The sequence below is a fragment of the Leisingera sp. M658 genome (assembly GCF_025144145.1).
Taxonomy (GTDB): domain Bacteria; phylum Pseudomonadota; class Alphaproteobacteria; order Rhodobacterales; family Rhodobacteraceae; genus Leisingera.
Window position 1 is genome coordinate 238,977 of the sequence record NZ_CP083546.1, and the last position, 56,067, is coordinate 295,043.

A 56,067-nucleotide genomic window follows, 5' to 3' on the forward strand; every position below is an offset into this window, starting at 1 on the left:
GGCCTGGGCCTGAACAAGATGCACAAAACCCGTGAGCTGGAGGATACCCCTTCGGTCCGCGGCATGGTCAACTCGATCTCGCATATGGTTCAGATCATCGAAGAGCGCGGCTAAGCCCCTTTTCGGTTTCAGACTTTGGAAAACGCCTCCGGGAAACCGGGGGCGTTTTTCGTTTTGGGACAGAGCAGGGCCGGGGCAGGGCGTTAACCTGCGGGAAAGGCCCCTTGCAATGCTTGCATAGCGGCTTGCCGGTTGTGTCAGTTGTTGGAATCGCGTGGCACTCCTATCTCGGGGTCACAGCAAATGACCAAACACAGACCATCGGGAATATGCCCGGTATCAGAGATAAGGATTGTTAAGATGGCACATGTTATCAGCACCGCACACGGCACCCACAGCCTCACCGCCCGCATCCGTTCCGCCGTGGAAGGCCTGGCCGATTCCTGGGTCAAAGCCCGCGAATTCCAGCGCACCTACAATGAACTGGACGCGTTGAGCGATCATGAGCTTTCGGACATCGGTGTGCGCCGCGACGATATCGCCGACCTGGCGCGCCAGCACGTCTACGGCTAAGAATTCCCGCCTTCCCGGACGCTTCTCTCCTCCTCCTTCGTGTCCGGGCCAAAGCGCTCCTGCCCTGTCCGGGCGGGAGCGTTTTCTTTTGGCAAGGCTTCAAGAGACCTCACGCGATCGTGCTATGCGGGCGCTGCATAGCTGCCAGACCAAAGCGTCCGTTGTTCCCGGTCCTGGCCGTCCTTATGTCCCGTTCACTTCAGACGAACAGATCAAGCAACGCGCCGGAGGCACGCTCCGGCAGCGCAGCGAAGGAACAAGAACAATGGCATATTCAACTCTTTCCGCACCCTCCGCCGGGATCTCGGCCCGTTTCGCAGGCTTTGCCGCCGGGCTGCTGCAGAACTGGAAGCTGCGCCGCGATTACAAGGCAACCGTCAACGCCCTGCGCGCGATGTCCGCCCGCGACCTGGCTGACATCGGCCTGACCCGTTGCGCCATCCCCGGCGTCGCGCGCGAACACGTTTACGGCAAGTAACCTCCCCGGCCGGCTCCGGATCCTCCTCCCTCTCCGAAGGACCGGCCCGAAAGCGCCCCTGCCATCCCGGCGGGGGCGTTTTTGTTTGCCGGGGTGTTGCGTCGGCAACATACGCCTCGCCCACGCGGATTTAACTACGCTCTGAGAGGATCGCACCCGTTCATGATCACCCGCCGGGCCTGACACGCCCGGCACCTGGAACAGGGCTCCGGTCTGGCACCCGGAGCGGGCGATACGCGTATTCGCATGGGGGAAACCCCATCCCATCTCCACCCCGGCGGCGCCGCCACCCTTTAACGGAGGGGCCTAGACGGACCGGACAGCACCAGAGGCAGCAAGAGAGGAACCGGCAGGGCAGGGGCCTTGGCGGCGGGACCTGCGTGCTCCGCATGTTTGGCGGGGCTGCGGGGCTTGATCCCGTCCCGCATCGGGTCTATAGGCACCCGGTGGCGTTCTGCGCCATGGAATCACCAATCAAGAAACGCCGCGGTTGGCCCGTCTCGCTTCGGGGGCCACATCCGGCAAGGAGAAGCGACATGAAACTTCACGAACTCAGCGACAATCCTGGCGCAACCAAAAAACGCATGCGCGTTGCCCGTGGCCCCGGCTCTGGCAAGGGTAAAATGGGCGGCCGTGGTATCAAAGGCCAGAAATCCCGTTCGGGTGTGTCGATCAACGGTTACGAAGGCGGTCAGATGCCCTTGTACCAGCGTCTGCCCAAGCGCGGCTTCAACAAGCCGAACCGCAAGGCATACGCCGTTGTGAACCTGGGTCTGATCCAGAAATTCATCGACCTGGGCAAGCTGGACGCCGCGGATATCACCGAAGATTCGATGATCGCATCGGGTCTGGTACGCCGCAAGCTGGATGGCGTCCGTGTCCTGGCCAAAGGTGAAATCACCGCCAAAGCCACCATCACTGTGACCGGTGCATCGGCAGCTGCCGTTGACGCTGTTGCAAAAGCTGGCGGCGCTCTGACTGTGGCAACTGCAGCCGCCGCAGAGTAACGGCTTGTGAGCGGCGCCAATGCCGCTTACATAGTCTTCGAGTTTTCCTAGAACGCCGCCCGAGCCGGAAAACGGTTCCGGGCGGCGTTTCGCTAAAGAAGAGACCTTTTCATGGTATCAGCAGCAGAACAAATGGCGGCGAACACCAGCTGGGCTGCCCTGGGCAAGGCCACGGATCTGCGCAACCGGATCCTGTTCACCATCGGCCTTTTGATTGTCTATCGCCTGGGCACGTTCATTCCGGTTCCGGGCATCGATTCTGGCGCCCTGCGCCAGTTCATGGAGCAGGCGGGCCAGGGCATCGGCGGCATGGTGTCGATGTTCACCGGCGGCGCGCTTGGCCGGATGGGGATTTTTGCCCTCGGCATCATGCCCTATATCTCCGCCTCCATTATCGTTCAGCTCCTGACTTCGATGGTGCCCTCGCTTGAGCAGCTCAAGAAAGAGGGCGAGCAGGGCCGCAAGAAGATCAACCAGTACACCCGCTATGGCACCGTGGCGCTGGCGACTGCGCAGGCCTATGGGCTGGCTGTGTCGCTGGAATCGGGTGACCTGGCGACCGATCCGGGCATGTATTTCCGCATGGCCTGCATGATCACCCTGGTGGGCGGCACCATGTTCCTGATGTGGCTGGGCGAGCAGATCACCCAGCGCGGCATCGGCAACGGCATTTCGCTGATCATCTTTGTCGGCATCATCGCCGAGGTCCCTGCCGCAATCGCGCAGTTCTTTGCCTCCGGCCGTTCCGGCGCGATCAGCCCCGCCGTGATCATCGGTGTGATCCTGATGGTGATCGGCGTGATCATGTTCGTGGTGTTCATGGAACGCGCCCTGCGCAAGATCCACATCCAGTACCCGCGCCGCCAGGTCGGCATGAAGGTCTATGACGGCGGCTCCTCGCATCTGCCGGTCAAGGTGAACCCGGCGGGCGTGATCCCGGCGATCTTCGCCTCGTCGCTGCTGCTGCTGCCGACCACCATCTCGGCGTTCTCCTCAGGCGCGGCAACCGGTCCGGTGATGTCCTGGCTCTTGGCGAACTTTGGCCCCGGCCAGCCGCTGTATCTGTTGTTCTTTATCGCGATGATCGTGTTCTTTGCCTATTTCTACACCTTCAACGTCTCCTTCAAGCCGGATGATGTGGCGAACAACCTGAAGAACCAGAACGGCTTTGTTCCTGGCATCCGTCCCGGTAAGAAAACCGCAGAATATATCGAGTATGTGGTCAATCGTATCCTGGTTCTCGGCTCCGGCTACCTGGCGCTGGTCTGCCTGCTGCCCGAGGTCCTCCGCGGCCAATTCGCCATCCCCGTCTATTTTGGCGGCACGTCCGTTCTGATTGTGGTATCCGTCACCATGGACACCATTCAGCAGGTGCAAAGCCACCTCCTCGCGCATCAGTATGAGGGGCTTATCGAGAAAAGCCAGCTGCGCGGGCGCAACAAGAAACGGACAAAACGGGGACCTTCTCGCCGATGAGCAACATTATCCTTCTTGGCCCGCCGGGGGCGGGCAAAGGTACGCAGGCGCGTTACCTGGTTGAATCCCGCGGCATGGTGCAACTCAGCACCGGCGACATGCTGCGCGAGGCCCAGACCTCCGGAACCGAAATGGGCAAGAAGGTTGCTGCCATCATGGCCGAGGGCAAGCTGGTCACCGACCAGATTGTCATTGGCCTGATCCGCGAGAAGCTGCGCGAGGGCGCCGAGGGCGGTTTCATCTTCGATGGCTTCCCGCGCACCCTGGCCCAGGCCGATGCGCTGGCCAAGCTGCTGGACGAAATGGGCCTGAAGCTTGACGCTGTGATCGAGATGCAGGTCGATGACGACGCGCTGGTCGCGCGCATCACCGGCCGCTCCACCTGCGGCGGCTGCGGCGAGGTCTATCATGACCAGACCAAGCCCTGGCCGGCGGACGGCAAATGCGCCAACTGCGGCAGCACGGATGCGACCCGCCGGGCGGACGACAATGAGGATAGCCTCAAGACCCGCCTGATGGAGTATTACAAGAAGACCTCGCCGCTGATCGGCTACTTCTACGCCAAGGGCAATCTCCAACGTCTGGACGGTCTCGCCTCGATTGCAGAAGTCCGCAAGAACATGGCCTGGATCATGGGCGCATAACGCCTGCCGAAGGGCGCGCGGCGGCAGCTCGGCTGCTGGCCGGAATAGCCAAGCCCTGCCGGTCCGGCGGGGCTTATTCTTTAGGGCTTGACGGCCCATATCCCAGCCCCTAGTTACCCACATCCCTTCTGGGAATGATTCCCGGCGGGCAGATTCGTTTGCCTGCTTTATCACCTCGAAATGCTGGACCCTCTGGCCACACTGCCACGGTCAAGTGTTGTGAAAAAAGGTTCCGGCGCTACGGAACCGCAACGAAAAGGAAAGTGACACGTGGCACGTATTGCCGGCGTTAACATCCCGACTGCAAAGCGGGTTCCCATCGCCCTCACCTATATCACCGGTATCGGTAACACCTCGGCCAAAGCGATCTGCGAAGCCGTAGGCATCGACGCGACCCGCCGTGTGAACGAACTCAGCGACGCAGAAGTCCTGGCCGTGCGCGAGCACATCGACGCCAACTTCACCGTCGAAGGCGACCTGCGCCGTGAAACTCAGATGAACATCAAACGTCTGATGGATCTTGGCTGCTACCGTGGCCTGCGCCACCGCCGCAACCTGCCGGTCCGCGGTCAGCGTACCCACACCAACGCTCGCACCCGCAAAGGCCCCGCAAAGGCCATCGCTGGTAAGAAGAAGTAAGGGAGGGTTTGACCAATGGCACGTGAGAAGACACGCGTTAAGAAGAAAGAGCGCAAGAACATCGCAACTGGTGTTGCGCATGTGAACTCGTCGTTCAACAACACCAAAATCCTGATCTCCGACGTGCAGGGCAATGCGATCGCTTGGTCGTCGGCCGGCACCATGGGCTTCAAAGGCTCGCGGAAATCCACGCCTTACGCGGCCCAGATGGCTGCCGAGGATGCGGGCAAGAAAGCCCAGGATCACGGTGTGAAGACGCTGGAAGTCGAAGTTCAGGGCCCCGGCTCTGGCCGTGAATCGGCTCTGCGCGCACTGGCTGCCGTCGGTTTCAACATCACTTCGATCCGTGATGTGACCCCGATCGCGCACAACGGCTGCCGCCCGCCGAAGCGCCGTCGCGTCTAATTCGAATTTTTGCTGGGGCCCCGCTTGATTCGCAGGGCCCCAGTGCGTCATTTAAACCTCGGGCGTCCTTGGCCTTTCGGACATGGGGCAAGGACAGGAATGGAGGGAACGCATGATCCATAAGAACTGGGCAGAGCTGATCAAGCCGGCACAGCTGGAAGTGAAGCCGGGTAACGATCCTGCACGCCAGGCAACTGTCGTCGCAGAGCCGCTGGAACGCGGTTTCGGCCTGACCCTGGGCAACGCGCTGCGCCGCGTCCTGATGAGCTCGCTGCAAGGCGCGGCCATCACCAGCGTGCAGATCGACAACGTGCTGCACGAGTTTTCGTCGGTTGCCGGTGTGCGCGAAGACGTCACCGACATCATCCTGAACCTCAAGGGCGTGTCCCTGCGCATGGAAGTCGAAGGCCCCAAGCGCCTTTCGGTCAATGCCAAGGGCCCGGCCGTTGTCACCGCTGGCGACATCGCTGAGACCGCCGGTATTGAGGTTCTGAACCGCGATCACGTCATCTGCCACTTGGACGACGGCGCCGACCTGTTCATGGAACTGACCGTGAACACCGGCAAAGGCTATGTTTCGGCAGAGAAAAACAAGCCGGAAGACGCACCGATCGGCCTGATCCCGATCGACGCGATCTATTCGCCGGTCAAGAAGGTCTCCTATGACGTTCAGCCGACCCGTGAGGGCCAAGTGCTGGACTATGACAAGCTGACCATGAAGGTGGAAACCGACGGCTCCATCACGCCTGACGATGCCGTCGCCTATGCCGCCCGCATTCTGCAGGACCAGCTGTCGATCTTCGTCAACTTCGACGAGCCGGAATCGGCAAACCGTCAGGACGAGGACGATGGTCTCGAGTTCAACCCGCTTCTGCTCAAGAAAGTGGACGAGCTGGAACTGTCTGTGCGGTCTGCAAACTGCCTGAAGAACGACAACATCGTCTATATCGGCGATCTCATCCAGAAGACCGAAGCAGAAATGCTGCGCACGCCGAACTTCGGCCGCAAGTCGCTGAACGAGATCAAAGAAGTGCTGTCGGGCATGGGCCTGCACCTTGGCATGGACGTCGAGGACTGGCCGCCGGACAACATCGAAGATCTGGCCAAGAAATTCGAAGACAGCTTCTAAAGCGCGTCTTTGAGGGGAGGGCACTGGCCCTCCCCAAACCATTCCCGGGTTTGGCCGGGGAAGACACGGGCATCCGCCCCAAGGTGAGCAGCTGACACGCATCAGCCGCCTGACAAAGCAAAAACGCAAGATAAGGAATTGAATAATGCGTCACGCACGTGGTTACCGCCGCCTGAACCGTACTCATGAGCACCGCAAAGCGCTGTTTTCGAACATGTGCGGCTCGCTGATCGAGCACGAGCAGATCAAGACAACCCTGCCCAAAGCAAAAGAACTGCGCCCGATCATCGAAAAGATGATCACCCTGGCAAAGCGCGGCGACCTGCACGCCCGCCGTCAGGCCGCGTCCAAGCTGAAGCAGGACAAGGACGTCGCGAAACTGTTCGAGGTTCTGGGCCCGCGCTACAAGGACCGTCAGGGCGGCTATGTCCGTATCCTGAAGGCCGGCTTCCGTTACGGCGACATGGCTCCGATGGCGATCATCGAGTTTGTTGACCGCGACACTGCCGCCAAGGGTGCCGCCGACAAGGCCCGCCTGGAAGCAGCAGAAGCAGCTGCAGAAGCTGACGAATAAATCACGCTGAATTATCAGGTTCAGCTATCTGGCCCCCGCTCCGTCCGGAGCGGGGGTTTTTCGTTGCCTGACGGCATCCGGACAATGTTTAGAATGCATTTTTTGCGCGAAAGGGAATCGTAATTTTCTTCTGATTTTACTGTCGCAAACAAGCAAGTTCCGGGACGGATGTGATGGCAGTAAAGAAGACACCCGCGGCCAGGCGGTTCTCACTGGCGAACCTCAGCACCAAGACAAAGATCGTTTCGGTGGCGGTGTTCCCGCTGCTGCTGGTTCTGGGGGTCGGCGTGCTGGCGGTGGTGAATCTGGGCCGTATGGACAAGACCGCGCAGGCTGTTGACCACACCCAGAAGATTTTGACCGAAGCGCAGGCGCTGGCCGAAGCCGCCTCGGGAATGGAGGCCGGGCTGCGGGGGTACCTGCTGGCCGGGCAGGATGAATATCTGGTGCCGTTTGAGGACGGCAGCGCCAAAGTTGCCGGCTCCCTGAACCGTTTGCGCAGCCTGGCCGCGGGCAATCCGGACTTGCTGGCTGACCTTGATACGGCAGAGCAGACATTGGCCGGCTGGCAGGAGGATGTTGCGGCCGGCGCCATCGCGTTGCGGCGCGATATCGGCGATTCCCTGACCATGAACGACATGGCGGCAGAGGTGAAACAGTCCAAGGGCCGGGTCTACTTCGAGAACTTCCGTGCGGAGATGGCTAAGGTCATTGAGGAAGAGGAAGTCGAGCTGAACAACCGGCGCAACACCTTTTCTTCCCTGGTGAACGCCGGGATTGCCGATCCGGATTACCTGAACACCTCGCTGCAGGCGGTGGAGCGGACCCACAAGGTCATCAGCAGCGCCAAGGATCTGCTGTCGGCGGCGGTCGACATGGAGACGGGCATGCGCGGCTTTCTTCTGGCGGGCGACCGGGAATTTCTCGAACCGTATATGGAGGGCAACGGGCGCTTTAACGAGGTGCTGGCCGACCTCCACCTGGCGCTGGCCGACAATCTGATGCAGGCAAACCGCCTGGATAACGTCGCCAAAATCGTTGACGAATGGCGCAGCAGCGTGGTGGTTCCGATGCTGCAGCTGCGCCGGGTGATCGGCAGCGCGGCGACCATGGATGACATGGCCGATCTTGTCGCCCAGGGTCAGGGCAAGGCGTATTTCGACAGCTTCCGTGCCACTATGGAGACGATTGAGGCGAAAGGGGCCGAGGCAATGGCCGTGCGCCGCGCCGCCAATGAAGCACTTGCCGCCCAGACCCGTATCATGATCCCCGGCGCAATTGCTGCGGCGATCCTGATCGGCGCGGTGATGGCGCTGGTCACCGGCTCTGGCATTGCTTCCGGCCTGCGGCGCATCGTGGTGTCGATGCGCGGGCTGGCCGAAGGTAACAACGCGGTCGAGATCCAAGGCCAGACCCGCGGCGACGAGGTGGGCGATATGGCCCGCGCGCTGGATAAATTCCGCGCTGAACTGCTGCGGATGCAGGAGGCCGAGCAGCAGAAAGCAGAAAGCAAGGACGCCGAGCTGGGCAATGTGGTGAAGCAGCTGAGCGAACGTCTGGCCCGGCTGTCGCATGGCGATCTGACCATCCGCATCGCCGAGGAATTCCCGGAGGAATACGAACAGCTGCGCGCTGATTTCAACGGCTCCATCGACAATCTCAACGCTACGGTGCAGCAGGTGATCGAAGCCGCCTCCAGCATCCGCAGCGGTTCTGCAGAGATCAGCCAGGCCTCCGACGATCTGTCCCACCGGACCGAAAGCCAGGCCGCCACGCTCGAAGAGACCGCCGCCGCGATTGATGAGCTGACAGCCTCGGTGAAATCTGCCGCCGAAGGAGCCCGTAATGTCGAGGCAACCGTGCGCGAAGCCCGCCAGGAGGCCGAAAGCAGCGGCGAGGTTGTGCAAAGCGCCGTGGCCGCCATGAGCGGGATCGAGGCCAGCTCGAAGAAGATTTCCCAGATCATCTCGGTGATTGACGACATTGCGTTTCAAACCAACCTCTTGGCGCTGAACGCCGGGGTCGAGGCTGCCCGCGCGGGCGAGGCCGGCCGCGGCTTTGCGGTGGTGGCGTCCGAGGTGCGGGCGCTGGCGCAGCGGTCTTCGGATGCGGCGATGGAGATCAAGACCCTGATTGGCGACAGTTCACGTCAGGTCGGGGAGGGGGTGGATCTGGTCGGCCGCGCCGGTGATGCACTGCAGTCGATTGTCGGTCAGGTCAGCCATATCTCGCAACTGGTGTCCGAGATCGCTGAGGGCGCCGAGGAGCAATCCACCGGCCTGCTGGAGATCAACACCGGCGTCACCCAGCTGGATCAAGTGACCCAGCAGAACGCGGCCATGGTCGAGGAAGCCACGGCAGCAGGCCATCTGCTGAACAGCGATGCGGGCAAGCTGTCGGATCTGGTCGCCCGCTTCCAGGTGGCCGGCGGCGGCACGCTTGCAGCCGCATCCGCCCCGGTATCCGCGGCGCCGGCTGCCATGGCGCCCTCAGCCCATGGCAGCGATGACTGGGATCTGGAGGCCAGCCCGGCCCCGGCTGCGGCAGCGCCGGCGGCAGACGGCAATGCGGCCCGCGATCTTTGGCAGGATTTCTGAGCCGCAGTGGAAACCGCCGCACAGGCCCTCCCCGGCGGAGGGCCTGTTGCCTTTTCAAGGTTGATTTTCCGGGGTGACAGCTGGCCGAATCTCCGCTAGCGTCCGGCTCATGACCCGTAGCTATGCCGCATTCTGGTATTTCTTTTATCCGCGCCACATGGCGGACGGAGGGGTCAGCGCATTCTGAGCTAAGATATCGGAACGCACCAGGATACCACCAACCGCCCGCAGCAGCCGGCGGTTTTTTTCGTATCCGCCGCAGCGCCAAGGGCCACCCGCCAAGGAAGCTGAAACATGACACCCCAGACCGAAAACCTCCGCATCACCGGCATGCAGGAACTGATCTCGCCCGAAGACCTCGCATCCCAGCTGCCCAGTACGGCGGCGGCCACAGATACCGTGCTGGCCAGCCGCACAGCGATCCAGGATGTGCTGCATGATCGCGATGACCGTGTTGTCGCTGTGGTCGGCCCCTGTTCGATTCACGACCCCAAAGCGGCGATGGAGTATGCCGAACGGCTGGCGCCTCTGCGCGACAGGCTGGCGGGCGAGCTGGAGGTTGTGATGCGGGTCTATTTCGAGAAACCCCGCACCATCTCGGGCTGGAAAGGGCTGATCAATGATCCCGGCCTCGACGGCTCGTTCCGCATCAACGAAGGCCTGGGTGCGGCGCGCCGACTGTGCCTGGACATCAACAGCCTGGGCCTGCCGGTCGGAACTGAGTTTCTGGACACTGCGGTGCCGCAATATATCTCGGATCTGGTGGCCTGGGCGGCCATCGGCGCCCGCACCACCGAAAGCCAGATTCACCGCGAGATGGCCTCAGGCCTCAGCTGCCCGGTGGGGTTCAAGAACGGCACACGCGGCAATCTGCAGATCGCAGTGGACGCAGTGCGCTCGGCGGCGCATCCGCATCATTTCATGGCATTGGCCAAATCAGGCCGCGCGGCAATTGCTGCAACCAGCGGCAACCCGGACTGCCACTTGATCCTGCGCGGCGGCGGCGGCACCAATTATGACGCGGCCTCGGTCGATGCGGCCTGCAGGCTGGCGGAAAAGGACGGCATTCGCGGCCATGTGATGATCGACGCCAGCCATGCCAACAGCGGCAAGGATCCCATGAAGCAGCCCGCCGTGCTGCGCGATGTAGCGGGCCAGATCGCCGGCGGCGACAGCCGCATCACCGGGGTGATGGTGGAAAGCCATCTGGTGGCGGGCCGTCAGGACCTGGGCAAAGGGGACCTCACTTACGGGCAGTCGGTTACCGACGGCTGCTTAGGCTGGGAGGATACAGTTCATGAGCTGGAGCATCTGGCCGCAGCGGTTGCCAAGCGCCGTTCAAAGGCAAGGCAACCGGATCTGGCGGAGGCCTGAGGTTTACCCAGGGGATGCGCCTTGCGGCGCGTGCCTTCGGCAGAGAATATGCGCAAAGAAGAAGGGCCTGATTGGGGGCAGCTTCTTTCTGGTCCGAAATACCCCGGGGTGAATTGGCCGTAAGGCCAAGAGGGGCAGCGCCCCTCTCTTTTCATCCCTTGGGGCAGCGCCCCTCTGCTGCCGGCCTGCTGATGCCTTGCAATCCGGGCGCGCGCTCCGCATATCCTTCGGGCAGTAACAAACGGAGCGCCCATGATCCGCCCAGCCCTGACCGCCCTTGCCCTGTGTCTTGCTTTGCCTGCGCTGGCCCTGCCAGCCGCCGCCGAAACCCGTGTGCCGCAGAACCAGGCGGAAATAACCCTCGGCTTCGCTCCGCTGGTCAAAGAAGCCTCGCCTGCAGTAGTCAACATCTACGCTAAAGTGGTGCGCCAGGTGCAGCAGCGCCGCCGATCGCCGTTCATGAATGATCCCTTCTTTGACGATTTCTTCCGGGGCTTTGCCAAGCCGCAGCCGCGGGTGGAGAACTCGCTGGGTTCGGGCGTGATCCTGTCGGCGGATGGCATCGTTGTGTCCAACTACCATGTTGTCGGCAGCGCCACCGAAATCCGCGTGGTGACCTCTGACCGGCGCGAATACAATGCGCGGGTGATCCTGGGTGACAAGGCCAGCGACTTGGCAATCCTGCAGCTGGAAGAGGCCGAAGGCCTGCCGCATCTGGACCTGCGCGACAGCGACCAGGTCGAGGTGGGTGAGCTGGCGCTGGCCATCGGCAACCCCTTTGGGGTTGGACAGACCGTCAGCAGCGGCATCATTTCAGGGCTTGCCCGTACCGGCATGGGGGCAGGCGACGGCTTTGGCTATTATATCCAGACCGACGCGCCGATCAATCCGGGCAATTCGGGCGGGGCGCTGATCGACGTGAACGGCGACCTTATCGGCATCAACACCCGCATCCTGTCCCGTTCCGGCGGTTCCAACGGCATCGGCTTTGCGATCCCTGCAAACCTGGTGACGGAGTTCGTCAATCAGGCCCGCAAAGGCGCGGAAGAGTTCCAGCGCCCTTGGGCCGGCATGGCCGGGCAGCCAGTGGATGCCGATCTGGCAGCCTCGCTGGAGATGGACGTGCCCGAGGGCATGGTGATTTCCGACCTGCATGCTGAAAGCCCTTTTGCCAAGGCGGGATTCAAGGTGGGCGATGTGATCACTCATGTGGATGGCGAAGTGGTGAATTCACCGTCCGAGATGGTGTTCCGCATGTCTGTCGCGGGACTGGACGGCATGTCCGCGATCACCCGGCTGCGCGGTGCTGAGCGGGAAGAGATTGCGGTGCCGATGATCGTGGCACCTGATCAGCCGCCCGCAAATCCGGTGCAGCTGGATGAAGACACGGCATTGCCCGGCCTGACCGTGGCGCGGATCAATCCGCAGGTGATTGCGCGCCTCGGCCTGCCCCTGTCGGCCGAAGGCGTGGTGGTGACGGACCCCGGCCCCTATGCCGGACGCGGCGGGGTGCAGCCCGGCGACGCACTTTTGGCGGTGAATGGCCAGCCTGTTGCCAGCACCGATGACGTCTATGCAATTCTGGCAAACAGCGGCCGCTGGATTCAGCTGGACCTGAACCGGCGCGGCCAGCGTGTCACCCTGCGGTTCCGGACCTGATGGCGGATCTGTTCGGCAGCCCTGCGACTGCAGACAGCGATGCGCCGCAGCCAAACCGGCCGCTTGCCGACCGGCTGCGGCCGCAGTCGCTGGCGGAGGTGATCGGCCAGCAGCAGGTGCTGGGGCCGGAGGCGCCGCTGGGGGTGATGCTGGCGTCCGGCTCGCTGTCGTCGTTGATCTTCTGGGGGCCGCCGGGGGTCGGCAAGACCACCATCGCGCGGCTGCTGGCGCAGGAGACCGACCTGCATTTTGTGCAGATCTCGGCGATCTTCACCGGGGTTCCGGAGCTGCGCAAGGTCTTCGAGGCCGCAAAGATCCGCCGCCAGAACGGTCAGGGCACACTGCTGTTCGTTGATGAGATACACCGCTTCAACAAGGCCCAGCAGGACGGCTTCCTGCCGCATATGGAGGATGGCACTATCCTGCTGGTGGGGGCGACAACCGAGAACCCCTCGTTTGAGCTGAACGCGGCTGTACTGTCGCGCAGCCAGGTTTTGGTGCTGGAACGGCTTTCGCTTGCCGATCTCGAACGCCTGACCCAGCGCGCGGAAAAGGAGCTGGGCCGGGCTTTGCCGTTGTCAGGCGATGCCCGAGACGCGCTGCATGAGATGGCTGATGGCGACGGCCGCGCGCTGTTGAACCTGATTGAGCAAGTTGCCGCTTGGAAGGTGGAGGCCTCACTGGGGCGCGAGGCGCTGGCCACACGGCTGATGCGCCGAGCGGCCAAGTTCGACAAATCCGGGGATGAGCATTACAACCTGATTTCTGCCCTGCATAAATCAATCCGCGGTTCGGACCCGGATGCCGCACTGTACTGGCTGGCGCGGATGCTGGAGGGCGGCGAGGATCCCCGCTTCCTGGCCCGGCGCCTCACGATGATGTCGACCGAGGACATCGGCATGGCCGACCCGCAGGCCAATACTGTCTGCCTGAATGCCTGGCAGACCTACGAGCGCCTCGGCAGCCCGGAGGGCGAGCTGGCGCTGGCCAATGCCGCCGTTTACCTGGCGCTGGCGCCGAAATCCAACGCGGTCTATGTCGGTATCAAGGCGGCGCGTCGGCTGGCCAAGCAGACCGGCAGCGCGCCGCCGCCCAAGCATATTCTGAATGCGCCGACCAAATTGATGTCAGAGCAGGGCTATGGCGACGGCTATGCCTATGACCACGATGCGGAGGACGGTTTTTCCGGCCAGAATTACTTCCCCGACGGGGTGAAGCGCCCGGTTCTGTACCAGCCGGTGGAGCGCGGGTTTGAGCGCGAGCTGAAGCGGCGCACGGACTATTTTGCGAACCTCAGGCTGAAGCGGAACAAGTAAAGCGGCTTTGCTTGCAAAGCCGCTGCCTCCGGCCGGGATATTTTTGGCAAGAGGAAGGGGCGGACAGCGTCAGCTCTGCGCGCCGTGCAATACGGGCAAAACTTGACATCCCTGCCTGTGCCGGCGACAGGACGGGGATGATTTCTTCGGTTTCCATGGTGGCCCTTGGCGGCGCAATCGGGGCGGTGTGCCGCTATCTGGCCGGGCTGGGCATCATCCGGGTTCTGGGGCACCATGACTTTCCGGTGGCGGTGATCACCGTGAATGTGATCGGTTCCTTCCTGATGGGGATGTTTGTGGTTGCTGCGGCGATGCGCGGGCTGACCCACCTCAGCCCCTTGGTGATGACCGGGCTTCTGGGCGGGTTCACCACCTTCTCGGCGTTCTCCTTGGAGACCGCCAACCTGATCGAGCGCGGCGCCTTCGGGCAGGCCGCACTTTATGTTGTTCTGTCCGTTGGATTGTCCGTGGGCGGTTTGTTTCTGGGCCTGATGGCCGCAAGAGGAGTGTTCGCATGAGCGGCGTTCAGATGATTACCGTCAGCGAAGACGATGGCGGCCAGCGCATTGACCGCTGGCTGCGGCGGCTGTTTCCGCATGTGAACCAGGGCCGCATCGAAAAGATGTGCCGCAAGGGCGAGCTGCGGCTGGACGGCGGGCGCGTCAAGGCCAATACACGGGTTGAGACCGGGCAGGTGGTGCGGGTGCCGCCGCTGGCGGACAGCGATCTGAAACCTGCCGCGCCGCGCGAGATGAAGATCTCGGATGCTGATGCCAGGATGATCCAGGATTGCGTGATTTACCGGGACGACGATGTGATCGTGCTGAACAAGCCTGCGGGCCTGGCGGTGCAGGGCGGCTCTGGCACCACTAAACATGTGGACGGGCTGGCGGAAGCGCTGAAGTTCGGGCTGGAGGACAAGCCAAAGCTGGTGCACCGGATCGACAAGGATACCTCCGGCATTCTGGTGCTGGCGCGCAACCGCAAGGCAGCACAGGGGCTGACCGCCGCCTTCCGCCACAAGAACACCCGCAAGATCTATTGGGCCTTGGTGGCCGGCGTGCCGACGCCGTACCTGGGCGAGATCAAGAACGGGCTGGTGAAGGCGCCGGGCCACGGCAAGAGCGGTGAAGGCGAGAAGATGATCAACGTGCATCCGCAGGACATCGACGAGACATATGGCGCCAAGCGGGCGCATACGCTTTATGCCACGCTCTACCGTGTCGCCAGCCGCGCGGCCTGGGTGGCGATGGAGCCCATTACGGGGCGCACCCATCAGCTGCGGGCGCATATGTCGGGCATGGGCCATCCGATTGCCGGGGATGGCAAATACGGCGGCTCGGGGCAGGAGAACCTGGGCGACGGCTGGGGCGCGCAGTTTGGCGGCGTGATCTCGAAGAAACTGCATCTGCACGCCCGCCGCATGGTGTTCGAACATCCGGTGACCCACAAGAATGTCTCGGTTGTGGCGCCTTTGCCTGATCACATGAAAGAGAGCTGGGACACCTTCGGCTGGAGCGAGGATCTGGCGGCGGATGACCCGTTTGAGGATCTGAAGTGAGTTCACCGCTGCGGCTGATCCTGTTTGATGTGGATGGCACCCTGGCGGACAGCCAAGGCGCGATCACCGGTGCGATGGCCGAAGCCTTTGACGGTGTTGGCCTGCCAGTGCCGCCGCGCGCGGCAATCCTGTCGATTGTCGGCCTGTCGCTGCCCTTGGCGATGAAGGAGCTGGCGCCGGACCAGGATACCGTAACGGTTGACGCGCTGGTGGAGGGGTACAAATCCTCTTACATGCTGGCGCGGCAAGCTGCCGGGGCTGCGCATTCGCCGCTTTATCCCGGTGCGCGCGAAGCGCTGGCGGAGTTGAACGCAATTCCGGAATACCTGCTGGGGGTCGCCACTGGTAAATCCCAGCGTGGGGTGGACGCCTTGATCGCAGCGCATGGGCTGGAGTGTTTCGTGACCCGGCAAGTGGCTGACCATCACCCGTCCAAGCCGCACCCGTCGATGGTACTGACGGCGATGGCGGAGACCGGGGTGGACCGTGCCAGCACCGTGATGATCGGCGACACGCGGTTCGACATTGAAATGGGGCGCGCAGCGGGGGTCACCACCATCGCCGTGCCTTGGGGATACCACCCGGCAGAGACATTGGGCGCCGACTACCTGATCCGCGATTTCGCGGAGCTGCGCCCGCTGCTGGCAGAGATTTGGAAGGTGTAAGAGATGAGCGGCTGGGCACAGAAACGGTTCTGGAAAGACGTCTCGGTTATGCAGACCGAAAACGGGTTTGCGGTGGAGCTTGACGGGCGCCGGGTGAAAACGCCGGCCAAGGCGCCGCTGGCGGTGCCGACCCGGGCCATGGGAAACGCCATCGCCGCGGAATGGGACGCGCAGACCGAATCAGTAGACCCCGGAACCATGCCTTGTACCCGGTCTGCCAATGCCGCGATTGACAAGGTGACACATCAGCACAGCGAAGTTGCGGCGATGCTGGCTGAATATGGCGATTCCGACCTGCTGTGCTACCGCGCCGACGCGCCGGTTGAGTTGACGTTGCGTCAGGCGCAGGAATGGGACCCGGCGCTGGACTGGGCAGCAGGGGCACTGGGCGTGCAGCTGCAGCCGCGCACCGGCATTCTGCACCAGCCGCAGGAGACCGCGGCGCTGGCGGTGCTGGCGGAAAAGGTGCATGCGATGACACCGTTCCAGCTGGCGGCTTTCCATGATTTGGTAGGGATTTCCGGCTCTTTGATCCTTGGCTTTGCTGCTGCGCAGGGCTGGCGGAGTGCTGATGAGATCTGGCAACTGTCGCGTCTGGATGAGCGCTGGCAGGCAGAGCAATGGGGTGTCGACGAGGACGCCCAGGCTGCGGCGGAGGTGAAGCGGCAGGAATTTCTGCACGCCAAACGGTTTTACGATTTCTCCTGAGAGAACAGAAAATTACCGAATGACCCCGTGCGGCGTAGATAAATTTACTCATGGGCAATCTGTGCGTATGCCGCGCATCGAATTTCCTGATCCCACCCTTGACGTTTGTTGATGAATGCGCCCACACTTGGGCGCGAAAAAGGGGTAAACCCTTCTTCAGTCTCAATTCCGGCGGGGGATCGCCGGTTAATAAGAACCGCTGAATGGCGGGCTATTCCGCCGAATGGCGGGCTATCAGGAAGAGGTAAAAATGAAAAAATCCGTACTTTTGGGCGCAATGGCTTTTGCCGGTCTTGCGGCTGGCGCCGCTTCTGCCGGAACGCTGGACGATGTTAAGGCGCGCGGCAAGCTGAACTGCGGCGTCACCGTCGGCCTGGTCGGCTTTGCGGCTCCGAATGCAAACGGGGAATGGGAAGGTTTCGACGTTGCCGTGTGCCGGGCTGTGGCTGCAGCTGTGCTGGGCGACTCGACTGCTGTTGAATTCGTGCCGACCACCGGCAAGACCCGCTTTACCGCGCTGGCGTCCGGCGAGATTGACGTGCTGGCCCGCAACACAACCTGGACCTTCAGCCGCGATGTCGACCTGAAGTTCGAATTCACCGGCGTCAACTATTATGACGGCCAGGGCTTCATGGTCCCGAAAGAGCTGGGCGTGTCCTCGGCCAAGGAACTGGACGGCGCCACCGTCTGCATCCAGACCGGCACCACCACCGAGCTGAACCTGGCGGACTTCTTCCGCTCCAACAACATCTCTTACGAGCCGGTTCCGATCGAAACCAACGCCGAAGCGCAGCAGCAGTATCTGGCTGGCGCCTGCGACGTATACACCACCGACGCCTCCGGTCTGGCTGCAACCCGTGCCACCTTTGATGATCCGGGCGCGCATGTGCTGCTGCCGGAAATCATCTCCAAGGAGCCGCTGGGCCCGCTGGTCCGCCACGGCGACCACGAGTGGGGCGACGTTGTCCGCTGGACCCTGAACTCGCTGATCGCAGCTGAAGAGCTGGGCATCACATCGGCCAACCTGAGCGAAATGTCCGCCGGCACCGAGAACCCGGAAATCAACCGCCTGCTGGGCAGCGAAGGCACCCTGGGCGAGATGCTCGGCCTGGACGCCGCCTGGGCCCAGAAGGCAATCGCCTCGCAGGGGAACTACGGTGAAATCTTTGCCAAGAACATCGGTGAAGACACCCCGGTCGGCCTGGCCCGCGGCCTGAACGCACAGTGGACCGAAGGCGGCCTGCTGTACGCACCGCCGTTCCGCTAAACAGACCATCGGAAAGGGCGCGGGAGTTTCCTGCGCCCTTTTCCTATCAGAAAATAAGCTCCGGAGCGCTGCGGAGCGGGGACAACCCCGCCAGGACAGACTGCCGGAGCCCAGGGGATCACACTATATGTCAACGTTAACTGACCCTCCAAAGGAGCAGTTCCGGCTGTCTATGCTCCTTTATGACACCCGTTACCGGTCGGGGACCATCCAGGTCATCGCCATGTTCGGGTTCATGCTTTTGGCAGCCTGGCTTATCAACAACACAATGAGCAACCTGGCGGCGCAGGATAAGGCTTTCGACTTCGGTTTCTTCACCGAACCGGCCGGCTATGATATCAACCAGCGCCTGCTGGAGTACACTTCGCGCGACAGCCATTTGCGGGCCGCGCTGATGGGGCTTCTGAATACGCTGGTTGTTGCGTTTCTGGGCTGTGTCACGGCCACCATCCTGGGTGTGATCATCGGCGTTCTGCGGCTGTCGTCGAACTGGCTGGTGGCGCGTCTGATGACGATCTACGTCGAGCTGTTCCGCAACGTGCCGGTGCTGTTGTGGATCGTTTTTGTGATGGCGATCCTGATCGAAACCCTGCCGGCGCCACGGGCGTTCCGGGGTGAAAATCCCGAAGCCACGCTCAGCCTGATGGACAGCGTTGCCGTGACCAACCGGGGTGTCTATATCCCCGAGCCGTTGTTCTCGCGTTCGCTGGGCGATGCGCATCTGTTTGGCGATGCCTCGCTGCGGTTTGACGTCAGCCTGGACCTGATTGCCATTCTGGCTGTGCTGGGCCTCAGCCTGTTTGCGTCGATCAAGATCCGCCGGCGTGCGGACCGCATCCAGGAAGCCACCGGCGACCGCCCGGTGACCTGGCATGTGCGCACCGCCGTGGTGGTGGTGCCGATGGTGATCCTGCTGGCTGTGCTGGGTTTTCACCTGGGATACCCTGAGCTGAAGGGCTTTAACTTTCAGGGCGGCACCCACATGCGCAACTCGCTGATCGCGTTGTGGCTGGCGCTGTCGCTGTACACTGCCGCCTTCATCGCGGAAATCGTGCGCGCCGGGATCATGGCGATCTCCAAGGGCCAGACCGAAGCCGCCGAGGCCCTGGGCCTGCGCTCCAACAAGATCATGTCGCTGGTGGTTCTGCCGCAAGCGCTGCGGGTGATCATCCCGCCGCTGATCTCCAACTATCTGAACCTGACCAAGAACTCGTCGCTGGCGATTGCCGTGGGTTACATGGACATCACCGGCACCCTGGGCGGCATCACCATGAACCAGACAGGGCGCGAGCTGGAATGCGTTCTGTTGCTGATGGTGGTGTATCTGGCGATCTCGCTGACCATTTCCGGGGTCATGAACTGGTACAACGAAGCCGTGAAGCTGAAGGAGCGCTGAGATGTCTGATATCGGATTTGTCCGCACCGAAATGCTTCCCGAGCAGGATCCGCCCGCCTCTGAGGTCGGGGTGATCGGCTGGGCGCGGCATAACCTGTTTTCCAACTGGTTCAACTCGATCCTGACCATCGCGTCCCTTGCTGCGGTCTATTTCGTGCTGGCCGCCATTGTTCCCTGGATCCTGTCGCCCACCTGGGATGGCACCTCGCTGTCCAATTGCCGTGAAACGCTGGCCGCAGCGGGCCATGGCGATGCCCATGGCGCCTGCTGGGGCGTGATCAAGGAACGCTGGGTCCAGCTGATCTTCGGCTTCTACCCAAGCCATCTGTACTGGCGCCCGGTTGCAGCATTTGTCCTGCTGGGCGCGGCGCTGGCGCCGGTGCTGTTCTCGGACCGGGTGCCGTCGAAACTGCTGATTTTTTCGGCGCTTTACCCGTTCATCTTCCCCTGGCTTTTGTGGGGCGGCACCATCTGGATGCCGATTGCCGCGCTGGCAGGTTTTGTCATCGGCGGGCTGGTCTACAAATTCGCAGCAGAAGCGCTGAGCACACTTTTGGGCGTGATCCTGGGCGTTGCCGCGGCTGTTATCTGGTGGACGCTGCTGGTGGCGCCGGTCACGGGGGCGCTGGATTCGATCCTGCCCGTCGGCATCGAAGCGGTGGAAAGCCGCAAGTTCGGCGGCTTCATGCTGTCGGTGACCATCGGTGTTGTGGCCATCGCCTGCTCCTTGCCGATCGGCATCGTTCTGGCGCTGGGCCGCCAGTCGGATCTGCTGATCGTCAAATACATCTGCGTGGGCTTTATCGAGTTCATCCGGGGTGTGCCGCTGATCACGCTGTTGTTTGTGGCTTCGACCCTGCTGAACATCTTCATGCCGCCGGGAACCAATTTCGACATCATCCTGCGGGTGCTGATCATGGTCACGCTGTTTGCTGCGGCCTATATGGCCGAAGTGATCCGCGGCGGCCTGGCAGCCTTGCCCCGCGGCCAGTATGAGGGCGCCGATTCACTCGGCCTCAACTACTGGCAGGCGCAGCGGCTGATCATTATGCCGCAAGCGCTGAAGATCTCGATCCCCGGCATTGTTTCGACCTTCATCGGGGTGTTCAAGGACACCACGCTGGTCTCGATCATCGGGCTTCTGGACCCTCTGGGCCTGTCGAACGCCATTCGCGCGGACTCCAACTGGAACGGCATCGTCTGGGAACTTTACGGCTTTATCGCCCTGTTGTTCTTCGTCTTCTGCTTCTCCATGTCCCGCTATTCCATGTATCTGGAGCGCAAGCTTCAGACTGGCCACCGTTAAGGAGTTCAACATATGTCTGAACTTATGACCGACCGTCAAATCGACCGTTCCAAGATGCAGGTGAGCGATGAGGTCGCCATCGAAATCTCCAACATGAACAAGTGGTACGGGTCTTTTCACGTGCTGCGCGACATCAACCTGACGGTGAACCAGGGCGAGCGTATTGTCATTGCCGGCCCGTCCGGCTCGGGTAAATCCACCCTGATCCGCTGTTTGAACGCCCTGGAAGAGCATCAGCAGGGCAGGATCGAGGTGGATGGCACCGTCTTGTCAAATGACCTTAAGAACATCGACAAGATCCGTTCCGAGGTTGGCATGGTGTTCCAGCACTTCAACCTGTTCCCGCATCTGACCATTCTGGAAAATTGCACCCTGGCGCCGATCTGGGTCCGCAAGACGCCCAAGAAAGAGGCTGAAGAGCGGGCGATGCATTTCCTGGAGAAGGTGAAGATCCCGGAGCAGGCCGACAAATACCCCGGTCAGCTGTCGGGCGGCCAGCAGCAGCGTGTGGCGATTGCGCGCTCGCTTTGCATGATGCCGCGCATCATGCTGTTCGATGAGCCGACCTCGGCGCTGGACCCGGAGATGATCAAGGAGGTGCTCGACACCATGATCGAGCTGGCCGAAGAAGGCATGACCATGCTCTGCGTGACCCATGAGATGGGCTTTGCCCGTCAGGTGGCGAACCGGGTGATCTTTATGGACGCAGGTCAGATTGTGGAGCAGAACGAGCCGGAAGAATTCTTCAACAACCCGAAGAGCGAACGCACCAAACTGTTCCTCAGCCAGATCCTGGGCCACTAAGGCGCCAGTACCGTGACACAGAAAGGCCGGGCGTTTGCCCGGCCTTTTTCTCGTTCAGGGTTCCATTGTCAGGAGTGGCTTGCGAACACCTCTGTTGTGCCATCACCCAGGATCAGCAGGGTATCGAATGCCTCCCGCTCTCCGTCCATTTCCATCCCCGGCGAGCCGATCGGCATCCCCGGCACGGTCAGCCCCAGCGCCGCAGGCTGTTCTGCCAGCAGCCGCTGGATGTCGCTGGCCGGCACATGGCCTTCGATCACATAAGGCCCGGCCATCGCGGTGTGGCAGGAGGCCAGATCGCCGGTGACGCCGAGCCGTTCTTTCATCGCCCACAGGTTCTCGTCCGCTACATTGCGCACCTCGGTCGTGAAACCGGCAGCGGCCAGGTGATCGGCCCAGGCTGTGCAGCACCCGCAGGAGGGCGACTTCATGATGCGTATGGTCTCCGCTGCGATGGCAAATCCCGGCAGGGCGGTGAGAGGGAGGGCGGCTGCGGCCAGCAGCAGGGTACGGCGGTGCATGACGGTCTCCAGTCCGGTAATTGTCGTTTGGCAGCCTAGGCGCCGGGCCGCTGGGCGGCCAGAGGACTCCCGCGCGGGATGCGCTGCCTTGCCGCAGGGTTATTCGCCCAGCAGTTCGCGCGGAACGGCGAAATCGACCGCCTTACCGCTGCTCCAGCTTAGATCCTTCCAGCTGCTGATGTCGAATTCCGCCACCAGCGTTGCGCCGGTTGGGTAATCGTCGAACCGCGAATGATCCGGCGGGCTGGAGACGATCGAATGTGCAAAGGCGGCGATGCCGGGATTGTGCCCGATCAGCATGACCCGCGGCTGTTCCGCCTCAATCAGCACCTTGAACATCATTTCCGAATTGGCGTGATACAGACGTTCGGTGAACCGCGCAGGCACGCCCAGCTCCATCAGTTCGCAGGTTTCGCGGGTGCGTTGCGCAGACGATGAGATCACTTGATCCGGCACATATCCTTTGTCCCGCAACCAGGCGGCGATGGCCGGGGCAGACCGGCGTCCTCGTTTGTTCAGCGTTCGGGCGTGGTCGCTGGGGACATTGGCGTCCCAGGCGGATTTTGCATGGCGGGTCAGGATCAGGGTGCAGGTCATTGGGGGTGAAAATGCCTCATGTGATGTGCGGTTTGTTCCGGGTCGCGGCCGGCGTTGCGGCTTAGCGGGCAGGCGCGGCGGGCCAGACAGCCGCCTGCCAAGCAGCCGGTGCCGGCGGGAGTGTCGAGATAGTCATGGCAGGCTGCCAGATCGTAGGGGCCGCCATCTGCCAATGCGCTGACGGGACAGGCGCTGAGACAGGGGCGGGAGTGGCAGCTGCGGCAGGGAGACTCTGCCAAAGGCGGAGGGGGAATGTCAATTTCCTGTTTGAAATGAAGGCTCCCCCGCAAGGATATCAGCATGCCGGCGCGATCATGCACCATCATCTGTGACGGGGATGTGAAAAACCGGCCCGACGCCAGCGCCCAATTGATGAAAGGCGTGTAGGGCGGCCCGCCAAAGGGGAAATAGGCGCTGCCGCGCAAGTCCTGGGCCAGGGCGCTGACCACCCGCTCGGACCAGCGGTCCACCGGGTGCGGGGCACCGTCGCGGTACTCAGGACTGATCTTGAAGGCGGGCCAGAAAGCGGCAGCGGTTCCCAGCAGGATCAATGTGCCATCTTCCAGCGCTTTGACGGGCTGCCGCGCGGGATGCAGGGCACCGCAGACCGCAAGCCCGGCCTGCGCGGCGGCAGCTTCGATTTCAGGATAAGACAGCACCCCTTGGGCACCTTGGGCGCGGTGGTCTGGCAGGTCGGTCTGGGTCATATGCGGCATCCGTTCAGGGGCTTGGCGCGAGCCTAACAGCGCAAGCCTGCTTGCCAGAGTGCAAAAACGTCCCGCTCTGTTCTGCCGGCGTCTTCCCGCCGGCGCGGTCAGAAGCGGCGGAACGGCAGCCGCTGGCTCCAGCCCAGCCCAGCCTTGCCGGGCGCCCGTCCTGCCAGTGCAGCCCTGCTGCCGGCCGCTCTCATATGCCGGAACGCCTGAATGTGGTATGATCCGGCCACGGGGGAATGCGGGCCGGACTGTGCGGCATCGGGCCTATGGGCGGCTGGCAGGTTTCTCCCCAGGGAGAGTCAGAATGCCAAGATTTATCGTAACCGGCTGCTATACGTTCTCTGCCATGAAAGCGATGGTTGAAAGCCCCAGTGACCGCGAGGCGGCAGCCCGCGCCCTTGTCGAAGCGGCAGGCGGGACTTTGGAGAGCTACTACGTGACCACCGGCGAAAGCGATTTTGCGATCCAAGTGACAATTGACGACGCATCGGGCCTGCTTGCGGGGCTGATGGCAACGGGCGCCAGCGGCGCCGTCAGCAACCTGAAAACCGTGCGGGCCTTCACCTCGGACGAGTTTACCGCCATTCAGAAGAAGGCCGGCGGCATCGCCAAAGCCTACAAAGCGCCAGGAAGTTAAGGCAGCCAGCGGCCGGGCGGCAGCCGCCCGCTGCCATCCGGCTTCTTTCTGGTCAAAAATACCCCGGGGTGAATTGGCCCGGCAGGGTCAAGAGGGGCAGCGCCCCTCAGACACCCCCGCTGGCGCGCGTCAGGCGCGGATCATCGAACCGGCGCCGTGATCGGTAAACAGCTCCAGCAGCACCGAGTTCTGGACCCGCCCGTCAACGATGGTGCAGGCGCGCACGCCGTTGCGCACCGCATCCAGCGCGGTTTCGGTCTTGGGGATCATCCCGCCGGCAATCACGCCGCTGGCGGTCATTGCATCAACATCGGCGGCCTTCAGCTCGGTCACCACGTCGCCGTTGCCGTTTTTGACGCCCGCCACATCGGTCAGCAGCAACAGCCGATCAGCCTGCAGCGCCTTGGCGATGGCACCGGCTGCGGTGTCGCCATTGATGTTGAAGGTCTCTCCTTCCCGGCCCGCACCGATCGGGGCGATCACCGGGATCATGTCTTTTTCAAACAGACCGTACAGCACCTTGGGGTCCAATTCGGACGGGGCGCCGACAAAGCCCAGATCCGGGTCGGCCTGATCGCAGGTTATCAGATTGGCGTCCTTGCCCGACAGGCCAACGGCGCGGCCGCCCTGGCGGTTGATCGCCTGCACGATGCGCTTGTTGACGACGCCGGACAGAACCATCTCCACCACCTCCATGGTGGCGGCATCGGTGACCCGCTTGCCGTTGACAAACTCAGACTGGATCTGCAGCTTTTCCAGCATCGCATTGATCATCGGCCCGCCGCCGTGGACGATCACCGGGTTCACGCCGACCTGGCGCATCAGCACGATATCGCGGGCAAAGGTCTCCATCGCTTCGTCGCTGCCCATGGCGTGGCCGCCCAGCTTGATGACAACAATGGCCCCGTCATAGCGCTGCAGATAGGGCAGGGCGCTTGAGAGGGTCTCGGCAGTGGCAATCCAGTCGCGGTTCATCTTTTGTGTCTTCATCGCTGTCATCATTCCTTTGACAAAAGGGTGTAGGCGGTTCCGGGGCCGCTGCCAAGCGTTGCGTGCGGCACGCCGGGCGCCCGCCGCCGGCGGGAGGCCATTGCGGTTGCCTGTGCGGGTGGTAGGCTCAGCCTGGAAATCTCCTGTGAGGATCAACAGATGCGTCAGAAGACCTTGCTATTGACCGGCGCCAGCCGCGGCATCGGCCATGCGACGGTGCGCCGCTTCAACCGCGAAGGCTGGCGGGTTATCACCTGCTCGCGGCATCCGTTCCCGGCTGAATGCCCGTGGGGCGGCGGCCAGGAAAACCATGTGCAGCTGGACCTGTCAGACCCGTCGGACACGATCAACGCGGTGGGCCAGATCCAGGACCTGCTGGACGGCCGCTTGGACGCGCTGGTCAACAATGCCGGGATCTCGCCCAAGGGGCCGGACGGCGAGCGGCTCAGCACGCTGGACACCGATCTGATGGATTGGGGCAAAGTGTTCCACGTGAATTTCTTCAGCTCGGTTGTGCTGGCACGGGGGTTGAAGGAGGAACTGGCAGCCGCCAAAGGGTCCGTCGTCAACGTGACCTCTATTGCAGGCAGCCGGGTGCACCCCTTTGCTGGGGCTGCCTATGCCACCTCCAAGGCGGCACTGGCGGCGCTGACGCGGGAGATGGCGCATGACTTCGGCCCCTTGGGGGTGCGGGTCAATGCCATTGCGCCAGGCGAGGTGGAGACTGCTATCCTGTCGCCAGGCACCGACAAGATTGTCGAAAAGCTGCCGATGCAGCGGCTGGGCCAGCCCGAGGAGGTGGCCTCGGCGATCTATTTCCTGTGCTCTGAAGGCAGTTCCTATATCTCTGGTGCCGAGATTGAGGTGAACGGGGCGCAGCACGTTTAATGGCGGGCATGCCGCCCGGCCTAAAGGCCGGGCGGCGCTCTGTCAGCTTACCGCGCGTTTCAGCACCGGCAGGTTGCCCAGCAGCAGCACGTCAATCGCCAGCACCGCCAGCAGCAGCAGGCCGGTCAGCGGGAAGGCCAGCGAGACCAGCACCGCAATCAGCGCAGCCCCCTTCCAGAACGGCATCTCTGCTGGTTCCGGCGGTGCGGCCAGGCGGCTGGCACCTGCGGGGCGGCGTTTCATCCACATCACCAGGCCGGAGACGCAGACAAAGATCACTGCAAGGCAGAACACCACGTTCAGAACGAAGCTCCAGGTGCCCATCAGACCCATGTGGAAGGGGATGCTGACGGCCATTGCCTTGCCGGCCAGGGAGTAGTCCTGGTATTTCACATCGGCGAGGATCTTGCCGCTGTACTGGTCGATATGAATGGTGCGGTCGATGAAAGGATCGTCGCCGTCGCCGCTCATGCTGTCGCGGTTGATGGTCCAGACGCCATTTTCGCCGCCGGGATAGGCCAGGCGGAAGCGGCCTTCCATCCCCAAAGCGCGGCCCAGGGCGATAATGTTGCCTGCGTCCACAGGCCGGCCTTCGGAAATGCCGGTAATCCCGGCCTCAGAGCCGGAAGCGGGCATCGGGGTCTGCTCCAGCGCCCAGGGCACATCATTGGTGGCGCCGTGGTTCATGCTGGCGTGGATGTCGTCGGACAGGGGCACGTTGTCCCATTTTGCTGCCGGGAAGGTGCTCCAGGCCTGCATCATCTGGCCGCCCCAGATGCCGGTCCACGACAGGCCTGAGAGCAGGAAGATGACCAGCAGGGCCGACATCCAGAAGCCGGTGACCGCGTGCAGGTTCTTCCACAGGGCGCGGCCCTTGGCGCGGAAATTTGGGACAAAGGCACTGGCGGCATTGCCGCGCGGCCACCACAGGTACACCCCGGTGAGAACCAGCACGATGCCAAGGCCCGCGGCGATCTCGATCAGCCGGTCGCCAGTGTCGCCGATCAACAGGGTCGAGTGGATGTTGTCGGCCAGATCATACCAGCCTGCGCGGCGGTCCCATGTCTCGATCACTTCGCCGGTGTACTGGTTCAGTGCCACCAGACGCTGGCCAGCCTCGGTTTTGACGCGGAACACGGCGGCCAGATCCGGCGCCTTGGGGCCGATCCATTCGGCAATGGTGCCGGGCTGGGCGGCCAGCACGGCGGCGGATTGATCAGCGATGCTGAGTTCGGCGGCACCCTGGGTAACGGTGATGGTCTCGCCGTCGCGGCCGTCGAACTGGGTGATGAACATCATCATCAGGCCAGTGACGGCCAGCATGATCAGGAACGGCACCACAAACAGGCCGGCATAGAAGTGCCAGCGCCAGGCGGCGAAGTAGAATTTCTCGGACAGCGGGCGCGATTGGCCCGCGGATTGCGGTTGGCTGGTCGCCATGGGACTCTCCATGTCAGAATAGGCGGGCACAGATGTGCCGGCAGGTATGTTGGGGGATTTGGGGGATGAAAGGGTCAGGACCCATTGATCCGGCCTGGTCCAGATATCGCTGCACGGGAGAACGCGCCGGGCGTTGCTCCAATTCAGCAAAGCAGACGGGCGGCTGTCAGGTGGCGGGCAGGGGGATCTGCGCGCTCAGCCAGTGCCGGGCCCGGATGAAAGGGGGCTGACCCTAGGCCGCGGCGGGCGGGCCGCGGGCGTCATAGCGCCAGTGGAAACCGGCACTGTGATGAGTGAACACCTCGCGCGACCAGCGGTCGGCCAGCGGTGCGTCGAGGCTGAGGTTCAGCGTGCTGTCCGGCAGCAAAGCCGCCGTGGTAATCCCGGAGAAGGGGCAGCTGCGGTCGTCCATCGGTTCCGCAGGATCATGTGAACCTCCATTGCCCGGATCGACCCAGGCCTCCTGCACGCCATCAGTGGTGCAGATCACCAGCAGCACCTTGCCGTCCTGTGTGGTGCTTGGCATCCAGCCGGCCGGGATCAGCCCGGCAACGGCCAGGGCGATCACAACCAGAAAGGAGGACAAGCAGCGCAGCATGCGGTTACAGCCCGGCGATGATCGAGCGCAGGGTGGCGATGCCGTCGCCCTTCTCGGACGAGGTCAGGACGATCTCAGGGTAAGCGGCGGGGTGTTTGGACAAGGCGTCCTTCACCTGCTCCAGCACCTTGGCGCGGTCCGTTTCCTTGACCTTGTCGGCCTTGGTCATGACGCATTGGAAGGTAACGGCAGAGCTGTCCAGCAGCTTCATGATCTCGGCGTCCACCGCCTTGATCCCGTGGCGGCTGTCGATCAGCACAAAGGCGCGGCGCAGGTTCTGGCGGCCTGACAGGTAGCGTTTCAAGAGCTTCTGCCATTGCTCCACGATTTTCAGCGGCGCGTTGGCATAGCCATAGCCGGGCAGGTCGACCAGATACAGTTCTGGCCCTTGGGTGAAGAAGTTGATCTCTTGCGTGCGGCCCGGCGTGTTGGAGGCGCGCGCGATGCCCTTGGTGCCGGTCAGCGCGTTGATCAGGCTCGACTTGCCGACGTTGGAACGGCCGGCAAAGCAGACCTCCAGCCGGTCGGCATCGGGCAGGCCGTTCATCGCGACCACGCCCTTCAGGAACTCGGTCTCGCCCGCAAACAGCTTGCGGCCTTTTTCGGCAGAGATGTCATCCGGCGCCTCGGCCAGGGAGAATTGCATTTGCATCACAGCACCTTTACCGCGTCGCCAAGACGGATTTCACCGCTGCGCACCACTTCGGCGTAGACAGAGAAATCCTGGTGGCCCCAGTTGTCTTTCAGGGTCTTGAGCGTATCGGCGTCGCGTTCGCCGGTTTCGGGGTTGGCGGTGGTCGCCAGGCAGCGCACAACCCGTTCGCGTACCGCAAAAACAGCCTCGCCGATCTGCACCTCGCGGCCCAGCCAGTCGTTTTCGGCCCAAGGATCATCCAGATCGAACCAGATGTTGCCGCGCCAGCGCTTGGGCGACAGATCATGGCCGATGGCCTGTTCCACAGCCCGGTGAGAGGCCCGGTTGCACAGGGTAACCGAGGGGAAAGGGGTATCGGTCATGCCGCGGCCCGGAACCCGGATGATACGGGCAGAGGCGGCACGGCCCGTCGGCGTCAGCGGCTTTTCCCAATCGAGGAAACGCTGCAGATCCGCAGGATTTTCCGGATCGAATGTCAGGTCAGGCTGCTGCGGGTGGGTCAGCGTCAGCTGGCCGCTGGCATCGTGCAGGCGGGCATTGATGGCCATCAGCCCGGGCGCCTTGGAGCCGCGGGTGAAGTTCTGGCAGGGCGCCCATTCGGAGCCGTCCGCCTTGGAGACCTCATGCGCGACCGCCCAAACGCGATCGCCGGGCATGGTTTGCCCGGCGGTCAGGGTTACATTTTCCAGCGCTTCACGCCCGTGGGATTTGAGCGGGTGGCGCCAGATGTCCGTAACTTGGTGCGTCATCAGCTGTCAGCCTTGGGCTTTTTCTTGAAGCCCGACTTGATGTTGCCGAACACGTCCGGTTTGTAGCCGTGGCTGCGCATGATCAGATACTGCTGGCTGAAGGTGATCGTGTTGTTGGCAATCCAATAGACCACCAGGCCGGAGGCAAAGCCGCCGAGCATGAACATGAACACCCAGGGCATCCAGGCAAAGATCATCTGCTGGGTCGGGTCGGTGGGTGCCGGGTTCAGTTTCTGCTGCAGCCACATGGAGATGCCGAGCAGGATCGGCAGGATACCGATGAAAACCAGCGCCATGATGCTTTCCGGTGCCGGGGAGGCAAAGGGCAGCAGGCCGAACAGGTTCATGATCGAGGTCGGATCCGGCGCGCTGAGGTCCTGGAATGGGCCAAAGAAGGGCGCGTGGCGCAGTTCCAGGGTGACAAAGATCACCTTGTAGAGCGAGAAGAAAATGGGGATCTGGATCAGGATCGGCAAACAGCCCGCGGCGGGGTTCACCTTTTCCTTCTTGTAGAGCTCCATCATCTCCTTTTGCATCTTCTGGCGGTCGTCGCCGGTGCGCTCCTTAAGCTTCTCCATCTCTGGCTGAAGCTCTTTCATCTTGGCCATCGAGGCATAAGATTTATAGGCCAGCGGGAACACCAGGATCTTGATCACCACGGTCAGGCCGATGATCGCCCAGCCCATGTTGCCGATCAGCACGTTCAGATTGTGCAACAGCCAGAACATCGGCTTGGTCAGGAAGAAGAACCAGCCCCAGTCGATGACATCCAGGAAGCCTTGGATGCCTGCGGATTGGTAGCCGCGGATGGCTTCCCATTCTTTGGCACCGGCAAACAGCCGGGTGGTGACCTCTGACGACTGGCCGTCGGCGACGGTCTGGGTCGGCAGAACGATGTCGGTCTGATAGATCTCGCGGCGCTCGTCGAATTTGGCGATCGAACGGAAGGCCTGGCCCGGTTCGGGGATCAGGGTCGACATCCAGTAGTGGTCGGTAAATCCGATCCAGCCGTTCTCTGCGACCTGTTTGACCTCGGCCCGGGAGCCGTCGCGCGGATCCGGCTCGAAATCAGCCATGTCGTCATAGTCGGTTTCGGCCAGTTCGGCGTCCGACATGCCGACCAGGCCTTCGTGCAGGATGAAGAAGTTCTTCAGGTCCGCAGGCTGGCCATGGCGGGCCAAGGTGCCGTAGGGCGCCAGGGCGACGCTGCCGCCGGAGGCATTGGCCACCGACTGGGTGACCGAGAACATGTAATCCTCATCCACCGCGATGGTGCGCGAGAATGTCAGGCCCTTGCCGTTGTCCCAGGTCAGGGTGACGGGGCTGTCCGTGGACAGGGCGGCGTTTGCCGGCGCGGTCCAGATGGTGTTGGCACCCGGCACATCGTCCAGCGACAGGCCCGCACCCGGCGCCCAGCCGTAAAGCGCGTAATAGGCGCCGGCATCGCCCACGGGCTTCAGCAGTTTGACGATCGGAGACCCTTCGTCCAGCGTCTCGCGGTAGTCCTTCAGCGACAGATCGTCGATCCGGCCGCCCTGCAGCGAGATGCTGCCGGCCAGGCGCGCAGTATCGATGGCAACGCGCGGCGCATCGGGGGCTTCGGCCTCTTCCGCGGCTGTCTCTGCCACCGCGTCTGCGGAGGCGCTGGGGGCCAGGGCGGTATCGCCTGCGGGCGCGGATTCGCTGACCGCGGTTTCCGGCGCCTGTTCCGGCTCTGGCGGCGGGAAAAAGGTGTACCACCCCAGGATCACCAGAAAGCTGAGTACGGTTGCGAGAATAAGATTTTTGTTCTGATCGTCCATTGGGGACTGCCACCTCGTGTAGGGAAGGACACGTGGGGTTCAACAGAGGTGGGCCGCAAAGGTCAAGCAGAATCGCGGCGCGCCGGGGCGGCATAGCGCCCTGGTGCAGCAGAAAGTCAAAGGAATTGAGTATTCAGGGGGTCTGGCGGCCGATCACAGGCGTGTCCTGCAATTTGGCTTCATGGGACGTGATCCAGTCCAGCGTCTGGTCGAACGGCATCGGGCGGCCGATGCCGAAGCCCTGCACATGGCCGCAGCCCAGCTGCGCCAGCAGTGCGTGTTCGCCTGCGGTCTCAACCCCTTCGGCCAGGGTTTCCAGCTCCAGCCGTTCGGCCATGGTAAGGATCGCAGAGATCAGTTTTTGCTGTTCCGGATCCTGATCCGCCTTCATCACAAAAGACCGGTCGATTTTGATGCGCGAGATGCTGAAACGGCGCACCGCGGCGATGGAGGCATGACCGGTTCCGAAGTCATCCAGGTCGATGTGGCAGCCCATTTCGCTGAGGGCGAGGATGTTGCGGGTGATCACGTCGTCGGGCTGATCGGTCATCACGGTTTCCAGGATCTCCACACACAGGCGGCTGGGCGGCAACTCAAAACGTTCAAGCTCCCATTTGATGCGTCCCGCAAGCCCGGGGTTGCGCAGCTCCTGGGTGGCAAAGTTCACTCCGACGCAGGGCACCTGGACGCCGGCGGCATCCCAGGCCTTGATCGCCACCAGGGAATTGTAAAGCATCACCTGGCTCAGCCGGTCCATCAGCCCGGCTTCCTCCAGCGCGGGCAGGAAGGTCGAGGGCGGGATCAGCCCCTGCACCGGGTGCGACCAGCGGGCCAGCGCCTCGAACCCGGATACCCGGCCGGTGTCGGTGCAGATCTGCGGCTGGAACCAAGCCTGAATCTGACCGGATTCCAGGGCCGAAGCAGCCTCTTCGCGCAGGTTGGAACGGGTTCCACCGCGCCCGGACATATCCACCGAAAAGGCGCGGATGCCGCCCGGTCCATTGCTTTGCGCCTCGGCCAGGGCTGTCACGGCGGCACCGGTCCAGTCGGACCCGGCCTTGCCCGGAGCCCGGTTGCGCTGGCAAAAGCCGATGGAGCAGGTCACGTAGATGTTAGTGCCATCCAGCGGCACAGGTTCCTCGGCGGCGGTCTGCATCCGGCCGGCCAGCTGGATGCACAATTCCAGATCCAGCTGCAGGGTCGGGGCCAGGCAGATGGCAAAGCGGCTGTCGCCGATCCGGGCAATGGTATCGTGCTGGCGCAGGATCGAGGCGATCTGCGTGCCGCAGTGCTGAACGATACGGTCGCCGGCCTCAAGCCCGTGCCGGTCCGCCAGTTCTTTATACTCGTCCAGTTCCAGGATGAAGACCGCGGAGCGCAGATCCGTTTCCGCGCATTCGTCATAGATGCGGGCGGTCTCATGCTCGAACCCGTCGCGCAGCATCATGCCGGTGACACTGTCGCGCGGCAAGCCGCCGCCGCCGAGCTTGCTGAACCCGCCGACAACGGCAATCAGCACCGGCAGGCCAAGCGCCACTGACAGCAGCGCGGTTTCGCCGCCAAGCCAATAGGTGGCCAGGGTCAGGGCAGGCAGGAATGCGAGCACAGGCGGCCCGAAAAGTGCCGGGGCAAGGGTTTGCCGGAGCCGTGCCAGGAGACCTGATCCCGTGTTTGTCATTCTCAGACCTTTCGTCTGCAGCCAGTCGTTCCGGCATGAGACTAGGGTGCTGATCTAACCCGGGAGTTAACGCAGCTTGGGAATTTCCGGTATTTCCGGCCTGGAATCCGGGTTCTTCAGTTCCAAACCGGCAAAATCGAACAGTTTCGGATCCAGCAGGTGCGAAGGCCGGGCATTCATCAGTGCGCGGAACATCACCTGGCGGCGGCCCGGGCTGTTTGATTCCCACTGATCCAGGATCTGTTTCACCTGCTGGCGCTGCAGCCCGTCCTGGCTGCCGCACAGGTCGCAGGGGATGATCGGATAGTTCATGGAACGGGCGAATTTTTCGCAATCGGCCTCGGCCACATGGGCCAGCGGACGGAACACGAACAAGTCGCCTTCTTCGTTGACCAGCTTAGGCGGCATGGTCGCGAGCCGCCCGCCGTGAAAGAGGTTCATGAAGAAGGTTTCCAGAATGTCATCCCGGTGATGGCCCAGCACAACTGCCGAGCAGCCCTCCTCCCGTGCAATGCGGTACAGGTTGCCGCGGCGCAGGCGCGAACAGAGCGCGCAAAAGGTCCGGCCCTGCGGAACCTTGTCCATCACGATGGAATAGGTGTCCTGATATTCGATCCGGTGCGGCACGCGCATCTTTTTCAGGAACTCCGGCAGCACGGTGGCCGGAAAACCGGGCTGGCCCTGATCCAGATTGCAGGCAAGCAGATCGACGGGCAGCAGGCCGCGCCACTTCAGCTCATAAAGAACCGCCAGCAGGGTATAGCTGTCCTTGCCGCCCGACAGGCAGACCAGCCACTTGGGTGTGCTGCCGTCCGTGCGGCGCTCCACCATGCCGTATTGGTCGATCGCCTCGCGCGCGTAGCGCACGATACGCTTCCTGAGTTTCTTGAACTCGGTAGTCGAGGGGGCGCCGGCAAACAGCGGGTGGATTTCGTCCAGATCATCATCAAGCATGGGCGCGCCCTAGCTGAGGAAGTGCGTTTTGCCAAGAAAAAAGGTGTTCCGCCTTCAGTCCTTGCTGCCGGGCACCGGGTCATATCCATCGCCGCCGAAGGGGTGGCAGCGACCGATCCGGCGGGCAGTAAGCCAGGCGCCCTTGACCGCGCCATGCTTTTCCAGCGCTTCCAACGCGTAGGCAGAGCAGGTGGGCTGGTAGCGGCAGTTGAACCCGACCCAGGGGCTGAACAGCAGCCGGTAGGCACGCACGGGGAGCGCGAAGATATGGGCCAGCGGGGTCATAGCGGATAGATAGGGGCAGGGCAGCCGGGTGGCAATGCGGCCAATGGCCGGGTTTGCACGGCTTTACGGGGTGTGGATCTTCTTCAGCGCATAGATCAGGTCGCGCTTCAGCTCCTCGAACGGGCGCTGGGCGGTCTCAATTGCGCGGCCGATCAGCACGTAATCCCATCCCGGACGGCCATGCGCGGGGAGAATCATCCGCGCAGCCTCGCGCAAGCGGCGCTTGGCGCGGTTGCGGGCGACGGCATTGCCGACCTTTTTGGAACAGGTGAACCCCATGCGGATGCCGCCATTATCCTGGCGGTTGCGGCCCTGGACCATCATGCCCTTGGTGCCCTGCTTGCGGGCAGGGGGGCGGGCACAGGTAAGGAAATCACGGCGCTTGGCCATGACCTCAATCTTTGGCGCATCAGCTGCGCAAACGGACACCGCCGGAGGCGTGTCCCCTCGGGCAGCAGTGCCGTCCTTGGGGGCCTCCGGCGGTGTCATGTCCGTCAGAACCGGAACTGAGCTTATGCGCTCAGTTCTTTGCGGCCGCGGGCGCGGCGTGCGTTCAGGATCTTGCGGCCAGCTTTGGTGGCCATGCGCGCACGGAAGCCGTGGCGGCGTTTACGAACCAGGTTCGAAGGCTGATAGGTGCGTTTCATCGCTCCGGTCTCCACATTGTATCTTCGGGCAGGGCGCGGAATCGCCTCCCGGGGGTCTATCTCGAAGCCCGGTCTTTAGGAGGGAACGGCGGGTAAGTCAAACCCTGCGAGGTGAGAAAACACCTTTTAGGGTGAGAAAACCCCTGTAAGCATGGCGGCGCGGAACACTGGCGTGCAACATTTCTGTCAAAAACCGCACCGGAACAGCCTCCGGGCAGGGCGGATGTAACATCCGGGCAGTGATTCTGCCACAATCCTCACGAATCCGGGGGCAGGTGATCAAGCAGCCGTGAGGCAGGGCTGCCCACCCTCGCCTGCGGGCCATTTAACACGTAGCTACACTGCACTGACACAGAGACGGACGTATGAGCGATATGAGCGAGACACCCAAGACCGATTCCGAGCCAAAGGATCAGCCTGCGGCCAAGCCGGGGATGGCCCGCCATCTGCCGCTGATTGCCGTCGCGGTGGTGGCACTGATCGGGGCGGTGACGCTGAAGGACTACCTGAGTTTTGACACGCTGCGCGACAACCGCGAGGCGCTGATGGCGTTCCGGGATCAGAATTACCTTGGTCTCGTGGCGCTGTTCATGGGACTTTATATCGTGATCGTGCTGTTTTCGCTGCCGGGTGCGGCGGTCGCCTCGGTCACCGGCGGGTTCCTGTTCGGGCTGGCGGCGGGCACCGCGGTTAACGTGATTTCGGCCACCATCGGTGCGGCGGGCATCTTTCTGGCGGCGCGCTGGGGGCTGGGGGCTGCGCTGACCGCCAGGATGGAAGCGGCAGAAGGCCGGGTGCAGATGCTGAAACAGGCGCTGCGCGAGAACGAGGTCGAGGTGCTGCTGCTGCTGCGGCTGGTGCCGGCGGTGCCGTTTTTTGTCGCCAACCTGCTGCCGGCACTGGTGGGCGTGAAATTCCGCAACTTCCTGTGGACGACGGCGGCGGGGATCATTCCGGGCGCCATCGTGTTTACCTGGATCGGGGTCGGGGTCGGGTCGGTGTTCGATCGCGGTGAAGACCCGGATCTGAGCCTGCTGTGGGAACCGCATGTGATCGGGCCGATTCTGGGCCTGTGCGTGCTGGCGGCAATGCCGATCCTGGTCAAATCCGTCCGCGGCACCCTGCGCGGCAAGAACAGCAAGGATACCTGAACATGAGCCGCATTGAATGTGATCTCCTGATTATCGGCGCCGGGTCGGGCGGGCTGTCGGCGGCTGCCGGTGCCAGCCAGATGGGGGCGTCGGTTGTATTGCTGGAAGGCCACAAGATGGGCGGCGACTGCCTGAACTACGGTTGTGTGCCCTCCAAGGCGCTGCTGGCCAGCGGTAAGGCGGCGCATGCTCAGGCGCATGCCCAAGCCTTTGGTGTGGCGGATCAGCACCCGCGGCCCGACTATGCCGCGGCTAAAGATCATGTGCAGGCGGTGATTGAAACCATCGCCCCGGTCGACAGCCAGGAACGGTTCGAGGGCCTCGGCGTGCGGGTGATCCGCGAGTTCGGCCGCTTTGTTTCGCCAACAGAAGTCGAAGCAGGCCCGCACAGGATCATTGCGCGGCGGGTGGTGATCGCCACGGGGTCTTCGCCGCTGGTGCCGCCGATCCCAGGGTTGGACAAGGTGCCTTACGAGACCAACGAGACCCTGTTTGAACTGCGCGAGAAGCCCGAGCACTTGCTGATCATCGGCGGCGGCCCGATCGGCATGGAGATGGCGCAGGCGCATGTGCGCCTGGGCTGCAAGGTCACTGTGATCGAAGGGCTGAAGGCGCTGGGCAAGGATGATCCGGAGGCCGCAGCGCTGGTGCTTTACAGCTTGCGCGCAGAAGGCGTGGAGATCGCCGAGGGCGCCATGGTCTCGCGCATCACCGGCCAGGCAGGGGCCATTGAGGTCGAGACCAAGGATGGCAGCACCTTCAAGGGCAGCCACCTGCTGATGGCGGTGGGGCGTAAGGCCAATATGGAGCAGCTGAACCTCGCTGCCGCCGGGATTGAAACCAAAGGCAACGGCATCAAGGTCGATGAGAGCCTCTTGACCACCAACAGACGTGTTTATGCCATCGGCGACGTGGCCGGCGGGCTGCAGTTCACCCATGTGGCGGGCTATCACGCCGGCATTGTCATACGCTCGGCCCTGTTCGGCCTGCCGTCCAAGGCCGGGATCAGCCATATCCCCTGGGCCACCTATACCGACCCGGAACTGGCACAGGTCGGCCTGACCGAGGCGCAAGCGCGGGATATCTACGGTGTCAAACTGGAGGTGGCACGGTTCGACTACCATCACAACGACCGTGCCATTGCCGAACGCAGGACCAAAGGCTTCATCAAGGTGATGGTGTTCAAGGGCCGTCCCGTGGGCGCCACCATCGCAGGCCATCAGGCGGGAGAATTGATCACCCTGTGGTCGATGGCGCTGGCCAACCGTTTGAAAATGAGCCAGATTGCAGCCATGGTTGCGCCTTACCCCTCCATCAGCGAGATTAACAAACGGGTTTCCGGGGCCTATTTCACCCCGCGGCTGTTTGAGAGCGGTTTTGTCAAACGCGCTGTGCGCGTGGTGCAGCGCTGGATTCCTTGAGGTAAAGGCGGCGGGATGCTCAACACGCTTTCGGGCAGATTTCTGATCCTGACAACTGTCTTTGTGATGCTGGCCGAGATCCTGATCTTTGTGCCTTCGATTGCGCGGTTCCGCGAGGATTTTCTGGCCGACCGGTTGCAGCGGGCGCAGATCGCGTCGCTGGCGCTGCTGGCTGATGACATGCTGGCGACGGAACTGGAAGCGGAGCTTTTGGAGAACGCAGGTGTCTATAACGTCGTGCTGCGCCGCGACGAGATCCGCCAGCTGATGCTGGCCTCGCCGATTCCGCAGCAGATCACTGGCACCTATGATTTGCGGATGGCCGGGGCAATGACCCTGATCCGGGATGCAGTGCTGCGGCTGTCCCGGCCGGAAAACGAGATTATCCGGGTGATCGGCGCGCCGGTGCGCGATGCGGGAATATTGATCGAAGTCACCATGGAAACCGCGCCATTGCGCATGGCGATGATAGATTACGGGGTGCGGATCCTGGTTCTGTCGGCGGTGATTTCGGTTTTTACGGCGCTGTTGCTGTTTGTTGCGGTGCGGATTGTGCTGGTGAAACCGATCAAAAGCGTCGTCGGCTATATGCAGCGCTATGCGGCGGCGCCTGAGGATGCGCGCGGCATCATCCACCCGAGTTCCAGCGTGGTGGAGCTGCGCGAGGCAGAAGAAGCGCTGATGCAGCTGCAAACTGAGCTGACGCACGCGCTGAAGCAGCGCGAGCGACTGGCCCAGCTGGGCGGTGCGGTGGCCAAGGTGAGCCATGATCTGCGCAACATCCTGACCTCGGCGCAGCTGTTCACCGACCGCATCGAGATGAGCGAGGATCCCCTGGTGCGCCGGCTGGCGCCGAAGCTGGTGAATTCGATCACCCGTGCGGTTTCCCTGTGCGAGGGAACTCTGGCGTTCGGGCGCGCCGAGGAGCCGTCGCCCACCTTTGCTGTGGTCTGCCTGCATGAAATCACAGCGGATATTGCCGAAAGCGAGCTGCTGGCTGCGGACAGCGCATTGGTCGGGATCGTCAATGCAGTGCCCAAACCGATGATGCTGCGCGCTGATTCCGAACAGCTGTTCCGCATTGTTATGAATCTGGTGCGCAACGCCCGTCAGGCGATCACCGCCACCGGGAAACCGGGCAGGATCACGGTCGGCGCGTATGAGGAAGAAGACGCCTGGTATATCACCGTTTCCGACACCGGCCCCGGTTTGCCGAAAAAAGCGCAGGACAATCTGTTCACCCCGTTCCAGGGCGGTGCCCGCAAGGGCGGCACCGGGCTGGGATTGGCCATTGCGGGCGAGCTGGCCCGCGGCCATGGCGGATCGGTCGTGCTGAAGGAAACCAGCCCGGACGGCACCGTTTTCGAGATCTGCCTGCCCAAGGGCGATGGCACGATTTGACCGCGGCAAGCAAGCTGACGGAATTATGCCGGCCGGAGGAAACTAATTTTGAGTTTTGGGGTTGCGACTCTCCAGCGCTATGATTACACCCCGCCGCAGTGGACCGATAGCTCAGCTGGATAGAGTACTTGACTACGAATCAAGGGGTCGGGGGTTCGAATCCTCCTCGGTCCGCCACTTTTTACATTGTGTCAGATGCCAAGCAAAACCGACTTTTGTGACAGGTAACTGACCCAGTCGGCGAAATATCCTGAAATCATAGCGACGTTGCTCAGTTGAGCTGGTGATCGTAAGATCCAGCCAAACCAGCCCTTGTCTGATCCCGGAAGCCTCGCTTGGTCAAAAGCTTACCTGCCACTCCCGGAACGAACTTCCCGCAGTTACCGCTGACGGTGCCGCACGCCACGTGCGAGCCGGCATCTTCCTTGTTGTCGCGGCTTGCGGCCAGGAACGGCGCCATTTCGATGCAGAGGTTTTGCGGCGACATTGCCTTTCCGATCGACCCGTTCTTTCGTGGAGAGAAGGTAGCAATCAAGCAATTGGCTTAGCTGGCAGGGTGTGACGTGACCGCACTGGAGCGGGTTTCTATCCGCCAACTCGGTAAGGGCCATTTTCGACTTCGGGATGAATTTGCCTCTCTTCAGAGCTTTCAGCGCTCGCGCATCCGCGTCTGCCCGGAGTGCATACGGAGCGAAATGCCGTCAGCAGCAGAGTCCTGGCGTGTGCCGCGTCGCCCCAGTGGAAATTCTCGTCTATCAGGAGCTGCCCGAAACACAGCAGCATGCTCGCATGCCTTCCAGCCGAGAAATTCAACAAGGACGCCAGAGATTTCGCGGCGCAGCTGCAAAAACACCATGGTTGGATTTTGGATCAGCCGGTGGTCCAGGCAAATTCCAGCCCTTTCGAGGCGTACCTCACGAACCGCATCCTGAGCGGGCGGGGAGACCGATGGATCGACCGTCTTGAACTCAACGTGGCGTCTCGCGCATGCGAGGTGCTGGGCCTGCGTATTGCAAAGGGGCCAGATGCTGCGCTGGCGGGGCACAGCGAGCCAGACTGGAGGAGCTATGGTGTCTTGGGCTACCACGTACTGAAAGACGGTCCTGCAGCTCTTTCCGACTGTCTTGCCGCTTTGGCTCGCGAGGACGGCGCGGACAGCAGGTTCTTCGGTCGACTCTTTGGCCCCTGGATTGTGTGGCTGAAAAGCCGGAGCCTCGGCGATGAGTTCGAGCCCCTTCGTGACGTTGTGCGGCGACACGTCTTCGGCAATTTTTCCGTCAGAAAAGGCGTGCTGGTGCTGGGCGTGCCTTCGGAAGGAACAGCTTCTTCGAACCCACAGAAGTCGGTTTCGCTGACTGGGTTCGCCAAGCGCAATGCCGAAGACCTGATTTGCCGAGGTCTCGCAACGCGTGACGATGGCGGCAGTATCGCACCGATGAATTTTGTAACTCAGCAAATGTTCGACGCCTACGAGCGCGAGAAGAAGTTCTTTCGAGCCGGGCAAAGTTCGTATGAAAAAGCTGAAAGTAGCGTATATGGTGCCGATAACGCTAGGGCGTCGGGAGAGAGCCGCCTTTCCTTCGGTGACGCCGCCCGGCAGTTAAAAGTGACGGTCAAAACAGCAGGGTATTTGATCCAGCATGGAATGCTGTGCGGTGTGGATACCTCAGAGCTCTACCGCCGGGGGGCGACTGTTGTCACCGCTGATAGTCTGACGCAGTTTCAGAAGAGCTTCACTTCCTTGGGCGAGCTCGCCGAGATCACGCAGCGCCCACAAGGTGCATTTTCGATGAAACTTAGAAATGCCAACGTGGCCCTGTTGGCGATGCCCCATGATCTAAGCCGGATCTACTGGCGCGAGGATGTGAGTGCCGACGTAACAACCGAAAAATGACCTTCTCGGTCCTTTGTTGCCTTTGGCCACTGCTTTCCTTCGCTGCACTGCGGCCCGTAATTGCGGACATTCGCTGCGACGCCGAAATCTGATTCTGGGTGAATTCACACACTGCGGGACTATGCGGACATTGCCCTTCCAGGCGTTTGCTGACGCAGCATTCGCTTGCAGGTGCGGCAAGCTCATCGCTGCGTTGCAGCCGTTGTCGCGAAACCGGCTATTCAAAGCCACTCTGAGGTGCGGAATTCAAACCGTCCTTTCGCTGCAACCTGGTCAGACCATCTAAATGCGAACTTTTCTGTCGTTCGCCGCAGTCGCGAACAAGACCGCGCCCATTGCCTTCTATCGGTGGTAAACCGCCAAAGCTCACCTTAGTTTACGGCATGTTCGAGCCAAATTCATCTGCTGTTGCGATGCGCTCGGATGCCGTCTCAGCAGATCATACAGCTAGAAAACATCCATGTACTCATCACGAATTTTGGCGGTCGCGAATTCGAAGAATGCATGAACCCTGGCGCTTCGTCGAATATCGGGATGTGCCAGCATCCAGAGACTTGTGTTGTTTTTGGGGTCGGGCGCGTGCAGCCGCTGCAGTTCCGGGCAGCTTTGGCCAAGGTAGCAGGGCAACACAGCAATACCGAGGCTTGCCCGGGCAAGGTCGAACATCCCCATAACCGCACTGGTTAGTGTTATTGGCGCATGCTCCGCCTTGTGCACCGCTGTAATCCGGTTCATCGGTGATTGCCGCAAGGTATCGTCCAGCTGCAGCCAGCGGTGCTGCTCCGGCGGCAGGTCCCGCATAGCCTCCACGTAATCCGTATGGGCATAGACTGCATAGGAAACCGGCAGCAGGTTGCGCCCTATCCAATGTTCGGGAGGGTTCATTGTTGGCCGCAACGCAATATCAGCGTCACGCTGCATCAGGTCTAGTGGCCGGGTTCCGGAGAGCAGGCGCAGTTCAACATCAGGGTATTTTTGCTGAAAATACCGGAACACTGGCGAAAACATGTGCAGCAAAGAGTCTGTCGTCGTAACGGTAAGAATGCCCTCCAGGCGCAAATCCTGACCGCTCAGTTCGCGCTGAATAAGGGTCATGCGTTCCCGAAGCTTCAGCCCATGCTGAAGAAAATACTCACCCGCCGCAGTCATGACATAGCCGTGCGATTGGCGCTCGAACAGGGTGACGCCCAGCTTGCTTTCCACGTTTTCGATGCGCCGGAAAACGGTGGAGTGGTTCACTCCTAACCTGCGGGCCGCGCCGGACAGGCTTCCGGTTTCGCAGACGGCCAGCACAAAAGGAACATCGCTCCATTCAAAGTTTTGTGCGTCCATGCAAGAAGCCTTTACGGTGATGCCAAATCTCCTTGCAAGTATTAACGCCTGAACGCCGCTCAGCAAGCATTTCGCCTGGCCAAAGGGAGGCCTGCTTTCTGGCGCAGCTTTCGAAATTCAGCCCGCATGGCCTGGTTGCGATTTTAATCTGTGCTTTTGTGCAAGCATGGCTTGTCTAGATCGCTAATTACTATGCGCAGTTGCGCAGGCTATCTTCTGAGCACACCGAACTGGAGAAACGCCATGAGCAAAACACTGAACCTCCCGAAGCGCGTTGGTCCGAAACCCGACACCACCCACGGGCTGCCGCATTCCCAGGTCACTCACCACGGGCCTGACCACATCGTTGACCAGATGCGCGAATGGGCCTTTACCCTGCCGTGTGTCGAAAACCGCGACAGCCTTGTTTCCGTTCCCGGAGCCCGCGCCATGGTCATGCACGATGGAGCCGCCTGCAATCACGACGCCTTCATGATTGGCCGCGAGTTCGCCCACATCCACCCGCATCCGGACAATAGCAGCATGCACGTGCAACTGCCCCACGACGATGCCCTGGAAGTTGTCGAAAAAGGCTGGGGTGAGCACCACACTCTGGTCCTGGCAGGCCGCCGTCCGGTCGGGCTGGTGATGGTGTTTTCACCCCGTGATGAGGTTGAGCTGGACATCATTAAAACGATCCTCAGCCGCTCCTACGAAGCGGTGACCGCTCAGAAAATCGCGGCGTAATCCCTCAACCCATACAGAAAGGATAATCCAATGAAACACGCACTTATTGGTGCTGTTGCAGGAATTCTCTTTGCCAGCTCGGCACTCGCAACCGAAATCGAAACCAAATCGCTCGAAGAGCTTTATGCCGAAGCCGTTGCGGAAGGCGGCGAGCTGGTCATCCGCGCGGGCGGTGATAAGGACGATCAGGCCGACTACTACCTGGATATGTTCAAAGAGCGTTTTCCGGAAATCAATGTCACGCACAGTGTTGACCTAAGTTTCTATCACGCATCCCGCTATGACAATGCGCGGGAAGATGACAGCAAAGCCGATGTGCCGGACATCATCCAGTTTCAAACCCTGCACGACTACGACTACTATGCTGAGCGCGGGTTACTGGAGCGATACAAGCCGAAGAACTGGGAGAAGGTCTACCCGGATTACAAAGATCCGCACGGGCGTTGGATCGGCCTGTTCGGCGTGGCCTTCACCAACGTATTCAATTCCGACCTGATTAATGAAGATGACGCTCCGCGCGATGCGCTGGATTACCTGGACCCGGCGCTGAAGGGCAAAGTCATCCTGACCTACCCGCACACCGATGACGCCGTTCTGTACCAGTTCTGGAATCTGAAAGAGCAATACGGCTGGGAGTATCTTGAACAGCTTGTTGCCACTGAACCGACCTGGGTGCGCGGCACGTCGATGCCCTATGTCGCGATTGACAACGGATGGTATGGCGCGAGCTTCACGACCTCCTGGGCATTTGTGCCATTTGAAGGCAGCGATACACGGCTCGTACTGCCCGAAGAAGACTACTTCCTGAGTTGGTTTCAAACCGCAGCTATTCCGACGGATGCAAAACACAAAGCCGCGGCCAAACTCTACCTGAACTGGATGCTCTCTGAGGAATTCCAAGGCAAGTGGCTGCAGTTCCCGGTGCGCATGGATGTTGAATCACCCGATGGCTACAAATCGCACCTGCACTACAACACCTCTCCTGCAGACTTCCACCGGTTCATGCTGAAACGCGATCAGGTCGAGCGTTTCCGCCTGCAGATCGAACAGCTCGTCGGTCCAGCTGAAGGTCCAGCCCCTCTCGAACTGGACTACAGCGTCAAACCATAACCCCGCTCACGGCTTCGCGTTGCGACTAGAACGCGGCAACGCGAAGCCCTTCAATATCGGAGAAAATCCATGAAAATCCTTATCGTAGGCGCAACCGGTCTCATCGGCGGCGCAGTCGCAAATGCCCTCTCGGCCAACCATGAAATCATCAGCGCCGGATACAGCGACGGTGATGTGAAGGTCGATCTCGGTTCCAAAGCCTCCATCGAGGCGATGTTCCAGGCCATCGGCACCGTTGACGCCGTGATCAGCACCGCCGGGCTTGCCGGTTTTGCGCCCTTCAACGAGCTGGACGACGCAGCTTACGACCTTGCGCTTGGCAACAAGCTGATGGGCCAGATCAACCTTGTCCGCGTTGGGCAGAGTCATATCAGCGATGGTGGATCGTTCACGCTCACGGCTGGCATTCTGTCCCGCGATCCGATGCCGGGTTCTGTGGTGATCAGCATCGCCAACGGCGCGCTGGAATCCTTTGCCAAGGCAGCAGCACTCGAACTTGATCGCGACCTACGGGTAAACACCGTCAGCCCCGTCTTCGTCAAGGAAACGATGGAGATGTTGGGCATGGACTCAAGTTCTGGCCTGTCAGCTGCAGATACTGCCAAAGCCTATGTCGCTGCTATCGAAGGCACTATGAGCGGTAAAACGTTGGATGCACCTGACTACGTGTAGCCATTGAAACCAAAATGCCGGTTCCTTCCTGCCGTTGCGTTTCCAAAACGGAATGGCAGGAAGGAACCGATTGCGACGTACTGCATGTGCAAAAGAATGCCATGGGACGAACGGCTGCAAAGGGCTCGTTGCCGCCTTTCGCCGACTTCTGCAGCCAGGAATCCAGAAAACGCCCGACACTAACGGCTGTATCGCGGGACAAAGTTGCCGTTCAAGTCGTTTGTGCGAAGGTCCGGAACTGCGCGCATACTGGACCTACAGATTATTCTTCGTAACCATGCAGGCACGCCAGACGCCTCTTGCTAAATCCCAAAGGCACAGATGCAAGAGGAACTGCTTCGCTCACATAGCGGAACTACTGCAACGCTGAACATAGCTTGCTTTGTTTGCGCAGAAAATGACATATATTCTGTCAAGATAGTAAAATGTAATGCAAGAAGGTGTTCACTCGATGTCCAACCACATGCTCCATGAGCGGCTGCGGTACATAAACGAAAATATCATTCAGCTGAATTCATTCGCGAACGCCAGGCTTATAGCGTACATATCTATCTTAGCAGGTTGGATTGCTATATCTTCTGCTGCTGCTTCTCTCGCGGAGACTGGGTATATAATATGGGTAGTGTCGGCAGTTTTTTTTGTTCAGCAGATTGCAGATATCCTGTCATGGTGGGCATACCGGCGCGAACAACATTCATTGGATCCGACTCATAACAAGTGCCCGTCAATTTTACGAGTTTACAGGTGGAAAGAGTTTTATATTCTGCTGATCTATTCTCTTGCTCCCTTTGTTTTGGAAATCAACTAATTCAAAAATACCCATACTTTTAGATTGCATCGTTTCGCGATTCAATGCTTGGTCGCACAGCATTCAGGAAATTTCCTCCCTCTTCGTACGAGGATCGATTACGATACCTTCTAGATGCACTGTTACACCAGCCTTTCGCATCTCTTCTAGGAATTGAACTTCGTCATCACCGTGAAAGCCCATCGAGAGCCCATAGATGAAACTCTGGAGTCGATCGAATCCATCATCTTTTTCATTGTTTCCCAATTTTAATTTCTGCAGGATCATGAGCACGCAGCGATCAAAGTGTCGAAACGGAAGTGCTTGAAAGTAAATAACTAGAGCGCACTCCGAATGCCTAAACTCGTCGATGTCTCCGATACTATCGAAACCATCTTCGAATTCAAGCATGTGCAAATCCTGTAACAGTATTAATGGTCTACCACTTGAATAAATAGATATTGCTTCATCAATTGAAAGCGTTTTGCTCCCGGAAGAGATCAAACATTTCTCGTCGAGCACAACCGCATCATTAATACGGGCCCGAAGCCTCGCATAGGCAGTCCCCCATTCGACGTCTCGATGCTCGATCAGCCACTTACGAAAGCCATCATCCCGGCAAAGTAGTTCATCAATCTCATACTTGTCCTCCCGACGGGCACTCATGGGCTCCATCTCAATGACACCGTTCCATCCGGCAGCTCTGCCAACTCTAAACCCATTCCAAAGGACAATCGCTGAACCGTGCGTCGAAGGCTGAAGGTATGCTGCCCGTGCCGTCTTTGACAACTTCTCGGAGAAGAATACCGGCGCTGAAGGATCAAATTTTAGCCGCGGTGTCGCATACGTGTCCCAACCCCGCTCATCATGTTCTCGTGTATCAGTCGGTTTTCTCCAGTCCTCCGCTGGAATTAGCTTTTCCTCTCTACCAAGGATTATTCTGATATCCACTAGTGGGAATGGGCAGATCTGACGAATCGAGTTTCGAAAATACTCAATCGAGAATCCACCTCGATTGTCGTGAAATGTGGACCCTCTAACCCAATCGAAGCGATTGAACGTAAGCGAAATCGTCGTGCCGTGAAGCGCAAAGTGCGCATCATTTAAGTTAAGAATCGGAGGGGATCTCAATCCGTCATTAAACTCTAAATGTACTTCGTCTACACTTCCAAAGGACTGGCTCCGAATACCAATATTGTCAGACCACATAAAAACACTCAAGAATCCAATACCAAACTTCGCAATATGGTTTGACGTATCGTGTACAACCCTTTCTTTATAATCGGACACAGCAGCAGTTTCAGACCAATGACTCTTGTTCACTGATAAAAGACCTGATTGCACATCTAGTAATGACATACCGATGCCTGAGTCCTTTACTTCTAAGGTATAGTCACCTACGAAGCTTCGGATCTCGTCCTTCGAAAGTTCTTCCGGATAGTCTGGTTGTACAGTGATCACGACTTCTTGCTTGCTGACCCTTCCAGCTACATCAGGTAGCATTAAAGTGGCTTGCACTGCATTCTGTAGCAACTCTCGAAGTGGTACTAACTGGGCGTCGCCATAGAGCGCTCGACCTCCGAGGGTCGAGACAATCTCGGAGATACTATCTAGTCTGAAGCTCAAGTCGCTCGGGAGCCAGTCCACCGGCTTTAGTGTTTGGCTGGCGGCATCTTCGGGTGTTTCGACATCCGCAACTCCTTCTGCTTTCAAGGTAGTTCCATTATTGCTGCTGCGGAGAACTTTATTAGTATCTTTTATCTCTAAATCGACATCCTTTAGCATATGATATGAAGCCCACCACACTGGGCTTTCACTCCGCTCATAGCCCTCGCGAGAATTGTAAACAAGTTTTGACCCGGAGAGGCGTGGAGCCCTCAACTTTCCTTGCTTCTTCCAGTGGCTCAGTGAAACGGGATTCATCTTTGAGCGCACGTTAAACTGACTAAGTGGCGCTCGCCTCGCGTCACAGTGAGCGATATCCGCTATTCGAAGTAGTGAGGCCAAGTTTAGTGTATTGATTGTCCATTCACTTGGGCAGGCGGGCAAAATGTTTATTGGCGCGTTCACTAGTCTCCGATCGACGAGTCTCTGTTTGAGTTCTGGCGTGCTCCACCAGTGGGACGCACATATCTCAGATATTATGTCGGCAAACTCTGCTCTGAATTCGGGATCAGGAATTATGAAGTAAGAGGCAGATCCAACGCCTATCGGCTCGCGGATCAGATCTCTGACCTTCGCGGCATGGTTTTCTCTTAGAATTTCTGCGGCGTTTTTATGGTCTAGTTGGTTTTTGAATTCGTTCTCAAAATCTTTGTATGCTGCGCGTGACTGCGCTGAATCGTGAAGTACGAAGCAGCAACCAATGACGAATATTTCAACCGGATTCATTGGGTAATCATTATCAATCAATTGATCGACAACTTGCCATAAAGCGTCAACATGCTTTATTGAATGGTCTGTGTGTTCGGGTAAGTCGAGCACGATAGCATTAAGGAGCGGCTCGCAGTTTCGACGTATCTGTGAAAGGCTCTGTGCGAGAACATCCCAAGTCTTCAAATCACCGCCTGTCAGTGAAAGAATTCTTGAGCGATAAATGTTCGAGCTCGTGAATTCTATTGGAAGGTCGTACGGCATGGATTTTCACTACCTGATTAATCAACGAAAAACGTAAAGACTAGCACGATGCTAAACTTGCTGGGGTTTTGAGTCGATAGGATCACAACCTCATAAACCTTGCAAGCGAACGTCAGCTTTGGCGCTTTTTGCGGACGTAGGTGCTTCCTGCAGCATTTGTCAAATTTGGGCTCATAGCTGGCCTCGGGTGCAACGCAGCATCAGGGCAATAGAAACAACTTCCACCGGCGAGAACGGCCCATAGCAGCCGCTCCGTCCATCGCCAAATTCTGCGGCGCAGCTTCACCACACCAGCCATTCGCCGCGACCGCACATTGCCTCGTGGTCATTAAATAATATGCGCGGTCATGGCGATCTCGGAATCCACGATGTCAGAAGGGCGGTTTCTTCGGCCAGGGGAAGCTCCAGACGTCACGAAGCGCGTGATCATATAGCTCGCCCCCCCTCGAACTGGCTACGTATCCTGTTCCAGGAATACCGGTGTGTTTTGCGTATACTAGTGCCTGCATCGGCGGATATCCGTTCTCTCTGAACCAAGTCTGCATCACCCCAAGAAACCAGCGGGCGCTGCGGTGGTGAAGTCCAAGCGGATCGGTGAGGTCCTTGTATGTAATCCGCTGCCCCTTCCGAGCGCATCGGCGCAGTATCTTGTAAGCGCGCCGGGCACGGGCCGTATGGTCAATCATATTTGGCATATGTCTTCTCCTGCGGCTCATGATGTGGACGGAGATCTCGTGAACCGCACGCCGAAGACCTCCTCCGCGAAAGCGGGGGTTGGGTCAGCGGCCATCGGTTGATCCGACGGTTCGGCTCCTGAGTGTACAGGCGGCTCTTTTTGCGATGCGGTATTTTGCATCGGCCCTGATGGTTCGCAGATATGACGCTTCGGCGAATATGCAAGAGCGGCAAGAGCAGTTCCAAGTAAAAAACCTTGGACCTACCCCCCCCTCATCAAAAATAAGGAAGTAAGAAATGTCCGGGGTCTTTAGCCAGTAGACACCATGGCTATTGCCGACGGCCATGAACGGCAACCTCGGCCAACTGCCGTCGAAGCCGGTAATTGATGCTGCGGCGCAGCTTCCGCAAAGCGGTCATCCAAAAAGCGAGTAGAAATCAGAAGCAACCAACTTCTTCTTGGAAAACTTGGTTGAAATGTCCGATCCCTTCGGAAAACGGAAGTCCGCTCCGAGCGGTTTCGCTTCTGAAAGGCGACCAAGCCATGTAGCATGTGAGGCGAGGAAGTTAAATCTTGACGTATTGACAGCGCCAAGAACATAGTGACGCAACCACTGCGAGTATCTCCGCAACATGATTGAAAAATATCCGCGTGACTGGGACGGAACCGAATGGGAGCAGTTCAGCTTACGGCTTGTCCGGGAACGTCATGGCGCTGAAAATGTGCAGCCGATACCGGCTCGCGTGAACGGTGATCTTGGCATCGAATGCATCACTACCGACGGGTGCGTTTACCAGAGCTACGCACCTGAGGAGACCGGAGATACCAGCAAAGCAGCGAGCGCCATGCGTGCAAAAGCCAATCGTGATCTCAATAAGCTGACAAAAAACCAAGACAAAATCTCGAAGCTACTGAGCGGTACCAAAGTGCGCCGTTGGATATTGTTGTGCCCGTTCTTGGATGACAAAGACGTCGTGACAACGGTAGCAAACAAAGCACACGAAATTCATGAAACAGGTTTGCCCTTTCTGGACGCTGATTTCCGTGGGCTTGTTCACTGTCAGGAGGATTTCTCGAGGGAGATTGAGAAGATCAGGTTGGAAGCGTGCGGTGCCAGCCTAGACCTGAAAACTCCGGACGCTGACGAAATAGCGGATACCGGCAATGCAATTGATGAGGTGCTGGATCAAAAAATTGGACGCGGGTTTCCGCAGCTCGAACCAGACCAAGCGGTTAGGAGGAAGCACCGATTCATTAGCACTCATATCAGAGCTGAGAATGCTCTCGAGAAATTGAAACGTGACGTACCCGAACTCTGGGAAAAGGCAACGACGGCCATCGTCCTGGAAGAAGACCGGCTCGAAACGTCCGGTACCGTATCAGGGCCAGCCGGGGATCTCCTGACCGGCGAGCAAGATCGATTGTATCAGGCACTTGTTTCTGCACTCCCAACTTTGGAGACGAATGCCATCCGCGCGATTGCGATGGGACAGATCGGAACGTGGCTTATCGAGTGCCCACTCGACTTCACAGCATCCGCGAAAGGTTCATCGCAATGAACGACCCTGACTCCAGCTTTGTCTTCAGGGAGCGTCCCAAACCCTGCGCGGGGGATATGCGGATATCTTGGCGTATATCTGTCACCCTTCTAGCCTTGTTTCATTCACGCGGGAAAAAAGCCTCATTTGCCAAACTGCATGTCCTTAACGACGCCCTTCGCTCACAGGCGTCGCGAGAAAAACTCGAGGCGATATTGGAAGAAAGAATACCAGCATACACGTGGCGTTTGCGCGTGGAGCCGGCATTTACACGCGCTCTCGACTTTCTCGTTGGAGAAGGCTTCGCTGATTGGTCTGTCAGCAGCAATCGGACAACACTCTCCCTGACCGAAAAAGGGATAGAAGCGGCAAAAGAAATTGATTCCATTGGCGATGTGCTGGTCGATGAAAGGCCTTTTATGAAAGGGCTAGCCGTGAAAATCACCGAGGGAATTGTTCAGAAAATGTTATTGGTAGGAAAACGCCTTCTATGATCCAAATCCGGCACATTAGGCTCCGGTCGATAACCGCTGAGAATACATATGGTGTTGATGTCCCATTGTCGTCTGGCCTCAACGTCATTCAGGCTGACAATACATCAGGAAAATCTACTACCCTTGAGCCTCCCCCAAAGAAGTGGTCCGCCCCTATGATTAGGAAACGGAGGACCATAGATGGCGACCAAGAGGCCCAAGCCTGAAGAGATTGTCGTGAAGTTACGGCAGGTTGAAGTCTTGATGGGGCAAGGCATGCCCCGCATAGACGCGATCCGTCAGATCGGCGTTACGGAACAGACCTACTATCGCTGGAAGAAGAAGTACGGCGGAATGGGCACGGAACAGCTTAAAGAACTAAAGCGGCTGCAGAAGGAAAACGAGCGGCTTCGCCGGGCGGTTTCGGACCTGACACTGGACAAATTGATCCTGTCCGAGGCCGCAAAGGGAAACTTCTGAGCCCCTCCCGCCGCCGGTCCTGCATTGATCATGTGCGCAGCCAAATGAAGGTTTCCGAGCGTCGCGTTTGCCGCGTTCTGGGCCAGCACCGGTCCACACAGCGGCAATTGCCTCAAGGGCGTGCTGATGAGGAACGCCTGGTCGCCGATATGATCGAGCTGACACGTCAATACGGCCGATACGGCTACCGCCGGGTTGCGGCCCTGCTGCGGGACGCTGGCTGGCCCCTCTCGGCGGTGTAAACACCGCCTGCCGGCAGCGGGTGAATGATAAACGTGTCGAACGTTTATGGCGGCGGGAGGGGCTGAAGGTTCCAATGAAGCAGCCCAGGAGGGGACGGCTCTGGCTCAACGACGGATCATGTGTCCGGCTGCGTCCCGAATATCGCAACCACGTCTGGTCGTACGACTTTGTTCATCACCGAACGGATGATGGCAGGGCTTTCAGAACATTGAACATCCTGGACGAACACAGCCGGGAATGCCTTGCGATCCGAGTGAAGCGGAAGCTGAATGCAAACGAGGTCATCGATGCACTGACGGACCTGTTTATCCTACGTGGCGTACCAGCATACATTCGGTCGGACAATGGCCCTGAGTTCATTGCTGAGGCCGTCAGAGGCTGGATCAAAGCTGTCGGGGCCAAAACCGCATACATCGAGCCTGGATCGCCCTGGGAGAACGGATACTGCGAGAGCTTCAATGGGCGGATGCGAGATGAATTGCTGAATGGTGAAATCTTCTATTCGCTACGCGAGGCCCAGATCATTATCGAAAGCTGGAGAAAACACTACAACACCAAAAGGCCCCACAGTGCTCTGGGCTACCGCCCGCCTGCGCCAGAGGCCATCGTCCTGATAGACCAAAGGCCAACCATGCACTAACTTTCAATTTGGACCACTCAAGTGGGGCTAGGTCAGACCCTCCCGCACCGGCCGCTCATAAGGCCAGATGCATAGCCACATTTCGTCCAAGGCCGACCTTCAATAGCGCCGCCAAGAGGATGACGGATCAGCATCTGTTCAAGCGTAACCGCATTGAGCAACCTTCCCGTAAACAGAGCATGTAATAGCCGTGCAGCGTCTGCAGCAGTTCCAGTAAGACATCCATGATATACCCATCCTGGATGATACCTCTTTGCTCCATCCCAGTGAACGCGTGAGAGGTGTTTTCTAGCCGTCGCAAGCTCAATGCTGTCCAGCCCGAGAGGGTCGCAGATCATCTCACTGACAAGGTTGGAGAATGACGAACCAGCGACGTCTTCAATTAAATCGCGGGCCAGCATGTAACCAAGGTTTGAATAGGCCCAGCCTTCACCCGGTGTAAACAAACTGCCTTGCGCCATCGTGGCATTGAACAGGTGCTCAGCAGGCCAAGGTTCTTCATCATTCGCAACCGCTTTCCTGTAGCCCGGCAGGGAATAGTAGTCCGGCAAGCCAGCGGTGTGATTCAGTAATTGGCGAAGCGAGAAGTCATGGTCTGCGAGATGTTCGTCCAGATCGAGCTTGCCCAGTTCCACGATCTTTAAGGCACAGATTGCGACTACGGTTTTGGTAAAACTCCAATAAGGAAAAACCTCTGCGCCCGAGCTTCGTTGAACACTCAAATTGGGGCCGGTTTCACGATGGGAGAAGATTTCTTGGTTCTTATTCATCGGTCCTAGTAACCTTGTTGGTGCAATCGCCACAATGGGCTCGATCCTGCCGCCCGCTGAAGTAGGCTTAGGCTGGTGGGAGCCCATTGCTGTCACGGCCACCTGGCAGACTTTTGCATGTGCGGCAGGGCGTGAACGGCGCTAAGCCGACGTCCACCGATCGTTAAGACACATCGCTAAGGACGTCGTTATCTGCCGACAAAGAAGCCGTATTGCTCTGCCAAGACATGCCGTGCCTCCGCTTCAAGCGCTTTGGCCGCGTGAAAGGGCCAATGCGGATTGCGCATCATCGCGCGGCCGAGCAGCACTATATCGGCGGTCTGGCTGGAGACCAGCGTTTCAGCCTGATGGGGATCGGAAATCCCGCCAACCGCCATTACCGGAAGGCCTGAGCCGCGCCGGATTTCCCCGGCCATCCCTGGCTGTTCCGCCGTACGGTTGCCAATTGCGCCGCGTGCTTCCGGGACAGCACCGCCGCCAGAACAGTCGAGGATATCCACGCCGCTCTCTTTCAGCCATTGCCCGACCTGCGAGACGTCTTCGGTTGTCAGGCCGCCCGCCGCAAAGTCATCCACCGAGAGCCGCACCGCCAGCACCCTGTCTTCTGGCCAAACGGCACGGACCTTTTCGACCGTTTCCAAAAGCAGCCGCGCCCTTCCGCGCAGGTCTCCGCCGTAAGCATCGCTGCGCTGGTTGACCAGGGGGGTGAGAAAGGAATGCAGCAAATAGCCATGCGCGCAGTGAACTTCGAGCAGATCATACCCAGCCAGCAGTGCCATTCTAGCGGAGTTGACGAACTGACCTTGAACCTCTTCAATTTCAGAGGCCTGGAGCGCGCGCGGGGCTTTCCAAAGGCGCGTGCCATCGGGATCGAAAGCGCTGTCAGTCGGGGCAACCGTTTCCCAGCCGCCCTCAGCCTCGCTGATATGGCTTCCCCCTTCCAACGCCGTCGCGGCGCTTCCTTTGCGCCCGGAATGCGAAATCTGGATGCCGGTGACCGCCCCAAAGGACTTTTGAAAGGCCACGATGGGTGCCAGGCGCTCCGCCTGCTGCTCATTCCAGAGGCCGGCGCAACCATTGGAAATCCGCCCCTCGGGAGAGACTGCGGTGCATTCGGCCATAATCAGCCCGGCACCGCCAACAGCACGCGCGCCCAGATGGACCATGTGCCAATCCGACGCCACCCCGTCCCTAGAGGAATACTGGCACATCGGCGACATGCCGATCCGGTTCTTGAACTTAACGTTCTTGATTTCGAAGCTGGAAAACAGTGCGCTCATGATATGCCTCGCAGGTGCCGGAATTTCCGTCTTTATTGACGATTCCTGCTGCTGCGCCTAGTGAATTAGCCTGTCAAACAGGTTAGCTTTTCTATGCAATGAAACATCTCCCGCCACTCAATACGCTCAAGGCCTTTGCGCAGCTTGCCGAAACCGGCAGCTTTGCGGAAGCTGCGCGCCGCCTTAACGTCACCTCTGCAGCGGTGTCCCAGCAGGTGAGGAAACTTGAGAAATACCTGAACAAGCCGCTGGTCCAGAAACATGGGCGCGGTGTTTTGCTGACCGAGGAAGGGCAGATCTTGTCGAGAGCGCTCAGTGAAGGCTTTTCCAGGATCCGCCGGGGAGTAGACCTGGTTGCAAAGCACAACCGCCCGCGGGTTATCAGGATAACCACATCCCCCAGCTTCGCGTCGCATTGGCTGATGCCGAAAATTTCCGAGTTCCAGCTCCTGCACCCTGACATTTCGTTTCAGCTGGATTTGTCCAGTATCGCCGTTCCGCTGAACCAATCCGATTTCGACGTCGCTATCCGGTTCTGCCACCGGAACGCACTTCCTGCTGGAATTGAACCGCTTCTGAACGTCTCGCTGAATGTGTTGGGCGCACCCGGGTTAAGCGGCGCGTTTCCTGCGGATATACCAGCGCTTGCTCAGCTCAATTGGCTGCAAGAGGCCGGCACGTCAGATGCGCAGGATTGGTTCAACCGGCATGGGGCCGCCGGCCACAGCCCCGCACGCCTGTCCGAAATGCCGGGGAATTTGATTATCGAGGCCCTTAAACGCGGAGAGGCGGTTGCCTATACCGTTTGCGACTGGGTGCAGGATGACATCGAACGCGGCGACCTGCAGGATCTCTGGCCCGACCGGGAGGAGGGCGCCTATTATGTGCTGTCGAATTCCGGTGATTTGGACGGCGGGAAGGCGGCGTTCCTGAATTGGCTGCACAGCGCCAGGGGCTAAAGACTGTCTTCAGGCGCGCGGGCGAGCCGCTGAAGCCCATTAGCCTACCATTGCAGTCCGCCATACTTCGATCGCCACTTGTAGAAGGTCGCATTGCAGAAGCATTGCGTGCGGCACAACTCTTTCGCGCCCAAGATGTCTGAGCTGGAGGGAGAGAAGGTCCGCCTGGAGGCGGTCATCGCGGACACCCCGGAACCCTCAGCCCTGCGGCTGCATCCGAGACTGCCGGCGCGGTGCCGGGTGCTGATCGAAGATCTTGCCGGCGCCCTGAACGCGCCAGAAGTGCGGCGGGAGGCGACGGCGTCGCTGCAGGCGCTGATTTCGGAGGTGCGGATGGTTCCGGACGGTACTGCGCCAGGCGGGCATCAGCTTGAACTTGTTGGGGAATTGGCAGGGCTGATGGCTTTGGGGCAGCCGTAATCGAAAAAGCCCCCGCATTTTGCGGAGGCTTGGTTGGAAACGTTGGTTGCGGGAGCAGGATTTGGACACTGTTTCATTCAAGTTCAATAACTTGTGGCTACGTTGCCAGCCGCCATCCTTGCAAGCTTTGCTTGAGTATCTTCCTACATCCGTTTTGCGCAGGAAGCTGCCGCTGCAAAGTTTCGAGCTGCCGGCGCCCTTCGAAACCTGGCCGGCCCCGAGCTATCGTTCACCTCACCTTTGGCCGCGGCCGTGCAGCTTCACTAGACCAGCCGCGCAAGTGCCACGCTGCATTTGCCAAGATCAAAGGTCTGCTCGCCGGGCAGACCCGCCGCTTTAACCACTTGCTCGGGAAACCCGCTCTGGTTCTCAGACCGCTTCCCGCACTGCGCTCAGGAATTGCTGTGTCCGCTCCCGCTGCGGGTTGCCGAACAGTTGCGCGGGCGGGCCCTGCTCCTCGATCTTGCCGCCATAAAAGAAGCATACCCGGTCCGAGATATCGCGGGCAAAACCCATCTGGTGAGTCACCATCAGCATGGTCAGGTTATGTTCCGATACCAGCTGGCGGATCACGTTGGTCACCTCGCCGATCACCTCCGGGTCTAAGGCCGAGGTGACCTCGTCGAACAGCATCACCTTGGGCCGCATCGCCAGTGCGCGGGCAATCGCCACCCGCTGCTGCTGGCCGCCCGACAGGCGCGAGGGATGCTGATCCTTCTTGG

Annotated in this window: 55 protein-coding genes, 1 tRNA gene and 1 pseudogene (2 of these 57 running past the window's edge); 37 read left to right on the forward strand and 20 right to left on the reverse strand. The window is 60.2% G+C overall.

Annotated elements, in window-relative coordinates; genetic code table 11:
• The 22 genes from rpmD to K3724_RS01385 all read left to right on the forward strand — a co-directional run.
• Positions 1–114 carry the 3' portion of a 50S ribosomal protein L30 gene (rpmD, locus tag K3724_RS01280; protein WP_129372214.1) on the forward strand. It extends 75 nt beyond the left edge of the window, so 114 of the gene's 189 nt are visible here — the last part of the coding sequence; the start codon falls outside the window, past its left edge; its stop codon occupies positions 112–114.
• 246 nt (positions 115–360) lie between these two features.
• Positions 361–573: a DUF1127 domain-containing protein gene (locus K3724_RS01285; protein ID WP_259989330.1), complete on the forward strand. Its 213-nt coding sequence runs from the start codon at positions 361–363 to the stop codon at positions 571–573.
• Between the two features lie 265 nt (positions 574–838).
• Complete coding sequence (locus K3724_RS01290) at positions 839–1,051, forward strand: DUF1127 domain-containing protein (RefSeq protein ID WP_259989332.1); 213 nt, start codon at positions 839–841, stop codon at positions 1,049–1,051.
• A gap of 536 nt (positions 1,052–1,587) precedes the next feature.
• The gene (gene rplO / locus K3724_RS01295; RefSeq protein ID WP_129372211.1) at positions 1,588–2,058 is read left to right on the forward strand and encodes a 50S ribosomal protein L15; all 471 of its coding nucleotides are present in this window, start codon (positions 1,588–1,590) and stop codon (positions 2,056–2,058) included.
• Positions 2,059–2,169: 111 nt separating this feature from the next.
• Entirely contained in the window at positions 2,170–3,534 is a 1,365-nt protein-coding gene (gene secY / locus K3724_RS01300) for a preprotein translocase subunit SecY (RefSeq protein WP_259989335.1), read from the forward strand.
• Positions 3,531–4,178, forward strand: coding sequence for an adenylate kinase (locus K3724_RS01305; protein WP_259989337.1), 648 nt, complete (start codon positions 3,531–3,533; stop codon positions 4,176–4,178). The genes secY and K3724_RS01305 overlap by 4 nt, the downstream gene beginning before the upstream one ends.
• Before the next feature lie 270 nt (positions 4,179–4,448).
• Positions 4,449–4,817, forward strand: a complete 369-nt coding sequence (rpsM, locus tag K3724_RS01310) for a 30S ribosomal protein S13 (RefSeq protein WP_129372208.1) — start codon at positions 4,449–4,451, stop codon at positions 4,815–4,817.
• A 15-nt stretch (positions 4,818–4,832) separates the two neighbouring features.
• A complete protein-coding gene (gene rpsK, locus K3724_RS01315) occupies positions 4,833–5,222 on the forward strand; it encodes a 30S ribosomal protein S11 (RefSeq protein WP_259989340.1) in 390 nt (129 codons plus the stop codon).
• 112 nt (positions 5,223–5,334) lie between these two features.
• Positions 5,335–6,351 (forward strand): DNA-directed RNA polymerase subunit alpha, encoded by a 1,017-nt coding sequence (locus tag K3724_RS01320; protein WP_259989342.1) that lies wholly within the window; start codon positions 5,335–5,337, stop codon positions 6,349–6,351.
• A 145-nt stretch (positions 6,352–6,496) separates the two neighbouring features.
• Complete coding sequence (rplQ, locus tag K3724_RS01325; protein ID WP_027257365.1) at positions 6,497–6,925, forward strand: 50S ribosomal protein L17; 429 nt, start codon at positions 6,497–6,499, stop codon at positions 6,923–6,925.
• 173 nt (positions 6,926–7,098) lie between these two features.
• Positions 7,099–9,522, forward strand: coding sequence for a CHASE3 domain-containing protein (locus K3724_RS01330; RefSeq protein WP_259989344.1), 2,424 nt, complete (start codon positions 7,099–7,101; stop codon positions 9,520–9,522).
• A 294-nt stretch (positions 9,523–9,816) separates the two neighbouring features.
• Complete coding sequence (locus tag K3724_RS01335; RefSeq protein WP_259989346.1) at positions 9,817–10,896, forward strand: 3-deoxy-7-phosphoheptulonate synthase; 1,080 nt, start codon at positions 9,817–9,819, stop codon at positions 10,894–10,896.
• 252 nt (positions 10,897–11,148) lie between these two features.
• Entirely contained in the window at positions 11,149–12,555 is a 1,407-nt protein-coding gene (locus tag K3724_RS01340) for a trypsin-like peptidase domain-containing protein (protein ID WP_259989348.1), read from the forward strand.
• Positions 12,555–13,871: a replication-associated recombination protein A gene (locus K3724_RS01345; RefSeq protein ID WP_259989350.1), complete on the forward strand. Its 1,317-nt coding sequence runs from the start codon at positions 12,555–12,557 to the stop codon at positions 13,869–13,871. The genes K3724_RS01340 and K3724_RS01345 overlap by 1 nt, the downstream gene beginning before the upstream one ends.
• A 137-nt stretch (positions 13,872–14,008) precedes the next feature.
• Entirely contained in the window at positions 14,009–14,389 is a 381-nt protein-coding gene (gene crcB / locus K3724_RS01350) for a fluoride efflux transporter CrcB (protein ID WP_259989352.1), read from the forward strand.
• Positions 14,386–15,432 carry an RluA family pseudouridine synthase gene (locus tag K3724_RS01355; RefSeq protein WP_129372200.1) on the forward strand — a complete coding sequence of 349 codons (1,047 nt, stop codon included), beginning with the start codon at positions 14,386–14,388 and terminating at the stop codon, positions 15,430–15,432. The genes crcB and K3724_RS01355 overlap by 4 nt, the downstream gene beginning before the upstream one ends.
• A complete protein-coding gene (locus K3724_RS01360; RefSeq protein WP_259989355.1) occupies positions 15,429–16,097 on the forward strand; it encodes an HAD-IA family hydrolase in 669 nt (222 codons plus the stop codon). Before K3724_RS01355 ends, K3724_RS01360 begins: the two co-directional genes overlap by 4 nt.
• A gap of 3 nt (positions 16,098–16,100) precedes the next feature.
• Positions 16,101–16,805, forward strand: coding sequence for an ATP12 family chaperone protein (locus K3724_RS01365; protein WP_259989356.1), 705 nt, complete (start codon positions 16,101–16,103; stop codon positions 16,803–16,805).
• A gap of 250 nt (positions 16,806–17,055) precedes the next feature.
• Positions 17,056–18,072: an amino acid ABC transporter substrate-binding protein gene (locus tag K3724_RS01370; protein ID WP_259989359.1), complete on the forward strand. Its 1,017-nt coding sequence runs from the start codon at positions 17,056–17,058 to the stop codon at positions 18,070–18,072.
• Between the two features lie 127 nt (positions 18,073–18,199).
• Positions 18,200–19,468 carry an amino acid ABC transporter permease gene (locus K3724_RS01375; protein WP_259989361.1) on the forward strand — a complete coding sequence of 423 codons (1,269 nt, stop codon included), beginning with the start codon at positions 18,200–18,202 and terminating at the stop codon, positions 19,466–19,468.
• 1 nt (position 19,469) lies between these two features.
• Positions 19,470–20,774, forward strand: coding sequence for an amino acid ABC transporter permease (locus K3724_RS01380; RefSeq protein WP_259989363.1), 1,305 nt, complete (start codon positions 19,470–19,472; stop codon positions 20,772–20,774).
• A 12-nt stretch (positions 20,775–20,786) separates the two neighbouring features.
• A complete protein-coding gene (locus K3724_RS01385; protein ID WP_311198476.1) occupies positions 20,787–21,578 on the forward strand; it encodes an amino acid ABC transporter ATP-binding protein in 792 nt (263 codons plus the stop codon).
• A gap of 68 nt (positions 21,579–21,646) precedes the next feature.
• Here the strand turns inward: K3724_RS01385 and K3724_RS01390 are convergent, their stop codons facing one another.
• From K3724_RS01390 to K3724_RS01400, 3 genes are all read right to left on the reverse strand, one after another.
• The gene (locus tag K3724_RS01390; RefSeq protein WP_259989365.1) at positions 21,647–22,099 is read right to left on the reverse strand and encodes a DUF411 domain-containing protein; all 453 of its coding nucleotides are present in this window, start codon (positions 22,097–22,099) and stop codon (positions 21,647–21,649) included.
• A gap of 99 nt (positions 22,100–22,198) precedes the next feature.
• A complete protein-coding gene (locus tag K3724_RS01395) occupies positions 22,199–22,696 on the reverse strand; it encodes a histidine phosphatase family protein (RefSeq protein WP_259989367.1) in 498 nt (165 codons plus the stop codon).
• On the reverse strand, positions 22,693–23,403 hold the full coding sequence (locus tag K3724_RS01400) for a ferredoxin (protein ID WP_259989369.1): 711 nt from the start codon (positions 23,401–23,403) through the stop codon (positions 22,693–22,695). The genes K3724_RS01395 and K3724_RS01400 overlap by 4 nt, the downstream gene beginning before the upstream one ends.
• Before the next feature lie 313 nt (positions 23,404–23,716).
• Between K3724_RS01400 and K3724_RS01405 the strand changes: the two genes are divergently transcribed.
• On the forward strand, positions 23,717–24,049 hold the full coding sequence (locus K3724_RS01405) for a GYD domain-containing protein (RefSeq protein WP_259989371.1): 333 nt from the start codon (positions 23,717–23,719) through the stop codon (positions 24,047–24,049).
• A 129-nt stretch (positions 24,050–24,178) separates the two neighbouring features.
• Here the strand turns inward: K3724_RS01405 and argB are convergent, their stop codons facing one another.
• On the reverse strand, positions 24,179–25,039 hold the full coding sequence (gene argB, locus K3724_RS01410) for an acetylglutamate kinase (protein WP_259989373.1): 861 nt from the start codon (positions 25,037–25,039) through the stop codon (positions 24,179–24,181).
• A gap of 159 nt (positions 25,040–25,198) precedes the next feature.
• Between argB and K3724_RS01415 the strand changes: the two genes are divergently transcribed.
• A complete protein-coding gene (locus tag K3724_RS01415) occupies positions 25,199–25,927 on the forward strand; it encodes an SDR family NAD(P)-dependent oxidoreductase (RefSeq protein ID WP_129372188.1) in 729 nt (242 codons plus the stop codon).
• 42 nt (positions 25,928–25,969) lie between these two features.
• Here the strand turns inward: K3724_RS01415 and K3724_RS01420 are convergent, their stop codons facing one another.
• From K3724_RS01420 to rpmH, 10 genes are all read right to left on the reverse strand, one after another.
• Positions 25,970–27,367: a PepSY domain-containing protein gene (locus K3724_RS01420; protein ID WP_259989375.1), complete on the reverse strand. Its 1,398-nt coding sequence runs from the start codon at positions 27,365–27,367 to the stop codon at positions 25,970–25,972.
• Between the two features lie 232 nt (positions 27,368–27,599).
• Positions 27,600–27,965 carry a DUF2946 family protein gene (locus tag K3724_RS01425; protein WP_259989377.1) on the reverse strand — a complete coding sequence of 122 codons (366 nt, stop codon included), beginning with the start codon at positions 27,963–27,965 and terminating at the stop codon, positions 27,600–27,602.
• 4 nt (positions 27,966–27,969) lie between these two features.
• Positions 27,970–28,617 carry a ribosome biogenesis GTP-binding protein YihA/YsxC gene (gene yihA / locus K3724_RS01430; protein ID WP_259989379.1) on the reverse strand — a complete coding sequence of 216 codons (648 nt, stop codon included), beginning with the start codon at positions 28,615–28,617 and terminating at the stop codon, positions 27,970–27,972.
• Positions 28,617–29,369, reverse strand: a complete 753-nt coding sequence (locus K3724_RS01435; RefSeq protein WP_259989381.1) for an MOSC domain-containing protein — start codon at positions 29,367–29,369, stop codon at positions 28,617–28,619. Before K3724_RS01435 ends, yihA begins: the two co-directional genes overlap by 1 nt.
• Positions 29,369–31,171 (reverse strand): membrane protein insertase YidC, encoded by a 1,803-nt coding sequence (yidC, locus tag K3724_RS01440; RefSeq protein WP_259989383.1) that lies wholly within the window; start codon positions 31,169–31,171, stop codon positions 29,369–29,371. The genes K3724_RS01435 and yidC overlap by 1 nt, the downstream gene beginning before the upstream one ends.
• Positions 31,172–31,304: 133 nt before the next feature.
• Positions 31,305–32,849 carry a bifunctional diguanylate cyclase/phosphodiesterase gene (locus K3724_RS01445; protein ID WP_259989385.1) on the reverse strand — a complete coding sequence of 515 codons (1,545 nt, stop codon included), beginning with the start codon at positions 32,847–32,849 and terminating at the stop codon, positions 31,305–31,307.
• A gap of 66 nt (positions 32,850–32,915) precedes the next feature.
• Positions 32,916–33,803 carry a tRNA 2-thiocytidine(32) synthetase TtcA gene (gene ttcA, locus K3724_RS01450; protein ID WP_259989387.1) on the reverse strand — a complete coding sequence of 296 codons (888 nt, stop codon included), beginning with the start codon at positions 33,801–33,803 and terminating at the stop codon, positions 32,916–32,918.
• A gap of 54 nt (positions 33,804–33,857) precedes the next feature.
• Complete coding sequence (gene yidD, locus K3724_RS01455; protein ID WP_259989389.1) at positions 33,858–34,088, reverse strand: membrane protein insertion efficiency factor YidD; 231 nt, start codon at positions 34,086–34,088, stop codon at positions 33,858–33,860.
• Positions 34,089–34,151: 63 nt separating this feature from the next.
• Positions 34,152–34,577, reverse strand: coding sequence for a ribonuclease P protein component (gene rnpA, locus K3724_RS01460; protein WP_259989391.1), 426 nt, complete (start codon positions 34,575–34,577; stop codon positions 34,152–34,154).
• A gap of 23 nt (positions 34,578–34,600) precedes the next feature.
• Positions 34,601–34,735: a 50S ribosomal protein L34 gene (gene rpmH / locus K3724_RS01465; RefSeq protein WP_008554144.1), complete on the reverse strand. Its 135-nt coding sequence runs from the start codon at positions 34,733–34,735 to the stop codon at positions 34,601–34,603.
• 365 nt (positions 34,736–35,100) lie between these two features.
• Between rpmH and K3724_RS01470 the strand changes: the two genes are divergently transcribed.
• From K3724_RS01470 to K3724_RS01485, 4 genes are all read left to right on the forward strand, one after another.
• A complete protein-coding gene (locus K3724_RS01470) occupies positions 35,101–35,886 on the forward strand; it encodes a TVP38/TMEM64 family protein (protein WP_409201395.1) in 786 nt (261 codons plus the stop codon).
• A gap of 2 nt (positions 35,887–35,888) precedes the next feature.
• A complete protein-coding gene (locus K3724_RS01475; RefSeq protein WP_259989393.1) occupies positions 35,889–37,307 on the forward strand; it encodes an NAD(P)/FAD-dependent oxidoreductase in 1,419 nt (472 codons plus the stop codon).
• A gap of 15 nt (positions 37,308–37,322) precedes the next feature.
• Positions 37,323–38,708, forward strand: a complete 1,386-nt coding sequence (locus tag K3724_RS01480) for a HAMP domain-containing sensor histidine kinase (RefSeq protein WP_259989395.1) — start codon at positions 37,323–37,325, stop codon at positions 38,706–38,708.
• Between the two features lie 100 nt (positions 38,709–38,808).
• A tRNA-Arg gene (locus K3724_RS01485) sits at positions 38,809–38,885 on the forward strand.
• A 94-nt stretch (positions 38,886–38,979) separates the two neighbouring features.
• Here K3724_RS01485 and K3724_RS01490 read toward each other — a convergent pair.
• On the reverse strand, positions 38,980–39,195 hold the full coding sequence (locus K3724_RS01490; protein WP_259989397.1) for a hypothetical protein: 216 nt from the start codon (positions 39,193–39,195) through the stop codon (positions 38,980–38,982).
• Between the two features lie 294 nt (positions 39,196–39,489).
• Between K3724_RS01490 and K3724_RS01495 the strand changes: the two genes are divergently transcribed.
• Positions 39,490–40,602: a hypothetical protein gene (locus K3724_RS01495; protein WP_259989399.1), complete on the forward strand. Its 1,113-nt coding sequence runs from the start codon at positions 39,490–39,492 to the stop codon at positions 40,600–40,602.
• A 447-nt stretch (positions 40,603–41,049) separates the two neighbouring features.
• On the opposite strand, the gene K3724_RS01500 is transcribed toward K3724_RS01495, so the two are convergent.
• Complete coding sequence (locus K3724_RS01500) at positions 41,050–41,934, reverse strand: LysR family transcriptional regulator (protein ID WP_259989401.1); 885 nt, start codon at positions 41,932–41,934, stop codon at positions 41,050–41,052.
• 243 nt (positions 41,935–42,177) lie between these two features.
• Between K3724_RS01500 and K3724_RS01505 the strand changes: the two genes are divergently transcribed.
• The 3 genes from K3724_RS01505 (at position 42,178) to K3724_RS01515 (ending at position 44,442) form a co-directional block, all read left to right on the forward strand.
• Complete coding sequence (locus tag K3724_RS01505; protein WP_259989403.1) at positions 42,178–42,660, forward strand: luciferase family protein; 483 nt, start codon at positions 42,178–42,180, stop codon at positions 42,658–42,660.
• Positions 42,661–42,690: 30 nt separating this feature from the next.
• A complete protein-coding gene (locus tag K3724_RS01510; RefSeq protein ID WP_259989405.1) occupies positions 42,691–43,770 on the forward strand; it encodes an ABC transporter substrate-binding protein in 1,080 nt (359 codons plus the stop codon).
• Positions 43,771–43,839: 69 nt separating this feature from the next.
• A complete protein-coding gene (locus K3724_RS01515) occupies positions 43,840–44,442 on the forward strand; it encodes a short chain dehydrogenase (protein ID WP_259989407.1) in 603 nt (200 codons plus the stop codon).
• Positions 44,443–45,313: 871 nt separating this feature from the next.
• On the opposite strand, the gene K3724_RS01520 is transcribed toward K3724_RS01515, so the two are convergent.
• Positions 45,314–47,866, reverse strand: a complete 2,553-nt coding sequence (locus K3724_RS01520; RefSeq protein WP_259989408.1) for a hypothetical protein — start codon at positions 47,864–47,866, stop codon at positions 45,314–45,316.
• 1,308 nt (positions 47,867–49,174) lie between these two features.
• Here K3724_RS01520 and K3724_RS01525 point away from each other — a divergent pair.
• The 3 genes and pseudogenes from K3724_RS01525 (at position 49,175) to K3724_RS01535 (ending at position 51,916) form a co-directional block, all read left to right on the forward strand.
• Positions 49,175–50,101 carry a hypothetical protein gene (locus K3724_RS01525; RefSeq protein ID WP_259989410.1) on the forward strand — a complete coding sequence of 309 codons (927 nt, stop codon included), beginning with the start codon at positions 49,175–49,177 and terminating at the stop codon, positions 50,099–50,101.
• Positions 50,098–50,574: a hypothetical protein gene (locus K3724_RS01530; protein ID WP_259989412.1), complete on the forward strand. Its 477-nt coding sequence runs from the start codon at positions 50,098–50,100 to the stop codon at positions 50,572–50,574. Before K3724_RS01525 ends, K3724_RS01530 begins: the two co-directional genes overlap by 4 nt.
• A 180-nt stretch (positions 50,575–50,754) precedes the next feature.
• Positions 50,755–51,916: pseudogene (locus tag K3724_RS01535) on the forward strand (IS3 family transposase).
• A 32-nt stretch (positions 51,917–51,948) separates the two neighbouring features.
• Here K3724_RS01535 and K3724_RS01540 read toward each other — a convergent pair.
• Together K3724_RS01540 and K3724_RS01545 are read right to left on the reverse strand one after the other, a co-directional pair.
• Positions 51,949–52,686, reverse strand: a complete 738-nt coding sequence (locus K3724_RS01540; RefSeq protein WP_259989414.1) for a serine hydrolase — start codon at positions 52,684–52,686, stop codon at positions 51,949–51,951.
• Between the two features lie 188 nt (positions 52,687–52,874).
• The gene (locus tag K3724_RS01545) at positions 52,875–53,966 is read right to left on the reverse strand and encodes an NADH:flavin oxidoreductase/NADH oxidase (RefSeq protein WP_259989416.1); all 1,092 of its coding nucleotides are present in this window, start codon (positions 53,964–53,966) and stop codon (positions 52,875–52,877) included.
• A gap of 98 nt (positions 53,967–54,064) precedes the next feature.
• Here K3724_RS01545 and K3724_RS01550 point away from each other — a divergent pair, with 98 nt between their 5' ends.
• Positions 54,065–54,925, forward strand: coding sequence for a LysR family transcriptional regulator (locus K3724_RS01550; RefSeq protein WP_259989418.1), 861 nt, complete (start codon positions 54,065–54,067; stop codon positions 54,923–54,925).
• A gap of 135 nt (positions 54,926–55,060) precedes the next feature.
• Positions 55,061–55,345 (forward strand): hypothetical protein, encoded by a 285-nt coding sequence (locus K3724_RS01555; protein ID WP_259989420.1) that lies wholly within the window; start codon positions 55,061–55,063, stop codon positions 55,343–55,345.
• A 369-nt stretch (positions 55,346–55,714) separates the two neighbouring features.
• On the opposite strand, the gene ehuA is transcribed toward K3724_RS01555, so the two are convergent.
• On the reverse strand, positions 55,715–56,067 hold the end of the coding sequence (gene ehuA, locus K3724_RS01560; RefSeq protein ID WP_311200194.1) for an ectoine/hydroxyectoine ABC transporter ATP-binding protein EhuA. 463 nt of this gene lie beyond the right edge of the window; 353 of the gene's 816 nt are visible here — the last part of the coding sequence; its start codon lies off the right edge, out of view — the gene reads right to left on this strand; it ends in the stop codon at positions 55,715–55,717.

What these genes read in the sequence shown, in the direction of transcription:
- K3724_RS01445 (WP_259989385.1), bottom strand. Translation starts at nt 32,849, where the DNA reads ATGACAAACACGGGATCAGGTCTCCTGGCACGGCTCCGGCAAACCCTT.
- K3724_RS01475 (WP_259989393.1), top strand. Translation starts at nt 35,889, where the DNA reads ATGAGCCGCATTGAATGTGATCTCCTGATTATCGGCGCCGGGTCGGGC.
- K3724_RS01305 (WP_259989337.1), top strand. Translation starts at nt 3,531, where the DNA reads ATGAGCAACATTATCCTTCTTGGCCCGCCGGGGGCGGGCAAAGGTACG.
- K3724_RS01425 (WP_259989377.1), bottom strand. Translation starts at nt 27,965, where the DNA reads ATGCTGCGCTGCTTGTCCTCCTTTCTGGTTGTGATCGCCCTGGCCGTT.
- rplQ (WP_027257365.1), top strand. Translation starts at nt 6,497, where the DNA reads ATGCGTCACGCACGTGGTTACCGCCGCCTGAACCGTACTCATGAGCAC.
- K3724_RS01285 (WP_259989330.1), top strand. Translation starts at nt 361, where the DNA reads ATGGCACATGTTATCAGCACCGCACACGGCACCCACAGCCTCACCGCC.
- yihA (WP_259989379.1), bottom strand. Translation starts at nt 28,617, where the DNA reads ATGCAAATGCAATTCTCCCTGGCCGAGGCGCCGGATGACATCTCTGCC.
- K3724_RS01380 (WP_259989363.1), top strand. Translation starts at nt 19,470, where the DNA reads ATGTCTGATATCGGATTTGTCCGCACCGAAATGCTTCCCGAGCAGGAT.
- K3724_RS01435 (WP_259989381.1), bottom strand. Translation starts at nt 29,369, where the DNA reads ATGACGCACCAAGTTACGGACATCTGGCGCCACCCGCTCAAATCCCAC.
- K3724_RS01345 (WP_259989350.1), top strand. Translation starts at nt 12,555, where the DNA reads ATGGCGGATCTGTTCGGCAGCCCTGCGACTGCAGACAGCGATGCGCCG.
- K3724_RS01500 (WP_259989401.1), bottom strand. Translation starts at nt 41,934, where the DNA reads ATGGACGCACAAAACTTTGAATGGAGCGATGTTCCTTTTGTGCTGGCC.
- ttcA (WP_259989387.1), bottom strand. Translation starts at nt 33,803, where the DNA reads ATGCTTGATGATGATCTGGACGAAATCCACCCGCTGTTTGCCGGCGCC.
- K3724_RS01520 (WP_259989408.1), bottom strand. Translation starts at nt 47,866, where the DNA reads ATGCCGTACGACCTTCCAATAGAATTCACGAGCTCGAACATTTATCGC.
- K3724_RS01405 (WP_259989371.1), top strand. Translation starts at nt 23,717, where the DNA reads ATGCCAAGATTTATCGTAACCGGCTGCTATACGTTCTCTGCCATGAAA.
- K3724_RS01540 (WP_259989414.1), bottom strand. Translation starts at nt 52,686, where the DNA reads ATGAATAAGAACCAAGAAATCTTCTCCCATCGTGAAACCGGCCCCAAT.
- K3724_RS01385 (WP_311198476.1), top strand. Translation starts at nt 20,787, where the DNA reads ATGTCTGAACTTATGACCGACCGTCAAATCGACCGTTCCAAGATGCAG.
- K3724_RS01545 (WP_259989416.1), bottom strand. Translation starts at nt 53,966, where the DNA reads ATGAGCGCACTGTTTTCCAGCTTCGAAATCAAGAACGTTAAGTTCAAG.
- K3724_RS01370 (WP_259989359.1), top strand. Translation starts at nt 17,056, where the DNA reads ATGAAAAAATCCGTACTTTTGGGCGCAATGGCTTTTGCCGGTCTTGCG.
- K3724_RS01415 (WP_129372188.1), top strand. Translation starts at nt 25,199, where the DNA reads ATGCGTCAGAAGACCTTGCTATTGACCGGCGCCAGCCGCGGCATCGGC.
- K3724_RS01550 (WP_259989418.1), top strand. Translation starts at nt 54,065, where the DNA reads ATGAAACATCTCCCGCCACTCAATACGCTCAAGGCCTTTGCGCAGCTT.
- K3724_RS01320 (WP_259989342.1), top strand. Translation starts at nt 5,335, where the DNA reads ATGATCCATAAGAACTGGGCAGAGCTGATCAAGCCGGCACAGCTGGAA.
- K3724_RS01480 (WP_259989395.1), top strand. Translation starts at nt 37,323, where the DNA reads ATGCTCAACACGCTTTCGGGCAGATTTCTGATCCTGACAACTGTCTTT.
- K3724_RS01400 (WP_259989369.1), bottom strand. Translation starts at nt 23,403, where the DNA reads ATGACCCAGACCGACCTGCCAGACCACCGCGCCCAAGGTGCCCAAGGG.
- K3724_RS01365 (WP_259989356.1), top strand. Translation starts at nt 16,101, where the DNA reads ATGAGCGGCTGGGCACAGAAACGGTTCTGGAAAGACGTCTCGGTTATG.
- K3724_RS01555 (WP_259989420.1), top strand. Translation starts at nt 55,061, where the DNA reads ATGTCTGAGCTGGAGGGAGAGAAGGTCCGCCTGGAGGCGGTCATCGCG.
- K3724_RS01470 (WP_409201395.1), top strand. Translation starts at nt 35,101, where the DNA reads ATGAGCGATATGAGCGAGACACCCAAGACCGATTCCGAGCCAAAGGAT.
- K3724_RS01490 (WP_259989397.1), bottom strand. Translation starts at nt 39,195, where the DNA reads ATGTCGCCGCAAAACCTCTGCATCGAAATGGCGCCGTTCCTGGCCGCA.
- K3724_RS01390 (WP_259989365.1), bottom strand. Translation starts at nt 22,099, where the DNA reads ATGCACCGCCGTACCCTGCTGCTGGCCGCAGCCGCCCTCCCTCTCACC.
- yidC (WP_259989383.1), bottom strand. Translation starts at nt 31,171, where the DNA reads ATGGACGATCAGAACAAAAATCTTATTCTCGCAACCGTACTCAGCTTT.
- K3724_RS01335 (WP_259989346.1), top strand. Translation starts at nt 9,817, where the DNA reads ATGACACCCCAGACCGAAAACCTCCGCATCACCGGCATGCAGGAACTG.
- K3724_RS01330 (WP_259989344.1), top strand. Translation starts at nt 7,099, where the DNA reads ATGGCAGTAAAGAAGACACCCGCGGCCAGGCGGTTCTCACTGGCGAAC.
- K3724_RS01290 (WP_259989332.1), top strand. Translation starts at nt 839, where the DNA reads ATGGCATATTCAACTCTTTCCGCACCCTCCGCCGGGATCTCGGCCCGT.
- K3724_RS01525 (WP_259989410.1), top strand. Translation starts at nt 49,175, where the DNA reads ATGATTGAAAAATATCCGCGTGACTGGGACGGAACCGAATGGGAGCAG.
- rnpA (WP_259989391.1), bottom strand. Translation starts at nt 34,577, where the DNA reads ATGACACCGCCGGAGGCCCCCAAGGACGGCACTGCTGCCCGAGGGGAC.
- K3724_RS01340 (WP_259989348.1), top strand. Translation starts at nt 11,149, where the DNA reads ATGATCCGCCCAGCCCTGACCGCCCTTGCCCTGTGTCTTGCTTTGCCT.
- yidD (WP_259989389.1), bottom strand. Translation starts at nt 34,088, where the DNA reads ATGACCCCGCTGGCCCATATCTTCGCGCTCCCCGTGCGTGCCTACCGG.
- K3724_RS01495 (WP_259989399.1), top strand. Translation starts at nt 39,490, where the DNA reads ATGCTCGCATGCCTTCCAGCCGAGAAATTCAACAAGGACGCCAGAGAT.
- K3724_RS01420 (WP_259989375.1), bottom strand. Translation starts at nt 27,367, where the DNA reads ATGGCGACCAGCCAACCGCAATCCGCGGGCCAATCGCGCCCGCTGTCC.
- K3724_RS01355 (WP_129372200.1), top strand. Translation starts at nt 14,386, where the DNA reads ATGAGCGGCGTTCAGATGATTACCGTCAGCGAAGACGATGGCGGCCAG.
- K3724_RS01510 (WP_259989405.1), top strand. Translation starts at nt 42,691, where the DNA reads ATGAAACACGCACTTATTGGTGCTGTTGCAGGAATTCTCTTTGCCAGC.
- K3724_RS01505 (WP_259989403.1), top strand. Translation starts at nt 42,178, where the DNA reads ATGAGCAAAACACTGAACCTCCCGAAGCGCGTTGGTCCGAAACCCGAC.
- secY (WP_259989335.1), top strand. Translation starts at nt 2,170, where the DNA reads ATGGTATCAGCAGCAGAACAAATGGCGGCGAACACCAGCTGGGCTGCC.
- K3724_RS01515 (WP_259989407.1), top strand. Translation starts at nt 43,840, where the DNA reads ATGAAAATCCTTATCGTAGGCGCAACCGGTCTCATCGGCGGCGCAGTC.
- rpsK (WP_259989340.1), top strand. Translation starts at nt 4,833, where the DNA reads ATGGCACGTGAGAAGACACGCGTTAAGAAGAAAGAGCGCAAGAACATC.
- crcB (WP_259989352.1), top strand. Translation starts at nt 14,009, where the DNA reads ATGATTTCTTCGGTTTCCATGGTGGCCCTTGGCGGCGCAATCGGGGCG.
- argB (WP_259989373.1), bottom strand. Translation starts at nt 25,039, where the DNA reads ATGAAGACACAAAAGATGAACCGCGACTGGATTGCCACTGCCGAGACC.
- K3724_RS01530 (WP_259989412.1), top strand. Translation starts at nt 50,098, where the DNA reads ATGAACGACCCTGACTCCAGCTTTGTCTTCAGGGAGCGTCCCAAACCC.
- K3724_RS01395 (WP_259989367.1), bottom strand. Translation starts at nt 22,696, where the DNA reads ATGACCTGCACCCTGATCCTGACCCGCCATGCAAAATCCGCCTGGGAC.
- K3724_RS01375 (WP_259989361.1), top strand. Translation starts at nt 18,200, where the DNA reads ATGTCAACGTTAACTGACCCTCCAAAGGAGCAGTTCCGGCTGTCTATG.
- rplO (WP_129372211.1), top strand. Translation starts at nt 1,588, where the DNA reads ATGAAACTTCACGAACTCAGCGACAATCCTGGCGCAACCAAAAAACGC.
- rpmH (WP_008554144.1), bottom strand. Translation starts at nt 34,735, where the DNA reads ATGAAACGCACCTATCAGCCTTCGAACCTGGTTCGTAAACGCCGCCAC.